At 62.7% G+C, this 56,860-nt stretch carries 51 protein-coding genes, 1 tRNA gene, 1 pseudogene and 1 riboswitch (1 of these 54 cut by a window edge); of the genes and pseudogenes, 28 read left to right on the plus strand and 25 right to left on the minus strand.

Annotated features, from left to right (window positions below):
• From BTN82_RS10020 to BTN82_RS10045, 6 genes are all read left to right on the plus strand, one after another.
• A partial coding sequence (locus BTN82_RS10020; RefSeq protein ID WP_075118976.1) for a sugar ABC transporter ATP-binding protein occupies positions 1-1,530 on the plus strand: 1,530 nt, incomplete at its 5' end.
• Positions 1,527-2,504: an ABC transporter permease gene (locus tag BTN82_RS10025; RefSeq protein WP_075118977.1), complete on the plus strand. Its 978-nt coding sequence runs from the start codon at positions 1,527-1,529 to the stop codon at positions 2,502-2,504. The genes BTN82_RS10020 and BTN82_RS10025, both read left to right, overlap by 4 nt.
• A 3-nt stretch (positions 2,505-2,507) precedes the next feature.
• Positions 2,508-3,527: a LacI family DNA-binding transcriptional regulator gene (locus tag BTN82_RS10030; RefSeq protein WP_075118978.1), complete on the plus strand. Its 1,020-nt coding sequence runs from the start codon at positions 2,508-2,510 to the stop codon at positions 3,525-3,527.
• Positions 3,528-3,550: 23 nt separating this feature from the next.
• Positions 3,551-4,468 carry a ribokinase gene (gene rbsK / locus BTN82_RS10035; RefSeq protein WP_075118979.1) on the plus strand — a complete coding sequence of 306 codons (918 nt, stop codon included), beginning with the start codon at positions 3,551-3,553 and terminating at the stop codon, positions 4,466-4,468.
• A complete protein-coding gene (gene rbsD / locus BTN82_RS10040) occupies positions 4,465-4,869 on the plus strand; it encodes a D-ribose pyranase (RefSeq protein ID WP_075118980.1) in 405 nt (134 codons plus the stop codon). The genes rbsK and rbsD overlap by 4 nt, the downstream gene beginning before the upstream one ends.
• Before the next feature lie 40 nt (positions 4,870-4,909).
• Entirely contained in the window at positions 4,910-5,938 is a 1,029-nt protein-coding gene (locus tag BTN82_RS10045) for a nucleoside hydrolase (protein WP_075118981.1), read from the plus strand.
• Between the two features lie 35 nt (positions 5,939-5,973).
• Here BTN82_RS10045 and BTN82_RS10050 read toward each other — a convergent pair whose 3' ends face one another.
• Complete coding sequence (locus tag BTN82_RS10050) at positions 5,974-6,192, minus strand: hypothetical protein (protein ID WP_075118982.1); 219 nt, start codon at positions 6,190-6,192, stop codon at positions 5,974-5,976.
• Positions 6,193-6,355: 163 nt separating this feature from the next.
• On the opposite strand from BTN82_RS10050, the gene BTN82_RS10055 reads away from it, so the two are divergent.
• Both BTN82_RS10055 and BTN82_RS10060 read left to right on the plus strand, forming a co-directional pair.
• Positions 6,356-6,661: a hypothetical protein gene (locus BTN82_RS10055; protein ID WP_075118983.1), complete on the plus strand. Its 306-nt coding sequence runs from the start codon at positions 6,356-6,358 to the stop codon at positions 6,659-6,661.
• Between the two features lie 159 nt (positions 6,662-6,820).
• Complete coding sequence (locus BTN82_RS10060; RefSeq protein WP_075118984.1) at positions 6,821-7,132, plus strand: I78 family peptidase inhibitor; 312 nt, start codon at positions 6,821-6,823, stop codon at positions 7,130-7,132.
• A gap of 72 nt (positions 7,133-7,204) precedes the next feature.
• Here BTN82_RS10060 and BTN82_RS10065 read toward each other — a convergent pair whose 3' ends face one another.
• The gene (locus BTN82_RS10065; RefSeq protein ID WP_003179963.1) at positions 7,205-7,417 is read right to left on the minus strand and encodes a cold-shock protein; all 213 of its coding nucleotides are present in this window, start codon (positions 7,415-7,417) and stop codon (positions 7,205-7,207) included.
• A gap of 293 nt (positions 7,418-7,710) precedes the next feature.
• Positions 7,711-8,010 (minus strand): hypothetical protein, encoded by a 300-nt coding sequence (locus BTN82_RS10070; protein WP_075118985.1) that lies wholly within the window; start codon positions 8,008-8,010, stop codon positions 7,711-7,713.
• A 383-nt stretch (positions 8,011-8,393) separates the two neighbouring features.
• Between BTN82_RS10070 and thrS the strand changes: the two genes are divergently transcribed.
• From thrS to BTN82_RS10115, 9 genes and pseudogenes are all read left to right on the plus strand, one after another.
• Positions 8,394-10,316 (plus strand): threonine--tRNA ligase, encoded by a 1,923-nt coding sequence (gene thrS / locus BTN82_RS10075; protein WP_075118986.1) that lies wholly within the window; start codon positions 8,394-8,396, stop codon positions 10,314-10,316.
• On the plus strand, positions 10,316-10,867 hold the full coding sequence (infC, locus tag BTN82_RS10080; RefSeq protein ID WP_169914426.1) for a translation initiation factor IF-3: 552 nt from the start codon (positions 10,316-10,318) through the stop codon (positions 10,865-10,867). The genes thrS and infC overlap by 1 nt, the downstream gene beginning before the upstream one ends.
• A 60-nt stretch (positions 10,868-10,927) precedes the next feature.
• The gene (gene rpmI, locus BTN82_RS10085) at positions 10,928-11,122 is read left to right on the plus strand and encodes a 50S ribosomal protein L35 (RefSeq protein WP_002553160.1); all 195 of its coding nucleotides are present in this window, start codon (positions 10,928-10,930) and stop codon (positions 11,120-11,122) included.
• Between the two features lie 30 nt (positions 11,123-11,152).
• Positions 11,153-11,509, plus strand: coding sequence for a 50S ribosomal protein L20 (gene rplT, locus BTN82_RS10090; RefSeq protein ID WP_007905879.1), 357 nt, complete (start codon positions 11,153-11,155; stop codon positions 11,507-11,509).
• 109 nt (positions 11,510-11,618) lie between these two features.
• Positions 11,619-12,635 (plus strand): phenylalanine--tRNA ligase subunit alpha, encoded by a 1,017-nt coding sequence (pheS, locus tag BTN82_RS10095; protein WP_075118987.1) that lies wholly within the window; start codon positions 11,619-11,621, stop codon positions 12,633-12,635.
• 36 nt (positions 12,636-12,671) lie between these two features.
• Positions 12,672-15,049: pseudogene (gene pheT, locus BTN82_RS10100) on the plus strand (phenylalanine--tRNA ligase subunit beta).
• A 3-nt stretch (positions 15,050-15,052) separates the two neighbouring features.
• Positions 15,053-15,355, plus strand: a complete 303-nt coding sequence (gene ihfA / locus BTN82_RS10105; protein ID WP_002553164.1) for an integration host factor subunit alpha — start codon at positions 15,053-15,055, stop codon at positions 15,353-15,355.
• Positions 15,336-15,692 carry a MerR family transcriptional regulator gene (locus BTN82_RS10110; protein ID WP_007920509.1) on the plus strand — a complete coding sequence of 119 codons (357 nt, stop codon included), beginning with the start codon at positions 15,336-15,338 and terminating at the stop codon, positions 15,690-15,692. Before ihfA ends, BTN82_RS10110 begins: the two co-directional genes overlap by 20 nt.
• Before the next feature lie 92 nt (positions 15,693-15,784).
• A tRNA-Pro gene (locus BTN82_RS10115) sits at positions 15,785-15,861 on the plus strand.
• 218 nt (positions 15,862-16,079) lie between these two features.
• On the opposite strand, the gene BTN82_RS10120 is transcribed toward BTN82_RS10115, so the two are convergent.
• Together BTN82_RS10120 and fabF are read right to left on the minus strand one after the other, a co-directional pair.
• On the minus strand, positions 16,080-17,939 hold the full coding sequence (locus tag BTN82_RS10120) for a calcium-binding protein (RefSeq protein WP_075118988.1): 1,860 nt from the start codon (positions 17,937-17,939) through the stop codon (positions 16,080-16,082).
• 332 nt (positions 17,940-18,271) lie between these two features.
• Positions 18,272-19,537: a beta-ketoacyl-ACP synthase II gene (fabF, locus tag BTN82_RS10125; protein WP_075118989.1), complete on the minus strand. Its 1,266-nt coding sequence runs from the start codon at positions 19,535-19,537 to the stop codon at positions 18,272-18,274.
• 113 nt (positions 19,538-19,650) lie between these two features.
• Here fabF and BTN82_RS10130 point away from each other — a divergent pair, with 113 nt between their 5' ends.
• A complete protein-coding gene (locus tag BTN82_RS10130) occupies positions 19,651-20,157 on the plus strand; it encodes a winged helix-turn-helix transcriptional regulator (protein WP_075118990.1) in 507 nt (168 codons plus the stop codon).
• Between the two features lie 32 nt (positions 20,158-20,189).
• Here BTN82_RS10130 and BTN82_RS10135 read toward each other — a convergent pair whose 3' ends face one another.
• The 7 genes from BTN82_RS10135 to BTN82_RS10165 all read right to left on the minus strand — a co-directional run bounded on the left by BTN82_RS10135 (position 20,190) and on the right by BTN82_RS10165 (position 25,748).
• Positions 20,190-20,603 (minus strand): VOC family protein, encoded by a 414-nt coding sequence (locus BTN82_RS10135; protein ID WP_075118991.1) that lies wholly within the window; start codon positions 20,601-20,603, stop codon positions 20,190-20,192.
• A 210-nt stretch (positions 20,604-20,813) separates the two neighbouring features.
• Entirely contained in the window at positions 20,814-22,277 is a 1,464-nt protein-coding gene (locus BTN82_RS10140; RefSeq protein ID WP_075118992.1) for a GDL motif peptide-associated radical SAM/SPASM maturase, read from the minus strand.
• Between the two features lie 151 nt (positions 22,278-22,428).
• Positions 22,429-23,010: a DUF1842 domain-containing protein gene (locus BTN82_RS10145; RefSeq protein WP_075118993.1), complete on the minus strand. Its 582-nt coding sequence runs from the start codon at positions 23,008-23,010 to the stop codon at positions 22,429-22,431.
• Between the two features lie 53 nt (positions 23,011-23,063).
• Positions 23,064-23,699, minus strand: coding sequence for a DUF1842 domain-containing protein (locus BTN82_RS10150; protein ID WP_075118994.1), 636 nt, complete (start codon positions 23,697-23,699; stop codon positions 23,064-23,066).
• 35 nt (positions 23,700-23,734) lie between these two features.
• On the minus strand, positions 23,735-23,923 hold the full coding sequence (locus tag BTN82_RS10155) for a DUF1843 domain-containing protein (protein ID WP_075118995.1): 189 nt from the start codon (positions 23,921-23,923) through the stop codon (positions 23,735-23,737).
• 384 nt (positions 23,924-24,307) lie between these two features.
• On the minus strand, positions 24,308-24,904 hold the full coding sequence (locus BTN82_RS10160; RefSeq protein ID WP_075118996.1) for a TetR/AcrR family transcriptional regulator: 597 nt from the start codon (positions 24,902-24,904) through the stop codon (positions 24,308-24,310).
• Positions 24,897-25,748 (minus strand): 3-hydroxybutyryl-CoA dehydrogenase, encoded by an 852-nt coding sequence (locus BTN82_RS10165; RefSeq protein WP_075118997.1) that lies wholly within the window; start codon positions 25,746-25,748, stop codon positions 24,897-24,899. Before BTN82_RS10165 ends, BTN82_RS10160 begins: the two co-directional genes overlap by 8 nt.
• A gap of 170 nt (positions 25,749-25,918) precedes the next feature.
• On the opposite strand from BTN82_RS10165, the gene BTN82_RS10170 reads away from it, so the two are divergent.
• Positions 25,919-26,932, plus strand: a complete 1,014-nt coding sequence (locus tag BTN82_RS10170; RefSeq protein ID WP_075119395.1) for an AraC family transcriptional regulator — start codon at positions 25,919-25,921, stop codon at positions 26,930-26,932.
• Positions 26,933-26,942: 10 nt separating this feature from the next.
• Here the strand turns inward: BTN82_RS10170 and BTN82_RS10175 are convergent, their stop codons facing one another.
• From BTN82_RS10175 to BTN82_RS10210, 7 genes are all read right to left on the minus strand, one after another.
• The gene (locus tag BTN82_RS10175; protein ID WP_075118998.1) at positions 26,943-27,566 is read right to left on the minus strand and encodes an HAD family hydrolase; all 624 of its coding nucleotides are present in this window, start codon (positions 27,564-27,566) and stop codon (positions 26,943-26,945) included.
• Between the two features lie 609 nt (positions 27,567-28,175).
• Entirely contained in the window at positions 28,176-28,577 is a 402-nt protein-coding gene (locus tag BTN82_RS10185; protein ID WP_075118999.1) for a type II toxin-antitoxin system HicB family antitoxin, read from the minus strand.
• A gap of 234 nt (positions 28,578-28,811) precedes the next feature.
• Positions 28,812-29,093: a hypothetical protein gene (locus tag BTN82_RS10190; protein WP_075119000.1), complete on the minus strand. Its 282-nt coding sequence runs from the start codon at positions 29,091-29,093 to the stop codon at positions 28,812-28,814.
• Between the two features lie 560 nt (positions 29,094-29,653).
• Positions 29,654-33,358, minus strand: coding sequence for an SIR2 family protein (locus tag BTN82_RS10195; RefSeq protein WP_261792947.1), 3,705 nt, complete (start codon positions 33,356-33,358; stop codon positions 29,654-29,656).
• Positions 33,359-33,599: 241 nt separating this feature from the next.
• Positions 33,600-34,250 (minus strand): hypothetical protein, encoded by a 651-nt coding sequence (locus BTN82_RS10200; protein WP_075119002.1) that lies wholly within the window; start codon positions 34,248-34,250, stop codon positions 33,600-33,602.
• Between the two features lie 121 nt (positions 34,251-34,371).
• Complete coding sequence (locus tag BTN82_RS10205; protein ID WP_075119003.1) at positions 34,372-36,144, minus strand: acyl-CoA dehydrogenase C-terminal domain-containing protein; 1,773 nt, start codon at positions 36,142-36,144, stop codon at positions 34,372-34,374.
• A 73-nt stretch (positions 36,145-36,217) separates the two neighbouring features.
• Positions 36,218-37,840, minus strand: a complete 1,623-nt coding sequence (locus BTN82_RS10210; RefSeq protein WP_075119004.1) for an acyl-CoA synthetase — start codon at positions 37,838-37,840, stop codon at positions 36,218-36,220.
• Positions 37,841-38,020: 180 nt separating this feature from the next.
• On the opposite strand from BTN82_RS10210, the gene BTN82_RS10215 reads away from it, so the two are divergent.
• The 7 genes from BTN82_RS10215 (at position 38,021) to BTN82_RS10250 (ending at position 47,080) form a co-directional block, all read left to right on the plus strand.
• A complete protein-coding gene (locus BTN82_RS10215) occupies positions 38,021-39,910 on the plus strand; it encodes a PAS domain S-box protein (protein WP_075119005.1) in 1,890 nt (629 codons plus the stop codon).
• Positions 39,907-40,542 carry a response regulator transcription factor gene (locus tag BTN82_RS10220; protein WP_075119006.1) on the plus strand — a complete coding sequence of 212 codons (636 nt, stop codon included), beginning with the start codon at positions 39,907-39,909 and terminating at the stop codon, positions 40,540-40,542. Before BTN82_RS10215 ends, BTN82_RS10220 begins: the two co-directional genes overlap by 4 nt.
• A 91-nt stretch (positions 40,543-40,633) precedes the next feature.
• Positions 40,634-41,386: a hypothetical protein gene (locus tag BTN82_RS10225; protein ID WP_075119007.1), complete on the plus strand. Its 753-nt coding sequence runs from the start codon at positions 40,634-40,636 to the stop codon at positions 41,384-41,386.
• Between the two features lie 784 nt (positions 41,387-42,170).
• Positions 42,171-42,839, plus strand: coding sequence for an ABC transporter ATP-binding protein (locus BTN82_RS10235; RefSeq protein ID WP_075119008.1), 669 nt, complete (start codon positions 42,171-42,173; stop codon positions 42,837-42,839).
• Complete coding sequence (locus tag BTN82_RS10240; RefSeq protein WP_410002798.1) at positions 42,808-45,321, plus strand: FtsX-like permease family protein; 2,514 nt, start codon at positions 42,808-42,810, stop codon at positions 45,319-45,321. Before BTN82_RS10235 ends, BTN82_RS10240 begins: the two co-directional genes overlap by 32 nt.
• On the plus strand, positions 45,311-46,387 hold the full coding sequence (locus tag BTN82_RS10245) for a lipocalin-like domain-containing protein (protein WP_075119009.1): 1,077 nt from the start codon (positions 45,311-45,313) through the stop codon (positions 46,385-46,387). The genes BTN82_RS10240 and BTN82_RS10245 overlap by 11 nt, the downstream gene beginning before the upstream one ends.
• Before the next feature lie 105 nt (positions 46,388-46,492).
• Positions 46,493-47,080 carry a hypothetical protein gene (locus tag BTN82_RS10250; RefSeq protein ID WP_075119010.1) on the plus strand — a complete coding sequence of 196 codons (588 nt, stop codon included), beginning with the start codon at positions 46,493-46,495 and terminating at the stop codon, positions 47,078-47,080.
• Positions 47,081-47,501: 421 nt separating this feature from the next.
• On the opposite strand, the gene BTN82_RS10255 is transcribed toward BTN82_RS10250, so the two are convergent.
• The 3 genes from BTN82_RS10255 to BTN82_RS10265 form a co-directional block, all read right to left on the minus strand.
• Complete coding sequence (locus BTN82_RS10255; RefSeq protein ID WP_075119011.1) at positions 47,502-47,792, minus strand: addiction module antidote protein; 291 nt, start codon at positions 47,790-47,792, stop codon at positions 47,502-47,504.
• 2 nt (positions 47,793-47,794) lie between these two features.
• On the minus strand, positions 47,795-48,088 hold the full coding sequence (locus tag BTN82_RS10260) for a type II toxin-antitoxin system RelE/ParE family toxin (RefSeq protein WP_075119012.1): 294 nt from the start codon (positions 48,086-48,088) through the stop codon (positions 47,795-47,797).
• Positions 48,089-48,320: 232 nt separating this feature from the next.
• Positions 48,321-49,715 carry a VOC family protein gene (locus BTN82_RS10265; protein ID WP_075119013.1) on the minus strand — a complete coding sequence of 465 codons (1,395 nt, stop codon included), beginning with the start codon at positions 49,713-49,715 and terminating at the stop codon, positions 48,321-48,323.
• A 242-nt stretch (positions 49,716-49,957) separates the two neighbouring features.
• On the opposite strand from BTN82_RS10265, the gene BTN82_RS10270 reads away from it, so the two are divergent.
• A complete protein-coding gene (locus BTN82_RS10270) occupies positions 49,958-51,070 on the plus strand; it encodes a diguanylate cyclase (protein ID WP_075119014.1) in 1,113 nt (370 codons plus the stop codon).
• Positions 51,071-51,162: 92 nt separating this feature from the next.
• On the plus strand, positions 51,163-52,407 hold the full coding sequence (locus BTN82_RS10275) for a M20/M25/M40 family metallo-hydrolase (protein ID WP_075119015.1): 1,245 nt from the start codon (positions 51,163-51,165) through the stop codon (positions 52,405-52,407).
• A 572-nt stretch (positions 52,408-52,979) separates the two neighbouring features.
• On the opposite strand, the gene BTN82_RS10285 is transcribed toward BTN82_RS10275, so the two are convergent.
• From BTN82_RS10285 to BTN82_RS10295, 3 genes are read right to left on the minus strand one after another with little or no spacing between them, the layout of a single operon-like run.
• Positions 52,980-53,906, minus strand: coding sequence for an ABC transporter substrate-binding protein (locus tag BTN82_RS10285; RefSeq protein ID WP_075119016.1), 927 nt, complete (start codon positions 53,904-53,906; stop codon positions 52,980-52,982).
• On the minus strand, positions 53,896-54,648 hold the full coding sequence (locus BTN82_RS10290; RefSeq protein ID WP_075119017.1) for a (2Fe-2S) ferredoxin domain-containing protein: 753 nt from the start codon (positions 54,646-54,648) through the stop codon (positions 53,896-53,898). The genes BTN82_RS10285 and BTN82_RS10290 overlap by 11 nt, the downstream gene beginning before the upstream one ends.
• Positions 54,649-54,660: 12 nt before the next feature.
• A complete protein-coding gene (locus BTN82_RS10295) occupies positions 54,661-56,643 on the minus strand; it encodes a TonB-dependent receptor plug domain-containing protein (RefSeq protein ID WP_081375439.1) in 1,983 nt (660 codons plus the stop codon).
• Between the two features lie 92 nt (positions 56,644-56,735).
• Positions 56,736-56,860, minus strand: a riboswitch (cobalamin riboswitch) (it continues 78 nt past the right edge of the window).

Below are 56,860 nucleotides of genomic sequence, written 5' to 3' on the forward strand. Positions count from 1 at the left end.
GTCCTTTCGGTCAGCGGCATCGGCAAGACCTACGCGCAACCGGTACTGGCCGGCATCGACCTGACGCTGCTGCGCGGGGAAGTGCTGGCGCTGACCGGGGAAAATGGCGCGGGCAAAAGCACCCTGTCGAAAATCATCGGTGGCCTGGTGAGCCCGACCACCGGCGAGATGCGGTTCAACGGGCAAGCTTATCGCCCGGGCAGTCGCGCCCAGGCCGAAGAGCAGGGCGTGCGTATGGTCATGCAGGAACTCAACTTGTTGCCGACCCTGTCGGTGGCCGAGAACCTGTTCCTCGATAACCTGCCCAGCGTTGGCGGCTGGATCAATCGCAGGCAGCTGCGCAAGGCGGCGATCGAAGCCATGGCCCAGGTCGGCCTGGAGGCGATCGACCCCGACACCCTGGTCGGCGAACTGGGTATTGGCCATCAGCAAATGGTAGAGATTGCGCGCAACCTGATCGGTGACTGCCATGTGCTGATTCTCGACGAGCCCACTGCGATGCTCACAGCTCGTGAAGTCGAGCTGCTTTTCGAGCAGATCACCCGACTGCAGGCGCGTGGCGTGGCGATCGTCTATATCTCCCACCGCCTGGAAGAGCTGGCCCGGGTCGCCCAGCGCATTGCCGTGCTGCGCGACGGTTGCCTGGTCTGCGTCGAGCCGATGGCCAACTACAACAGCGAGCAACTGGTCAACCTGATGGTGGGACGCGAGCTGGGCGAACATATCGATCTCGGTCCGCGCAAAATCGGCGCGCCGGCACTGACGGTCAAGGGGCTTGGCCGTTCCGACAAGGTTCGCGACGTGTCTTTCGAGGTGCGCAGCGGCGAGATCTTCGGGATTTCCGGATTGATCGGCGCCGGACGCACTGAGTTGTTGCGACTGATCTTCGGTGCCGACAAGGCCGACAGCGGCACGGTCGCCCTGGGCACTCCCGCACGGGTGGCGAACATCCGCTCGCCGGTCGATGCGGTGGCCCAGGGTATTGCCCTGATCACCGAGGACCGCAAGGGCGAGGGCCTGCTGCTGACCCAGTCCATCAGCGCCAATATCGCCTTGGGCAACATGCCGGAAATCTCCAGCGGCGGCCTGGTCAATGGTCGTGACGAGTCGGCGCTGGCACAGCGTCAGATCGACGCCATGCGCATTCGCAGTTCGGGGCCGGCGCAATTGGTGTCCGAGTTATCCGGCGGCAACCAGCAGAAGGTGGTCATCGGTCGCTGGCTGGAGCGCGATTGCGCGGTACTGCTGTTCGATGAGCCGACCCGAGGCATCGATGTCGGCGCCAAGTTCGATATCTATGCCTTGCTCGGCGAACTGACGCGTCAGGGCAAGGCGCTGGTGGTGGTGTCCAGCGACCTGCGGGAGCTGATGCTGATCTGCGATCGTATCGGCGTGTTGTCTGCCGGGCGTCTGATCGACACGTTCGAGCGTGACAGCTGGACCCAGGATGAACTGCTTGCCGCGGCTTTCGCCGGTTATCAAAAACGTGATGCGTTGCTCAACGAAGCGGCGCCTAGGGATCTCCCATGAAAATTGCATCTTCGGCCGGCAAGCGTGGCGGCAACTATTACGGCCTTGGCACTTACCTGGGGCTGGCCGGCGCCTTGCTGGCAATGATTGCGCTGTTCTCGGCACTGAGCAGCCACTTTCTTTCCTATGACACGTTCAGCACCCTGGCCAACCAGATCCCTGACTTGATGGTGTTGGCGGTGGGCATGACGTTTGTCTTGATCATCGGCGGCATCGACTTGTCCGTCGGTTCAGTCCTGGCCCTGGCGGCCTCGACCGTGAGCGTGGCGATTCTCGGCTGGGGCTGGAGCGTGCTCCCGGCCGCGCTGCTGGGTATGGGGTGTGCGGCCTTGGCGGGAACCATTACCGGTTCGATTACCGTGGCCTGGCGTATTCCTTCGTTCATCGTCTCCCTCGGGGTGCTGGAAATGGCCCGTGGCGTGGCCTACCAGATGACGGGGTCGCGCACGGCCTACATCGGTGATGCCTTTGCCTGGTTGTCGAACCCGATCGCCTTCGGCATCTCGCCGTCGTTCATCATCGCCTTGCTGATCATCTTCATCGCCCAGGCCGTGCTGACCCGCACGGTGTTCGGTCGCTACCTGATCGGTATCGGCACCAACGAGGAAGCGGTGCGCCTGGCAGGTATCAACCCCAAGCCTTACAAGATTCTGGTGTTCAGCCTGATGGGGCTGTTGGCAGGCGTTGCCGCGCTGTTCCAGATTTCCCGTCTGGAAGCGGCGGACCCGAATGCCGGTTCCGGCCTGGAGCTGCAGGTCATCGCCGCGGTGGTCATCGGCGGTACCAGCCTGATGGGCGGCCGCGGGTCGGTGATCAGTACCTTTTTCGGGGTGCTGATTATCTCAGTGCTGGCCGCGGGGCTGGCGCAAATCGGCGCGTCCGAGCCGACCAAGCGCATCATCACTGGCGCGGTCATCGTGATCGCCGTGGTGCTGGATACCTATCGTAGCCAACGCGCAAGCCGACGGAGCTGAGTCATGGCAACGATCAAAGACGTAGCGGCGCTGGCGGGGATTTCCTACACCACGGTTTCCCACGTACTGAACAAGACGCGCCCGGTCAGCGAGGCGGTGCGGATCAAGGTCGAGGCGGCGATCCGCCAGCTCGACTATGTGCCCAGCGCCGTGGCGCGTTCGCTGAAGGCCAAGACCACGGCGACCATCGGGCTACTGGTGCCCAATAGCCTCAACCCGTATTTCGCCGAGCTGGCTCGAGGGATCGAGGATTATTGCGAGCGTAACGGCTATTGCGTGATTCTCTGCAACTCCGACGACAACCCGGAAAAGCAGCGCAGTTACCTGCGCGTGTTGCTGGAGAAGCGCATTGACGGCCTGATCGTGACGTCGGCCGGTGGCGACGGCGGCCTGGCCCAGGGGCTGGCCGCCGTGCGTACGCCCATGGTCATAGTCGACCGCGGGCTGGAAGGGGTGGATGCCGACCTGGTGCGGATCGATCATGAGTACGGGGCGTATCTGGCGACCCGGCATCTGCTCGAACTGGGGCATCGGGATATTGCCTGCATTGGCGGTCCGGACTACACCAGCGTGGCGCAGTTGCGCCTCGCCGGTTTTTTGCGAGCGCTGCACGAAGCGGGTCTCGAGGTGCCTGAGGAGCGTATCCTGCAGAGCGATTTCACCAGCATCGGCGGTTACCAGACGGCGGCCCAGTTGTTGGAACACAATCCGCCCAGCGCGATTTTCGCTGGCAACGACATGATGGGCATCGGTGTCCTGCGCGCGGCGGCGGAGCGCAATATCCGGGTGCCGGGCGAGCTGTCGGTGATCGGTTTCGACGATATCCAGATGAGCCGTTATGTCTATCCGGCGCTGACCACGGTCGGCCAGTCGATCCTGCAACTGGGCGAACAGGCGGCGGAGCTGCTGCTGCGCCGCATTGCCACCCCCGGGCTTGCGACCGATCAGCGTATCGTCACGCCGAACATTGTCCTGCGCGAATCGACGGCACCTGTGGCCGGCGCTTTCGCCGAGTACCGTTGAATCGAATTGATGAGTATCGATGTATGCCAGCAAAAGTAGTGGTAGTAGGCAGCCTCAACATGGACCTGGTCACCCGGGCCGAGCGGTTGCCGCGAGCCGGTGAAACCCTGATCGGCCAATCGTTCACCACGGTCTCTGGTGGCAAGGGGGCGAACCAGGCGGTGGCGGCGGCTCGCTTGGGCGCGCAGGTGTCGATGATCGGTTGCGTCGGTGACGATGCCTACGGCGAGCAACTGCGTTCGGCGCTGCTTGCCGAGCAGATCGATTGCCAGGCCGTTAGCGTTGTCCCGGGATCCAGCGGGGTGGCCTTGATCGTGGTCGACGACAGCAGCCAGAACGCCATCGTTATTGTGGCTGGCGGCAATGGTCAGCTATCGCCGGAAGTCGTCAACAGCTTCGACCAAGTGCTACAGGCGGCCGATGTGATTATCTGCCAGCTCGAGGTGCCGCTGCCAACCGTGGGGCATGTCCTCAAGCGCGGACGGGCGCTGGGCAAGACGGTGATCCTCAATCCCGCTCCCGCCAGCGGTCCTCTGCCGGCAGACTGGTATGCGTCCATCGATTATCTGATCCCCAACGAAAGCGAGGCCGCGGCCCTCAGCGGCTTGCCGGTGGACTCCCTGGCGAGCGCCGAAGCTGCTGCTGGCCGGCTGATCGCTGCCGGAGCCGGCAAGGTCATCGTCACACTGGGCGCCCAGGGCTCGTTGTTTGCCGATGGTGCGCGCTTCGAGCATTTTCCCGCGCCCAAGGTCAAGGCCGTCGATACCACGGCTGCTGGCGATACCTTCGTCGGCGGTTTTGCCGCGGCCTTGGCGGGTGGCAAGAACGAGGCCGAGGCGATTCGTTTCGGTCAGGTTGCCGCCGCGCTGTCGGTGACTCGCCCTGGCGCGCAACCTTCCATTCCTATGTTGTCCGACGTACAGGCGTTCTCTCCAGCATGAAAAAGACACCTCTGCTCAATGTCTCCCTGTCGCGACTGATTGCTTCGTTGGGGCACGGCGATATCGTGGTTATCGGCGATGCCGGGCTGCCCGTGCCGCCCGGCGTCGAGCTGATCGACCTGGCCCTGACCCAGGGCATTCCGGATTTTCTCAGCACTCTGCAGGTGGTTCTCTGTGAGATGCAGGTGGAGGGCCATGTGTTGGCCCAGGAGATCCTGGACCGGCCATCCCCGGTGTTACAGGCGCTTGACGCCTTGAGCGCCGAAGGTGCGTTGGGCGAGCGCGAGTTATTGAGCCACGACGGGTTCAAGGTGCTCAGCCGGCAGGCCCGGGCAGTTGTCCGCACCGGGGAGTGTCAACCTTATTGCAATATCGCTTTGATCGCCGGGGTGACGTTCTGACCCTTCATTCTCTCTGCTTGACCCTGCAAAGGAGTGCGCCATGCGCCGCTATGCTCAGCTACTGCAACACCTGATCCGGAGTGTCCTGCTCGTGTCCCTGTTCACTGCTACAAGCGCCCAAGCGGCAGAAAAGATCGATCTGATCATCGACACCGATCCGGGGGCCGATGACGTGGTCGCTCTGCTATTCGCCCTGGCGTCGCCGGAAGAACTGCACATCCGTGCGCTGACCACGGTGGCGGGCAACGTGCGCCTGGACAAGACTTCGCGCAATGCGCGCCTGGCCCGCGAGTGGGCAGGGCGTGAGGAGGTGCCGGTGTACGCCGGCGCGCCGAAGCCGCTGCTGCGTACGCCGATCTATGCCGAGAATATTCATGGCAAGGAGGGCATTTCCGGGGTGACTGTGCACGAGCCGAAAAAAGGCCTGGCCGAGGGGAGTGCGATCAACTACTTGATCGACACCCTGCGTGCCGCGAAACCGCACAGCATCACCATTGCCATGTTGGGTCCGCAGACCAACCTGGCGCTGGCGCTGATCCAGGCGCCGGATATCACCCAGGGCATCAAGGAAGTGGTGGTCATGGGCGGTGCGCATTTCAATGGCGGCAATATCACTCCGGTGGCGGAGTTCAATCTGTTCGCCGACCCGCAGGCCGCCGAAGTGGTACTCAAAAGTGGGGTGAAGCTGACTTACCTGCCGCTGGATGTCACCCACAAGGTGCTGACCAGTGAAGCGCGTCTTAAGAAAATTGCGGCCTTGAACAACAATGCCAGCAAGGTGGTAGGGGATATTCTCAACGAGTACGTCAAGGGCGACATGGAGCACTACGGCATCCCTGGTGGCCCGGTGCATGACGCCACTGTCATCGCCTATCTGCTCAAGCCGGAGCTGTTCAGCGGGCGTCAGGCCAATATGGTTGTCGACAGCCGCGAGGGACCGACCTTCGGCCAGACCATCGTCGATTGGTATGACGGCCTGAAACACGAGAAGAACGTGTTCTGGGTGGAAAGCGGCGACGCCCAGGGTTTCTTCGATCTGCTGACCGAGCGCCTTGCTCGTCTGAAATAAGCGATGTGATCCGGCAGGTGCCAGCCTGCCGGGTGTTATGCCTTCTCTGTCTGTGGCGTGTCCGAGTGCTCGCCGGGATCGGGGTACTTCTCGAAAATCTGCTCGATGAAGGTCTGGGCCGCGTCGGTGCCCAGCTCCTTGATCAGCAGATCAATACCGATGATCGCCAGCTCTTCCGTACTGCCGGGGCTATAGGAACAATGGCCTTCGGGCCATTTGGCTTTGATGTCGGCGTCGATAGTCACGGTGGCCATGGGAGTCTCGCGAGGTCGGAAATGAAAGGGCCGGACGGGCACTTGTCGAAGGCTTCCGGTCTTTTAGAGTTAAACATCTTGAGGGGCTTTTCGCACTCCGACTTAGGCATGAGGGGAGGGCTATGCGACACTTGGTCATTGTCTTTTAAAAAAGGGGGCCAGTGTGCAGATCGATTTGAACAAGCCTGACGCCTTGACCTTCGAGGCGGTGCGCCAATTGCTGGCATCGGCCAGCGACGATGTGCACACCCAGTTGCGGGTGACCAAGACGGGCATCGCCTATATTTCGTCGGGTGTGGTCGGTGGCGCGCAAATCGACGGTTTGTTGTTCCGGTTGGAAACCTGGGCGGCTGGCTCCGGTTATGTCGGGCGGGTGGCGGCTAGCGATGAGGTCTGGGTGATGCAGATTTTCAATGCGCTGAAACAGAACTGGCCGAAGCCGTCGTTCGATTACATCGATATCTACTGAGGGTATTCATATCCGGTCACGATTACCGCGTGAAAACCTACCCGCGTCTGTGCAGACTTGTCGGTTGTCTGGCCAGGCGATCATGGTCCGTCCGTTTGTGAAACCAATGGCCGGAACGGTTGTCGCATTCACTCTGCTTAATTTTGAAAAGGAGGCTTCATGCCTTGGAAGCTCGCGTCATTCGGTACCCTGTTGGCTGCAGTCGTTTTGACAGGGTGCAGCACTTCTTCATCGGACAAGAATCCGGTAGTGACCGAGAGCGGCCATAGCCGCTGCGAGGCTAAGGCGGCCGAATTCGCTATCGGCAAAAAGGCCTCGCCCGAATTGCTGGAGCAGGCGCGTACTCGCGCTGGCGCGCAGAATGCCCGTATCCTCAAGCCCAATGACATGATCACCTTGGAATATCGCTCCGATCGGCTGAACCTCAACACCGATGCGAGTCTGGTAGTTATGCGGGTCAACTGCGGCTGATCTTGTCAGTGCTTTTGTGGCCTGCATAAAAAACCCCGTCACATGGACGGGGTTTTTTAGCTCGCTGAGAAATTACTCAGGACGAACTTGTGCAGCTTGCATACCCTTTTGGCCTTTCTCAGCCACGAAGGAAACGGTCTGGCCTTCTTTCAGGCTTTTGAAACCGTCGCTTTCAATAGCTTTGAAGTGTACGAACAGGTCGTCACCGCCACCTTGAGGAGTGATGAAGCCGAAGCCTTTTTCATCGTTGAACCATTTTACGGTGCCGGTTTGGCGATTAGACATGGTGTATCTCCAAGAAACATATATTTTCAGTAGTACTGTGCTGCTCAGGCCAACTGGGCACACCGGGCTATCATAGTCGAAATGTTCGACTTGGGAGCCCCCCGGACGTGTCGAATCCCAGGCGGTTGAGTCCGTTTTGTTGCTCTGATCGGCTGAAGGCCCCGGTTTAAGGGGCTTCGGCTGAAAATAATCAGTGATAAAAAAAGCCGTAAAAGCTGCATAAATTGTGAAAAACGGCCTGTTTTTCAGCTGTGTCGAGCCTGAATACGAGGCCTTCTGCGCGCTTCAAAGTCTTATTTCACCACTCGGCAAGCAGCAATAGCATCCAGCGCCTTGGTTCTCAGCGCCGGGTCCGGTTGAGTCTGCTTGCTCATGAGCTGTTTGATTTCGTCGGTAGTGAATTTCTCGTTGAGTTTGTCCGCACCGCAGGCGCAGTGTTTTTCCGCGCTCTTTGCATCAACGCTCTGGCTGGCGGCGGCTGTGCAATCCTTCATGTACTCGGCGCGTACCCCGGCTGGCCAGGCGGCTTGCGCGCTCAATGGCAGCAGCAGAGCGAAAGGGGCGGCGATAGCGAACAGTTGGGTGAGGCGCATGAGTCGAACTCTCCAAGGGATGGGGCAGAATGGCGATTCTCGGTGTATTTGAGACCTTGCGTACACACCAAGTTCACTTTCTTGTATAGAAAGCACTGATACGCTGGTTCAGGCGGGAAGTACGGAGCGATGACCGTTCATCTGTGCTAGCATCCCCGGCTTGGGTATTTTCAGGCCCTGGGTGATTTTAATCCCCGCGCGGTTTATGCCTCTATTTTTCTGATTTGAACTCCAGTCACTCTGGTTCGTTTTACCGGTTGGCCGCAAGGCTCCTGCCACTGTGAGGCAGGCGTTCGTCCCGAACGGCCTGGATCGAACTGCGTACTGGCTCATCCCAACCCATGTGACCTTTGGTAGGGGTCACCACTAGGAGAGGAGGCGCCATGCCCACTATTACTCTTCCCGACGGCAGTCAACGTTCATTCGATCATCCGGTTTCCGTAGCCGAGGTCGCCGCATCCATCGGTGCCGGTCTGGCCAAGGCCACCGTGGCCGGCAAGGTCAATGGCAAACTGGTCGACGCCTGCGATCCGATCGAAAGCGACGCGACCCTGCAAATCATCACGCCAAAGGATGAAGAGGGGCTGGAGATCATTCGCCACTCCTGCGCTCACCTGGTTGGCCATGCAGTCAAACAATTGTATCCGACTGCGAAGATGGTCATCGGTCCGGTGATCGACGAAGGCTTCTATTACGACATCGCCTATGAGCGTCCTTTCACCCCGGACGACCTGGCAGCGATCGAGCAGCGTATGCAGCAGCTGATCGAGAAGGATTATGACGTCATCAAGAAAGTCACTCCGCGCGCGGAAGTGATCGAAGTGTTCAAGGCGCGCGGCGAAGACTACAAGCTGCGCTTGGTCGAGGACATGCCGAACGAACAGGCCATGGGTCTGTACTATCACGAAGAATACGTCGACATGTGTCGCGGCCCGCATGTGCCGAACACTCGTTTCCTCAAGTCCTTCAAGCTGACCAAGCTGTCCGGCGCCTACTGGCGTGGCGATGCCAAGAATGAGCAGTTGCAGCGTGTCTACGGCACTGCCTGGGCGGACAAGAAGCAATTGGCGGCTTATATCCAGCGTATCGAAGAAGCCGAGAAGCGCGACCATCGCAAGATCGGCAAGCGCTTGGGCCTGTTCCATACCCAGGAAGAAGCCCCGGGCATGGTGTTCTGGCATCCGAACGGCTGGACCCTGTACCAGGTGCTTGAGCAATACATGCGCAAGGTTCAGCGCGACAACGGTTACCTGGAGATCAAGACTCCGCAGGTGGTCGATCGCAGCCTGTGGGAGAAATCCGGGCACTGGGCCAACTACGCCGAAAACATGTTCACCACCGAGTCGGAAAGCCGCGACTACGCCATCAAGCCGATGAACTGCCCGTGCCACGTGCAGGTATTCAATCAGGGCCTGAAGAGCTACCGCGAACTGCCGTTGCGTCTGGCCGAGTTTGGTGCCTGTCACCGTAACGAGCCATCCGGTGCACTGCACGGCATTATGCGTGTACGGGCTTTCACTCAGGATGACGCGCATATCTTCTGTACCGAGGAGCAGATGCAGGCTGAGTCCGCTGCATTCATCAAGCTGACCATGGATGTCTATGCCGATTTCGGTTTCAAAGACATCGAAATGAAGCTCTCCACTCGCCCTGAAAAGCGTGTGGGATCCGATGAACTGTGGGATCGTGCTGAAAATGCATTGGCGGCCGCGCTGGACAGTGCGGGTTTGCCATATGATCTGCAGCCGGGTGAAGGAGCATTCTACGGTCCGAAGATCGAGTTCTCGCTGAAAGACTGCCTAGGGCGTGTCTGGCAGTGCGGTACCTTGCAGCTCGATTTCAACCTGCCGATCCGCTTGGGTGCCGAGTACGTTTCTGAAGATAACAGCCGTAAGCATCCGGTCATGTTGCACCGGGCGATCCTCGGTTCCTTCGAGCGTTTCGTCGGTATTTTGATCGAACATTACGAAGGTGCATTCCCCGCGTGGCTGGCTCCGACCCAAGCCGTGGTGATGAATATCACTGATAAACAGGCAGATTTTGCCCTTGACGTGGAAAAAACCCTCAACCAAAGCGGATTTCGTGCCAAGTCTGACTTGAGAAATGAAAAGATCGGCTTTAAAATCCGCGAGCATACTTTGCTCAAGGTTCCCTATCTCTTGGTTATTGGAGATCGGGAAGTCGAGACGCAGACTGTCGCTGTGCGTACCCGTGAAGGTGCTGACCTGGGCTCGATGCCCGTCGCCCAGTTCTCGGAGTTCCTTGCACAAGCGGTTTCCCGGCGTGGTCGCCCAGATTCGGAGTAATTATTATTAAGCGTGAAATGAGACAAGATAAACGAGCTGCACCGAAAGCCCCGATCAACGAGAATATCTCGGCACGCGAGGTTCGGTTAATTGGCGCTGACGGCGAGCAGATTGGCATCGTCTCGATTGATGAAGCGCTTCGTATTGCTGAAGAAGCCAAGCTTGATCTGGTGGAAATCTCCGCCGATGCAGTCCCACCGGTTTGCCGTGTGATGGATTACGGCAAGTCGATCTTCGAGAAGAAGAAGCAGATTGCCGCGGCGAAGAAAAACCAGAAGCAGATTCAGGTAAAAGAAATCAAGTTTCGTCCAGGGACGGAGGAAGGGGATTACCAGGTAAAACTACGCAACCTGGTACGTTTCCTGAGTGACGGGGACAGGGCCAAGGTATCCTTGCGATTCCGCGGCCGTGAGATGGCCCACCAGGAGCTGGGGATGGAACTCCTCAAGCGGGTTGAAGCTGACCTGCAAGAGTACGGTTCGGTCGAACAGCATCCTAAGATGGAAGGACGCCAGCTGATCATGGTCATCGCCCCGAAAAAGAAGAAGTAATCAACAGGGCACGGCAGGCCTTCTGATTATGTTTATCAACTGAATGCGGAGTATCCGAACATGCCAAAGATGAAAACCAAAAGTGGTGCTGCTAAGCGGTTTCTGAAAACTGCTAACGGTATCAAGCACAAGCACGCTTTCAAGAGCCACATCCTGACCAAAATGTCGACCAAGCGTAAGCGTCAACTGCGCGGTAGCAGCTTGCTGCATCCGTCTGACGTGGCAAAAGTCGAGCGCATGCTGCGCCTTCGTTAATTTTTGGATCAAGAATAGAGGAAGTTACTCATGGCTCGTGTAAAGCGTGGCGTCATTGCCCGTAAGCGTCACAAAAAAATTCTGAAACTTGCTAAAGGCTACTACGGCGCGCGCTCCCGCGTATTCCGTGTTGCCAAGCAAGCGGTAATCAAGGCAGGCCAATACGCCTACCGTGACCGTCGTCAGAAAAAACGTCAGTTCCGCGCTCTGTGGATCGCTCGTATCAACGCTGGTGCTCGTATCAACGGTCTGTCCTACAGCCGTTTCATCGCCGGCCTGAAAAAAGCGTCCATCGAGATCGACCGTAAGGTTCTGGCTGATCTGGCAGTGAACGAAAAAGCGGCGTTTGCTGCGATTGTCGAGAAAGCTAAAGCCACTCTGGCTTAAGTACCCCCGACAGTCACCCGGGTTCACCTCTGTGGGCCTAGGTGTTAAACGTCATAAATAGGGGAAGAGCCTACAAGCTCTTCCCCTATTTTGTATCTGGAGTCTGTACATGGAAAACCTGGATGCGCTGGTCTCTCAAGCACTAGAGGCTGTGCAAAGCGCTGAAGATATCAATGCCCTGGAGCAAATCCGGGTTCAGTACCTTGGCAAGAAGGGTGAATTGACTCAGGTGATGAAGACCCTGGGGAATTTGCCGGCAGAGGAGCGTCCGCAGGTCGGCGCCCTGATCAACGTTGCCAAGGAGCGTGTTACAGAGGCTCTCAATACGCGCAAGGCATTGTTTGAGGAAGCCGAACTGGCTGCCAAACTGTCCGCTGAGTCCATTGATGTGACGCTGCCTGGCCGTGGCCAGGTCTCCGGCGGCCTGCATCCTGTGACCCGGACTCTTGAACGTATTGAACAGTTCTTCACCCACATCGGCTACGGCATTGCCGAAGGCCCCGAGGTCGAAGACGACTATCACAATTTCGAGGCGCTCAACATCCCAGGCCACCACCCGGCCCGGTCGATGCATGACACCTTCTATTTCAACGCGAACATGCTGTTGCGCACCCATACCTCGCCGGTACAGGTTCGCACCATGGAATCGCAGCGGCCGCCGATTCGTATTGTCTGTCCAGGCCGGGTGTACCGTAGCGACTCCGATATCACCCACTCGCCGATGTTCCACCAGGTTGAAGGCCTGCTGGTCGACCGCGATATCAATTTCGCCGACCTCAAAGGGACTATTGAAGAGTTTCTGCGGGTGTTCTTCGAAAAAGAACTGGCCGTGCGTTTCCGTCCTTCGTACTTCCCGTTCACCGAGCCCTCCGCCGAAGTCGATATGGAGTGCGTGATGTGCAGCGGTAAAGGCTGCCGAGTCTGTAAGCAGACCGGTTGGCTGGAAGTCATGGGCTGCGGCATGGTTCATCCGAATGTGCTGCGCATGTCCGGGATCGATCCGGAAGAGTTCCAGGGCTTTGCCTTCGGCATGGGCGCCGAGCGTCTGGCCATGCTGCGTTACGGCGTGAATGATTTGCGCCTGTTCTTCGACAACGACTTGCGGTTCCTCGCGCAATTTCGCTAGGTCGCACGCCCGTAACGAATCTTTCAGGAGAGCAGGATGAAATTCAGTGAACAATGGCTGCGCGGCTGGGTAAGCCCGCAGGTAAGTCGCGACGAGCTGGTTGCTCGTCTGTCGATGGCCGGTCTTGAGGTCGATAGCGTGACGCCGGCCGCCGGTATTTTCAGTGGCGTGGTGGTGGGCGAGGTGCTGAGCACCGAGCAGCACCCTGATGCCGACAAGCTGCGTGTTTGCCAGGTCAGCAACGGCGCGGAAACCTTCCAGGTTGTATGCGGCGCGCCAAACGTGCGTCCGGGCCTGAAGATTCCTTTCGCGATGATCGGTGCAGAGCTGCCTGGCGATTTCAAAATCAAGAAGGCCAAGCTGCGCGGCGTCGAGTCGAACGGCATGCTGTGCTCCCAGGCAGAATTGCAGGTGGGAGAGGGTAATGACGGTTTGATGGAGCTGCCGGCTGATGCGCCAGTGGGCAAGGATTTCCGTGAATACCTGGAGCTGGACGACGCCAGTATTGAGGTCGACCTGACCCCTAACCGTGGCGATTGCCTGTCGTTGGCGGGGCTCGCCCGTGAAGTCGGCGCGCTCTACGCGGCGCCTGTCACCCGCCCGGTGGTGATCTCCGTCGCGCCTGCGCACGACGAAGTGCGGCCGGTTGAAGTACTGGCTCCCGCGGCTTGCCCACGTTATCTGGGCCGAGTCATCCGCAACGTCGACCTGTCCAAGCCGACCCCGCTGTGGATGGTCGAGCGCTTGCGCCGCGCAGAGGTGCGTAGCATCGACGCGGCCGTGGATATCACCAACTACGTGATGCTAGAGCTGGGTCAGCCGCTGCATGCTTTCGATCTCGCCGAGATCAATGGCGGCATTCGCGTGCGAATGGCCGAGGAGGGCGAGAAGCTGGTCTTGCTCGACGGTCAGGAAGTGACCTTGCGCAGCGATACCCTGGTGATCGCCGACCATACTCGTGCCCTGGCGATCGCCGGTGTCATGGGGGGGAGCACAGTGGCGTAACGGCTACTACGCGTGACGTTTTCCTGGAAAGCGCATTCTTCGACCAGATTGCCGTCGCGGGCAAGGCCCGTTCCTATGGTCTGCACACTGACGCCTCGCATCGCTACGAGCGTGGCGTGGACTGGCAACTGGCTCGTGAAGCCATGGAGCGCGCTACCGGCTTGCTGCTGGAAATTACTGGCGGAGAAGCAGGTCCGATCATTGAAGCGGTCAGTGAGCAGTATCTGCCGTCGATCGCCCCAATCACTCTGCGTGCCGAGCGTATTGCCCAGATGCTGGGCATGGAAATCGAAGCGCCTGAGGTCGAGCGCTTGCTCAGCGCCCTGGGGCTGAGGATTGTCGCCGATGGGGCCGGGCAGTGGCGCGTTGAGGTGCCAAGCCACCGCTTCGATATCAGCCTGGAAGTCGACCTGATCGAAGAGCTGGCTCGTCTTTACGGCTACAACCGCCTGCCGGTCCGTTATCCGCAAGCACGTCTGGCCCCTCAAGCGAAGGCCGAAGCGCGCAGTGATCTGCCTGAGTTGCGCCGTTTGCTGGTGGCTCGCGGCTATCAGGAAGCTATTACCTACAGCTTCATCGATCCGAAACAGTTCGAGCTGTTCAATCCGGGTGTCGAGCCGCTGTTGTTGGCCAATCCGATCTCCAACGATATGGCCGCCATGCGCTCGTCGTTGTGGCCAGGCCTGGTCAAGGTGCTTCAGCACAACCTGAATCGCCAACAGGAGCGTGTCCGTCTGTTTGAAAGCGGTTTGCGTTTCGTCGGCCAGTTGGAAGGCTTGAAGCAAGAACCGATGCTGGCCGGTGTGGTTTGCGGCAGTCGCTTGCCGGAAGGTTGGGCGCAAGGTCGCGATGCCGTGGACTTCTTCGACGTCAAGGCGGACGTGGAGGCGCTGTTGGGCTTCGCCGGCGCACTCGATGCATTCACGTTTACGCCTGGTAAGCATCCGGCGCTGCACCCAGGGCAAACCGCGCGCATCGAGCGTGAGGGTCGTTTGGTCGGCTATATCGGAGCTATTCACCCGGAGTTGTCAAAAACCCTCGGCCTGGATCGTCCGGTCTTTGTTTTCGAGCTGGTTCTGGCTGAAGTGGCCTCCGGCAAGATGCCTAAATTCCATGAGTTATCGCGCTTTCCTGAAGTACGCCGTGACCTGGCCTTGCTGGCGGACCGCGATGTTGCTGCCAGCGCGGTGCTGGACGTAATTCGTGATAATGCAGGCGAATGGCTGACGGACCTCAGGTTGTTTGACGTGTACCAAGGTAAAGGCATTGATCCTCATAGAAAAAGCCTTGCCGTTGGCTTGACCTGGCAGCATCCATCGCGCACTCTTAACGACGATGAGGTGAACTCCACTACGCAAAATATCCTCACCTCGCTCGAACAAAGGTTGAACGCCACGTTAAGGAAGTGACGTATGGGGGCTCTGACGAAAGCTGAAATGGCCGAACGTCTCTACGAAGAGTTGGGCCTGAACAAACGCGAGGCCAAGGAATTGGTCGAGCTGTTTTTTGAAGAGATCAGGCACGCTCTCGAAGATAACGAACAGGTCAAATTGTCTGGTTTCGGTAACTTCGATCTTCGGGATAAGCGCCAGCGACCTGGCCGCAACCCGAAGACGGGTGAAGAAATCCCGATCACGGCCCGCCGTGTGGTCACCTTTCGTCCAGGGCAGAAGTTGAAGGCCCGAGTTGAGGCTTATGCTGGAACCAAGTCATAACGACGAGCTCCCGGTCATTCCGGGCAAGCGCTACTTCACCATTGGCGAAGTCAGCGAGCTCTGTGCGGTCAAACCGCATGTGCTGCGTTATTGGGAGCAGGAGTTTCCTCAACTCAACCCCGTCAAGCGCCGCGGAAATCGCCGGTATTATCAGCGCCAGGATGTGCTGATGATCCGGCAGATCCGTGCGTTGCTTTATGATCAGGGGTTCACCATCGGTGGAGCGCGCCTGCGCCTTTCCGGTGACGAGGCCAAAGACGACACCACTCAGTACAAGCAATTGATCCGTCAGATGATCTCCGAACTGGAGGACGTTCTGGTGGTACTCAAGAAGTAATTTTTCAGCTTTAAAAATACTTCCATATTTCAAAAGCTTGCGATATATTCTTGAGCGCTTCATCAAGAAGCGAACCCAGTAACACGCCTAGTCGGGGCGTAGCGCAGTCCGGTAGCGCACTAGCATGGGGTGCTAGGGGTCGAGTGTTCGAATCACTCCGTCCCGACCATATTCCTAAGAGAGATCAAGCACTTGGCGGCTTGATCTCTTTTTTCGTTTAGGGCTGCGCAAAATCGGCGTAAAACCCGCCAGTAGGGGGTTACCTGCGCAGTTTATGTTTAGACACATTAAAAGGGCCCACCGAATGGTGGGCCCTTTTTGTTTCTGAGTTGGACAAAGCCCACAGGAGCAACCCGTCACAGGGGTGAAGGGCCTCCCCGGCAGACGTCAAACCAGGCTGATCATCTCCGCGCTCAGTTGCGTGGGGCTGAAGCCCACGAGGGTGATGCTGCTGTTGCCGGCGACGATCAGGCTGTCGCTGCCTTGCTGGCTGGTGGCGTTGAGGACGGCGTCCGTGGAGGCGAACAGGGACTTGGAAAAGACCAACTGGTCCAGACCGTTCTGGTGGACGTTGAAGTCGCTGATCCGGTCGTGGCCGAAGCCGCTCTGGTCGAAGACGAACAGATCGCTGCCGACCCCGCCGCTGAGGGTGTCGTTGCCCAGGCCGCCCACCAGGATGTCGTTGCCCGCGCCGCCGTAGAGGGCGTCGTTGCCGCTGCCGCCGAGCAGGGTATCGTTGCCGTCTCCGCCGTGCAGCAGGTCGTTGCCGGCGCCGCCGTCGAGACGATCGTTGCCGCCCTGGCCAAAGATCAGGTCGCGGGCGGCGGTGCCTTTCAGGGTGTCCGCCAGTTGCGTGCCTTCGGTGGCCTTGGCGTAGCTCTTGTCCGCGCCGAACAGGCCTTCGAAGTCGAGCTTGCCGCTGGTCACGGTATAGGCCGGGGTCAGTATCTGGCCCAGGCTGCCGAAGATACCGCCGATGATGGGCAGCTCGCCCAGGGCATTGGCCAGGCTGGTTTCGAACTCGACATGCTCGACGCCGTGCAGCTCCTTGAGGCCATACGTGCCCGTGGTGTCGTTGAGGAACAGGCTGCCGTCGCTCAGGCGAACCGCTTCGTAGTTTGCGGCCGCGCCCTTGAGGAAGACTTTGTCGTCGCCGGTGCCGCCGGCGACGATGTCGGTGCCGGTGCTGACCCTGAAGCTGTCGTCGCCGGCAAAACCGTCGAGGAAGTCATCGTTGCTGCCGTCCTGCAACTTGTCGGCGCTGTCGGTGCCGAGCAGGAAGGCCGGGGTGCCGAAGTGGTTGGAGGTGGCGGTCTGTTTGTCGCTGACCCAGGTGAAGCTGCGGCTGATGGGGTCGAGGTTGCTGATGATGATGGTGCTGTCGCGCTCGATGTAGTCGTAGAAGGTCGATTGGCCGATGCGCTGGATGGGGTTGATGAAGATGCCTTCGAGGTGCGGTACCCAGCCGCTCGGGTTGACGATGGAGAAGGGCCCGTTGGGCCAGGTGGGCAAGGCGTAGACGGTATCGAACAGGACGATGTTGTCGGTGCTCGAGGTGTAGCTGGCGTCGCTGCCTTGCAGGGCGTCGATGATGGCGCTGCCCAGGTCGGTTTCCTCGCCGATGAGCCGGTGCACGATGTCGTTTTCGAAGCCGAAGTTGAAGATGCCGTCGCTGTTGCTGGCTTTCGGCGACTCCATGCCGAAGTAGTCCGAATCCTTGAAGAAGCCGTCGGCCAGGGTGTCCTTGCCCAGGTACATGCTATTGGTCACGGAGCCGCCCTGGCTGTAGCCGGTGACGAGCACGTCCTTGCCTGTCAGGTTATGGCCGGTGGCGTAGTCCTTGATGGCGTCGAGCAGGTAGTCGTAGCCGCGGATATAGGAGTTGTCGATCATCGCCGGCCAGCCCAGCAGGTCGATCGGCGAGTTGGTGCCGGCAATCGAAAAGCCCATCTTGATCAACTGGCCGCTGTCGTTGTACTGGCCGAACACCTTGGCCTGGGAGCCGAAGACGTTCTCGCCCGTGAAGCTGCCGGTGAGGTCGGTGTGGCTGCTGTCGATGCCAAGGTCGCTGGCGCTGATTTCGCGCCAGCCCTTGGGCAGGGCGAAGGTATTGCCTTCGCCCAGGACCATCCCGGGCAAGTTGTAGAGCACCCCCACTGTCGCCACGCCACTGGTGTAGGTGGCCAGGTTCCAGGCATCTGAAATCAGGGTGCGGCCGTCTTGGCCCTTGTAGTCGAATATCGCCATGGTTCGTTTTCCCTCACAAACTGAAAAGTCATGAAAAAAACAAGAGCTGAAGTCTTCTTGTTCTTCTTCGCTCGGATTTCAGGGCCGGGTGACTGCGCGCTCCGAAATCTGCGCTCAAGCTACCCATTCATTTGGAGGGTGTGGATGTGGCAATTGTAAGTTGGCACGATCGTCCTAGAAAAAGCCTGATCCAGCCGCTACAAAATCAGCTTTATGACCATTTGGTCGTCTTGACGAACGCGGATATGGCCGTTTGATATTATTCTGAGGGCCGTCGAAGGTTTCAGCCAGCCCGCACTGAAACCTTCGTTTCCGCGATAGAAACCCCGGTCTTATGCCCAGCGCCGGAACAGCACGCTGGCATTTACCCCACCAAAACCGAAGCCGTTGGACAAGGCATATTCCATGGCCATTGGCTGCGCCTGGCCGCGAATCAGGTTGAGGCCTTCGGCGCCGGCATCGGGGGTTTCCAGGTTGAGGGTGGCGGGGGCGATCTGGTCGCGCAGCGCCAGGATGGTGAAGATCGCCTCGATGCCGCCCGCCGCGCCCAACAGGTGGCCGGTGGCCGATTTGGTCGAGGCGATGGCCAGGTCGCTGTTGCCGAACACGCGCTTGATCGCCGCCAGTTCGCCTTTGTCGCCCACCGGGGTCGAGGTGGCGTGGGCGTTCAGGTGCTGGACCTGGGACGGCTCGACGCCGGCCTGGCGCAATGCCTGCTGCATGGCGCGGCGCGCACCGTCGCCGTCCTCGGGCCCGGCGGTCATGTGGTAGGCATCGGCGCTGGTGCCGTAGCCCACCAGTTCGGCGATCGGCGTGGCGCCCCGCGCCAACGCATGTTCCAGCTCTTCGATGACCAGCAGACCGGCGCCTTCGCCCATCACGAAGCCGTCGCGGGCCTGGTCGAAGGGCCGCGACGCGCGTTCCGGGGTGTCGTTGAAGTCGCTCGACAAGGCACGGGCGGCGGCGAAACCGGCCAGGCTGACCCGGTGGATGGCCGCTTCGGCGCCCCCGCAGACCGCCACGTCGATTTCCCCGGCGCGAATCATCCGCGCGGCGTCGCCGATGGCCTGGACGCCCGCGGCGCAGGCGGTCACCGGCGCTCCCAGCGGCCCCTTGAGGCCATGCTGGATCGACACATGACCGGCGGCCATATTGCTCAGGAACGACGGAATGGTGAACGGCGAGAGGCGGCGCGGCCCCTTGCTGTCGGTGATGCGCACGGCGTCGGCGATGGCCGGAAAACCGCCCACGCCGGAAGCGATGATGGTCGCGGTGCGCTCCTGGGCTTCGGCGGTCTGCGGTGCCCAGCCGGCCTGGGCCAAGGCCTCCTGGGCGGCAGCGAGGGCGAACAGGATGAAGCGGTCCATCTTGCGCTGTTCCTTGGGCGCCAGCAGGGCGTCCGGGTCGAAGCCGGCCTCAGGGTCTTGCAGGCGATCGGGCACCTGGCCGCCGATGCTGATCGGCAGGTCGCCGATCAGCGCCTCAGGTAGCCGGCGGATACCCGATTGCCCGGCCAGCAGGCGTTGCCAGATCGGTTCGACGCCGCAGCCCAGTGGGGTCAATGCGCCCATGCCGGTGACGACAATGCGTTTATTCATGACCTTTGTGCTCCTGTCTCTCATGTGGGGATGTCGCTCTATGGACGTCACTATCATCATGAAAGTAACATGCCAGAACCGTAAATACGCAACTGCGACATCCGAGGACCGCCATGCAACGCAAGACCCTTGTTCACGACGAATGCCCGATCGCCCGCAGCCTGGAACGGGTGGGCGAGTGGTGGAGCATCTTGATCATGCGCGACGCGCTGCAGGGCCTGCGGCGTTTCGAGGAGTTTTCCCGCAGCCTGGACATCGCCCCCAACATGCTGACCCGCCGCCTGAATTCGCTGGTCGAGGCCGGCTTGCTGGAGCGCCAGCCCTACAGCCAGCGCCCGCTGCGGTACCAATATGTGCCGACCGCCCGGGGCGAGGACTTTCGGGTGGTGCTGATGGCGTTCGTCGCCTGGGGCAATCGGCATTACGCGCCGGAAGGGGAAAGCGTGCAGATCGTCGAGCGCGCCACCGGGCGCCCGGTGCGGCCGATGATGGCGGACCTGGTCGATGGCCGCCCGGTGCCGTTGGAGCAATGCACGGTCCAGGCCGGCCCGCGGGCCAGCGACGGTATACGCCAGCGGATGCAAACCCTGCAGGCGCTGGAAACCGAGCGGGAGGCCTGAGCGGCCACCGCTCGGTCAAGGACGGGCGCCGCTCACTGGGCCTTTTCGCAATTGACCATCCACGCGGCGCCGAAGCGGTCGACCAGCATGCCGAAGCGCGCCGCCCAGAAGGTCGCTTCCAGGGGCATCTGCACGGTGCCCTGGTCCGCCAGGGCGGCGAACACCCGTTCGGCCTCGGCGATGCTGTCGACGTTCAGCGACACCGAGCAACCGTGGATGCCCGAGTACGGCCGGTCGGGCGTGCTGTCCGAGCCCATGATGGCCTGGTCGCCGACCAGCAGGCGGGTATGGATGACCAGGTCGTGATATTCGGCGGGAACATGGTCGCGGGCCGGGCTTTCGCCGAAGGTCATCATGACGTCGAGCCTGCCTTGCAGGCACTGGGCGTAAAAGGTGAAAGCGGCTGCGCAATCGCCGTTGAAGATCAGGTAGGGATTGATTTTCATGCGGGGCTCCGGGGTAGGCAGGGGTAAGCGGCCTGTCGCCGCAAACTGATGGGGGACGACCCCACCAGCAAAGCCGCAATCCGTTGTGGCCGCGGGCTTTTTTTAGAGGATTTTGTTCTGGCGTCGTTGCCGGTTATCGCCGTCGGTGCGAGGCACCCGCGGCAAAGCGCCCGGCCCGCGCCAGGTCGGCGACGGGCCGGGGCGGCCGCGTTACACCAGCTGGGTCCGGGGCACGCCCAGCAGGCCGGTCAGGCGGTCCATGATGGCCTGCTGCCGGGCGCGGTCGGCCAGGTAGTCGGCCTCGGCGCTGGCGATATCGGCCGAGCAGTGCGGGCAGGTGGTTTCATGGGCGTGGATGTACTGCCAGCAGCCGCGGCACAGGGCCAACTGCGTGGGCAGGCGGCCTTCCTCGGGGGATTTCTGCCCCTGGTTGATCCACGCCAGCTTGATCACCTGGCCGCTGTCGCTGACGCTGCCGAGGGTTTCGCCGGTGTCGATGCGTTCGGTGATCAGGTCGAAGCGGCCGACCGCGAACGACGCCTGGGCGGCGTCCTCAAGCTTGACGATGCGTTCGCGCAGGCCCTTTTTCTGCAGGTCCAGGGCGCGGTAGTGGCAGTACGGATTGTTGCCGGGCTTGCCCAGCAGCGAGTGCGAGGTCCAGGTGCAGCCGCCGCGGCACACGTCGTTGTAATAGCAGGTGCGGCAATAGCCCCAGAGGTCGTCGACCGAGCGCAGGCGGCCGAAATGCATGCCCTCGCTGTAGTGCCAGATATCGTGCAGGTTCATGTCGCGCACGTTGCCGCCGGAGAAACCCACCGTGGCCAGCGACGGGCAACCCTTCACCGTTCCGTCGGCCTCCAGGGCCAGCACCGTTTGCCCGGCGGCGCAGCCGCTCCAGTGCACGCGCTCGTCGCCGAAGCCGCGCCACATATGTTCGTAAGGGCCGTAGTAACCGATGTTGTTGCCGACGTTCATCAGCAGCCCGCGTTCCTGGCCTTCGCGGTACAGGCGCGCGAGCAGCGGCATGACCTCCAGCAACTGGTAGGGCTGCAACAGCAGCTCGGGGTGATCCACCGCGTTGCCCATGGCCACCGTCAGCTGGATCTGCCAATGGCTGGCGCCCAGGTCGATGATCAGGTTCATCAGCGCTTCCAGGTCGGGCAGGGTGGCCGCGCCGATCTGCGTGTTGACGCTGACCGCGAGCCCGGCCTGCTTGGCCCGGCGCAGGGTGTCCACGGCCTTGTCGAACGAGCCCTGGACATTGCGCACGGCGTCGTGCAGCGGCGCCAGGCCGTCCAGCGAAACCCCCACGCCGTTGAGCCCGGCGTCCACCGCGGCCTGCATCTTCGCTGGGGTCAGGTTGCGCCCGCCGGTCTGGATCGCGCAGTAGATGCCGTGGTCGTGGATGGCCTGGATCAGGTGGGTCCAGTCCTTGCGCAAATAGGCTTCGCCGCCGATCAGGGTGATCTCGCGCGTGCCGAGGGCGGCGAGGGCGTCGATCACGTCCAGGCATTCCTGGGTGTTCAATTCGTTGGGGCGTCGGTGGCCGGCGCGCGAGCCGCAGTGCAGGCACTTGAGGTCGCAGGCAAGGGTGATTTCCCACACCACATGCACCGGTACATAACGCTTGAGGTCGGTTTCGCTGAGGTAACGGGCGGGGCGATTGGCTGACATGGGCAGTCCTTGGGCGCACACAGGCGCGCGACACACACCGGGCGGAGGTCCGCGCCGGGCTGGCGCTGCCGGCTCGGGCGGACACAGGGTTTGCCAGTGACGAACCGGGCCCGCTCCCCGGGAAGGGAACGCCAGGCCCGGACGCCACCGCTCAGCGAGCTTCGAGGCGGGCGATCTCGGCGTTCAGCTGCTGCAAGGCGCTGCGCAGGGCATCGCTGCTGGCCAGTTGCTGTTCGCCCTGGCGCACGACTGCCTTGAGCTGCGCCAGGTCTCCGCTGCTCTGCGCCTGCTGCACCGCGACGGCATACAGCGGCACGGGGTGATGCGGTACCGGCTCGGGGTGGGGGACCGACGCCTGGCTGACGGTGGCGTGCTGCACGTCCTGCCAGCTGCCCTGGTAGCAGTATTTGTAGCTGGCGAAGCCGCTGGCCCAGTCGAGCCCGAGGATGCCTTGCAGGTGGAAGGTCGCGGCGATCTGGCTGGTCGGGCCGCTGGGGTTGCCGGTGAGCGTCAGGATGATATGGCCTTCGGTCGACGGATGCAGTTGCAGCTGGGAATAGTCGCCCCACACGTCGGCGAAGAAATTCACCGGCGGATAGGTGCTCTTGAACACGCAGGCAACGCCGCTGACTTTTTTCTGCGGGGTGTTGACCAAGAGGTCGAGGGTCAGAACCGGGGCGCCCACCAACGCGGTGGTGACGTGCAGGCGGGTGTGGAACAGTCCAGTTTGCATGGTGCAACTCCTTGTGTGTGTTCAGGGAAACCGGGTCGGGAGGCGAGCGCTGGTCAGCGACGCTCGAGCTTGCCGATTTCGTCCTTGGCCGCATCCAGCGCGCTGCGCAGTAGCGGCAACTGTTCCAGTTGCTGTTTGGCCTGGCTGGCCAGGGTTTTCATCTGGGCCAGGTCGCCGCTGGCGATGGCGCCATGGATCGGCGCGGCGTACAGCGGGTGGATCGGCGCATAGGCCTGCAGGGGCGCGGCGGTTTCCTGCGGCGCTCGAAGGGCATAGGAAGGGATCGAGTCGGCCAGCTGGGCCGGCACATTCTCCACCGATACCCAGCGCTGGCCGTCGTAGTACTGATAGTTGGCGATGCCGTTCTTCCAGTCGTTGTCCACCACCAGCTGGATCTTGAAGGTGATGATCGAGTTCGAGCCCGGTCCGCCCTGATTGCCCTGGGCGGTGATGAGGATCTTGCTCAAGCTGGGTGGCATGACGGTCAGGTAGGTGTATTGCCCCCACACGTCGGATGACAGCTCCAGCGGCGGGTTGACGGCCTGGGTGATGAGCGAGGTGCCGCGCACGGACTGCTCGGGGGTGTAGACCAGCAGGTCGAGGGTAAGGCTCGGCGCGCCGGGGATCGGGTTGCCGATCCGGTAGCTGAGCGGAAACAGGCCAACAGCGGGCGAAGTGGAACCGGACATGATTGCCTCCAATGCGTTAGAAAATGGAAACGGCGTTAGCGCCGTTCCAGACGGGCGACTTCCTGTGCCAACTGCTCGTAGGCACTGCTCAGGTCTTTGGATTCTTTCTGGGACGGATCGCGTTGCTTGAGCAGGGTTTTCATCTGCGGCAGGTTGCCGAGGGAGATGGCTTGTTGGATCGCCACGCCGTAAGGCGTGATGGGGTGCAGCGAGGATGAACTCATGGCGTTGCCTTCCGTGGGGGTTGCAGAGACTGCGCTATCCGGCAGCTTTTGCAGTTAAGCAGGGGGAAGGCCCAGGCACGGGCGAGGCAAGGGATTAACTTCTAATAGCCCTTATCGGGAAAAAATATATTCAGGCGGAACAAGGTAGTGGCGCGGTGCTATAGCGCGTTTGGCTATCAGGGGGCGAGGTCTTAACAGGAATGGGTACAAGCAGGCGCCGCGCGTTGCTGCCGATCGACGCCAGGGTTGCCGCCCTTGTAGCCGCTGCCGCAGGCTGCGACAGGACCGAAGGTCCTCCAGCGTTCTCAAGACTCCTGCGCCCCCTGCGGGGTCGATCGCAGCCTCGCAGGCTCGGCAGCGGCTACAGGGGGGCGGTTGCGAGGTTCAGGCCACCGCGTTGCAGGGAGCTGCGCCGCCCAGCAGGCGCTCGATGGCTCCGCTCAACAGGTTTTCCAGCAGCACGCCCCGTTCGCGCTCGCTCAAGGACTGTTCGTTGAACCAGCTGGGGGCGCTGTTCAGCAGGCTGGCCACCGCGTGAGCCGTGGCCCGCCGGGTCGCTTCGCCGAGGCCGGGCGGGGGGGCCAAGAGTTGCAACAACTGCAGCTCGTAGCGTTCGCGCAGGTGCCTGACCCGTGCTTGCTGGTCGGGGCTCAGACAGCCGCTGTCGCGTTCCACCAGGCGAAAATGCCGCGGCAGTTCCCGGTGCAGCTTCAGGTGGGCGCGGATCAGCGCCGGCAGGCAGTCGCCCTGGGGCTTGCGCTTTTGCAGGCGCTGGAGGGTGCAGTGGAGCTCATCGTAGAACTCTTCGATCAGGTCCAGCAGCAGGTGCTGCTTGCTCGGGTAATGGTGGTACAGCGAGCCCGGGGCCAACCCCAAGTGGCTCGCCAGCTCGCGCATGCCGACCTGGCCGAAGCCCTTGCTGGCGAACAGCTCCAGGGCCTTGTCGCGGCTCTCGGCGAAGTTCGAGCAACGCTCAGCCATAGGCGTGGAACCCACGACCGCTTTTGCGCCCCAGGTAACCGGCGGCGACCATTTCCTTGAGCAGCGGCGCGGGGCGGTACTTGCTGTCGTTGAAGCCGTCGTAGAAGGCCGCAAGGATCGCCAGCAGGGTGTCCAGGCCGATCAGGTCGGCCAGGGCCAGCGGGCCGATCGGCTGGTTGCAGCCCAGGCGCATGCCGGCGTCGATGTCCTCGGCGCTGGCCAGGCCTTCCTGCAAGACCAGGATCGCCTCGTTGATCATCGGCACCAGGATCCGGTTGACTACGAAGCCCGGGCGGTTGCCGGCGGTGATCGCGGTCTTGCCCAGGCGCGTGGCCAGCTCCAGGGCCAGGGCGTGGGTCGCGTCGCTGGTCTGCAGGCCGCGGATCACTTCGATCAGGCCCATCACTGGCACCGGGTTGAAGAAGTGCAGGCCGATAAAACGCTCGGGGGCGCTGACACTGGCGGCCAACTGAGTGATCGACAGCGACGAGGTGTTGGAGGCAATGACGCAGGTGCTGGAAACCTGGGCGGCGATCTGTTGCAGCACCCGCAGTTTCAGGTCGAGGTTTTCCGTGGCCGCCTCGATCACCAACTGCGCATCCGCGAGGCTGGCATAGTCGGTGCTGGTGCGGATGCGTCCGAGGGCGGCGTGTTTTTGCGCTTCTGTCAGGCTGTCCTTGGCGATCTGCCGGTCGAGGTTCTTGGCCACGGTGGCCACGGCCTTTTGCAGGGCGCTGTCGCTGATGTCCAGCAAGGTCACGTCGAACCCGGCCAGGGCGCAGACTTGCGCGATCCCGTTACCCATGGTGCCGGCGCCGATCACGCCGATGTTGTGCAGATTCATTTGGCTACTCTTCCTTCGTCCGGGCGTGTCGCAGAGCGGCGCGGGAGCGTCTTGCAATGCAACCTTCGAGGCGTGAGTCTAGTGCTCGCGCCAACCCCGGCCTATGCCGCAAGCGTTCAGCCGCGCTGGCGTTTTTTGCCATGTTCACCGTCACAGAGAGCAGTCATTCGATGCGGGAAAAGGATTCGGTCGCGGTCTACTTCGTGCAGGTCATGGTCCATGCCCTGCGCGACCATCCCGAGCGCCTGGCCGCGGTGCTGGCCGAGGCGGGCATCGACCCGGCCGTGCTCGCCCAGCCCGAGGCGCGGATCCCGGCCAGTGCCTTCGCGGCGCTGTGGCTGATCCAGATCCGCGAGTTGCAGGACGAGTTTTTCCAGCTCGATTCCCACGGCCTGCCGCCGGGGGCGTTCGCCCTGATCTGTCGCGGGCTGATCCAGGAGCCGACCCTGGAAAAAGCCCTGCGCCAATGCCTGGCCAACTTCGGCCTGTTCCTGCGCGACTTTCGCGGCAGCCTCAGCGTGCGCGGCAAACGCGCGGTCCTGCGCCTCGACAGCCAACCCCGCGACGACGCCTGCGGGCGTTATGGCGAAGAGACCTTCCTGGTGCTGATGATCAGCCTGCTGTGCTGGCTCGGCGGGCGGCGCATTCCCATCGACCGCGCCGACTTGCGTTTTCCGCGCCTGGCCCTGAGCGACGATGCGCTGCTCTGGGGGCCGAACCTGACTTTCGGCGCCGAACGCAGCGAAATCGAGTTCGACAGCCGTTTTCTGCGCCTGCCGGTGGTCCAGGACCTGGCGGCGCTCAAGGTGTTCCTGCGCAGCGCGCCGCAGTGGCTGGTGATCCGTTTTCGCAACCAGCATGGCCTGGCGACCCAGCTTTATCAGCGTCTGCGGCGCAGCCATTACAGCCAGTGGCCGACCCTGGAAGCCTTTGCCGACGAGGCCGGGATCAGCCCCAGCACCCTGCGTCGACGCCTGGAGCGCGAGGGCGTGTCGTACCAGGAGATCAAGGACGAAGTGCGCCGCGCCATGGCCGTCGAGCTGCTGCGCCAAAGCCGCTTGAGCATCGGCGAAATCGCCGAGCGCACTGGCTTCCAGGAACCCAGCGCCTTCCACCGCGCGTTCAAGAAGTGGACCGGCGAAAGCCCCGGTCGTTACCGCGCGCGCTTCCAGCCGGTGGCCTGACCGGCCGGGCTCAAACCGCCAACCCCAGCGCCTGCAACTGTCGCCGGGTCTCTGCCCCCGACCGGTGCTGGATCGCGTGCCAGCCCAGGGCCTTGGCGGCGACGATATTCGGCGCGTGATCGTCGATGAACACCAATTCCCCAGGCGCCACATCCGGCAGGTGCGCGCGAATGCGCTCCAGGGTGGTGTGGTAGATCGGTGCCTCCGGTTTGATCTGCCGCTCCTGGCCGGACACCACGATGTCGCGAAAACGCCGCAGGAACGGGTAGTTCTCCCAGGCATAGGGGAAGGTTTCCTGGGACCAGTTGGTCAGCCCGAACAGCGGCATTTGCGACTGGTGCAGGTCTTCCAGCAAGGCCACGCCGTCATCCAGCTGGCCGCGGAGCATCTCCGGCCAGCGTCCGTAATAGGCTTCGATCAGCGGGGTATGTTCCGGGTGTTCGGCGACCAGGCTGCGGGTTGCTTCGGCCAGCGTTCGCCCGGCGTCCTGCTGGGTATTCCAGGCCTGGGTGCAAATGGTCTCGAGGAACCATTGGCGGCGGGTGTCGTCGGGGATCAGTTGGCGGTACAGGTGGTGCGGGTTCCAGTCGAATAGCACGCCACCGAAGTCGAAAACTACAGCGCGGATGGTCATTGGCACGTCCTTATGAATGGTTGTGGATCGGGGCGTTATCCTGCGACGTCATACGGAGCAATGCAATTTGCTGGCGTATCGACAGATGCGGGAAGGGTGCTGGTGGCTATGTAGGAGCGAAGCTTGCTCGCGATGGCGTTCGTTCTGGCACCGCATTTTTTGGATGGTGTACCTATCCGTCGTTGCGGTCACTGGCGATTACGCGGTGGGCTTCTGTAGGAGCGCAGCTTGCTCGCGATAGCGTCGGTTCTGACACCGCATTTTCTGGACGGTGTACACATCCATTCCTGCGGTCACGGCAGCTTATGGTTCCGCCCTGACGGCGGGTCACTTTGGAAAAGCCCCAAAGTAACCAAAGGGCTCTTGCCCCTCCACTCGGTGCCTCGCCTAGGCTCGGCATGCCCTCTCTCCGGCATTGATCCGTGGGCCGCCGCAAGGGGCCATCCCTGGCCCCGTGCGGCTAACCCGGCGTCCTGCCGGGTTACCCACGGCTCAATGCCTGCGTTCGGCCATCGTGGTTAACGGGGCGCTCAGATCAAAATCAAAAGCAGACGGCGGCCTTCCGGCCGGCCTGGGGTTTGGGGTTGTGTGTAGGGTGCTTTTAGGTTTTTAACGCCCCAGCTTTTCCATCGCTGCATCCGCCAGAAAAGACGACCGGCTCTTAATGTTGTGCTCTCGGACAAAGCGGTCGATTCGTTGAATCACGTAACCCGGCAAGGTCACGTTGACCTTCTCGGTCTTGCCCAGGTAAGGCGTGATATCGATATCCAGCATGCCCCAGCCCATGCCCGCGAAATCGGGGTTGGCGCGGTGGGTGTGGGTGGCAGAGGGCAGGGGAATGGCTTGTCCTGCGCGGGCCAGTTCTTCGAGCATGATGTGGGCGATTTCGATGGCGGCGCCATACGTGGCCTCGAAGGTGTCGCCGGCGGTTATCGCGCCAGGAATGTCCGGAATCTGAATGCCGGTAGCGGTGCGCTCGTCGCCCCACTCGATGCAGATGGGATAGTGCACGGGGATCTCCTCAAAAGGTGCGAAGGCTGAGTCGGCGGCCTGGAGTTGACGCTCCCTGTAGCCGCTGCCGAAGAATGAGGCTGCGATCGGGTTGGGCGGCATTCCGACGAAGTGCCCGCCAAACCTGGCGACGCGGTGTAGCAGGTAAATCCGGGAAGCAGTATTTGCGTCTGCTGCGCAGCCGATCGCAGCCTTCGGCAGCGGCTACAAACAGCCTCTCAGGCTCAATAGTGCTCAGCGCTCCTGCGCCGCACGCCACTGAATCACCTCCAGCACCGCACACCCTTCCCGGGTCAGCAGATGCACCCCTCGGGTCACCCGCGTCAGGTCGCAGTCGGAAATATCTTTCAGGTTAAGCGTGGACAGCGTGTCCATCAGATCGCGCACCACGGTGAAACGATGGGCCGCACTGTTGGCCAGATCGCTCAGGGAGGCTTGGGTATCGAGGTAGAAAACCGCTTGATCGGCGTCGTGGGTGTCGACGGCGGTGAAGCGTGAAAGTGGCTGGTCAATCATCGGTGCAGCTCCTGTGCTGAGAGCAATCACCTGTGTTGCCGACGATGAGGAAAATGACCGCTGTACGCGTATGTAACGACCGGAGATCCACCGCGCACAGCCGTCATAACATCCTGTCGCGGGCACCCGATAGGCGACTGCAAAGGTGTTGTGGACGCTGATGCTGCGTTGTAATTCGACCGGCCAAGGTCGTTCGCGAATTTTGCTGCGAGGGCGAACTATAGGAGTGGCGCTTGAGCGCCGCAACCGTGCATGGGTGGAGATGTTTGAGTGGTTGTGTCATGGGACCGACGAAAACTACGGCAGATATGTAACTGCTCTGAGCTGGCTATCCGTTTGCATGGGAGCTATCCAATCTGAGCTTGGGGGACTTCTGCACGAAGTGACCGAAACAAGGCTTTGGGACTCGCCCGATGGGCAGTTTGTTAATGCTATCGATGTGTTGACGGCAAGCCCCTTTGGAGGCCGACTGATTACTTCCGGAGCAGAGTTCAAGTCGTAGCTACTGCCAGTCAAGGCGCTCTGCTTCGAATTGAATTTTCGACTTGGAAGACCAAGATTTAGCTTCGCTCAACAAGATCGACAAGGCGTAAATAACGCGAATCTGATTTCAGGTCAGGCTGGGTTTCAGCGATCAGACCTAGCACCTTCGGCAACTCGTACGGAGGGCGTGTGAGAGTCTGGGGTGTAACTCTGTTGATTAAGTCCAGCGTTGTTTCAGGAAACAAAACGGTGATTGGCTTTTCATCGTTTAAATCTCGAGTGAACCGGTAGAACGGATGATCATTTGTCTCCACCGCCACCAAGAATTTCTTTACTGCTTCGTAAACAGCGGGAAAGCTATCGCCAGTGTCATCAAGCATGCCTATCCAAGCTCTCATCGATTTTGAAGTTCTGTATCGGCGTTCTCTCGGCCAGTCTTTGTTGATTAAAGGAATGACGTGCTCAATCCAGCCGTTCTTGTTTTTCTGTCCAACTTGACCCAGCCACCAGATGAACCGATTTCGAGTGTCATCGGACATAGCTCGAAAGACCGAACGCAGTTCTCCTTGGGAGAGCCCGCTAGGCTCATTTGTGTGAAATATGCGCATGTAGCCTAGCCATTCGGCAGCTCCGATTGAAAGATCTCGGTCCCATGAAAATCCTTCGACCCACGGGAATAGGTTGAGCAGGAGCGGTTTGATGATCTCTCGCAACGATCGTCGTGGCACTTGATTACTATAAAGAAATCCGTTCCATGCAGGTTCTGACGCTGGATGTTCGAATGCCAACATTGGAACAAATCGCTCCTCAGCCCAGACCGGATCTATAAACATGAGCCAGTTCAGCATCTTGCTTGCTATTGATACGACATGATCGGAACCTTCACCGCGTGCAGCTAAGAGGCGTTCGATTCGAGACTTGATATGGTCTGGAATTAGTGAGCCGGCGACCTCCTGCCTCTCTCTGGGCACCGCGCCTAAAAGGCCCTTAGCACACATGCCGATCGGGCTATTGATTGCATGGCCATACGTGCGCAAGGACTGTTCAATCACTTTTCCGCCTTGGTGGGTTTTACCAAGACCACTCTTCACTGCCTCTGCTCCACCGCTCAAGATGCCCTCGACGATATGGTCGTAGACCGCCCAACCGAGATCAGCATCAAACTCAAGGATTGCCACCAGATGCTGTTGGAGCCATTGGCCCAAGGTGTGGTTCAGTTGGGCGATAACTGCATGCGGGAGCCGCGCTACTCGGTTCAGGAATACCCGTCTCAGCCTGGCTGTGGTGTCTGCAGGAAACTCATTGATCATGGACGACCAGAACGCCTCTGGGTAGTCGCCAGCCTTACCTGCAATCGTCAGAGCAGACAATGCCTTTCGCGGATTGACTTTCACCAAACCAGTAAAGGGGCGCTTCTCGGTGAAGCTGCCAAAGTCACGCTTCAGCTCTTCCTTTGCCCTGGAAACCACCTCGTTTACGGGAAGATCCAAGACTGCATCTGGTTTCTCGTCCGTATCGACCCAGCCAGTATGAGAGCCGTGCTTGATGACCGTCGAAGTCGCCCAAGCATCGCTCCAATCAAGAATACCTCCGATCATCTCGGCAAGCCGTTCACTGCGAGCGGTTGTAAGTTCACAACCCTGTAGTTCGAGATATCGAGCATATCTTGCGGCGAACTCATCCCGCAGGCCATGGAACTTTTCGTCAGGCCAGTGAGTACGCTGGTCGGGACCCGTCAAGATACGGTCGATAAGTTGATTCCGGCTCGCCTGAGAGAACTCTTTCCATCGGTCAACCAGTAGGAAAAGAAGCTCTCGGGCCACATCAATATCCCAGAATGCCTCCTGATCTAAGAACAAGACTTGCTCGGCAACCGCGTCGGCCTCAAAGATGTCTACTTTGCTGTATGCATAGAGTTTGAGCTTTCGGAAGAAGAACTGCTCCGTTGTGGGCCAAGTCGTTGCATGTGCCTTCGCCAGATCTGGCCATTTGGCAGTCATTTGGTCGAAAAGTTGAACAAACCAAACCATGGCCTCCGCGGCTTCCGTGATGTGATTTTTCCCGTCGACCTCGCGTTCCGGATAGCAGGTAGGTGCACGGAAGTAGATGGTCTCGATATCCCCCAATAGCCCTGAGGCGACAGTAAGCTGCTCCTGCAGGATGCCAAATATCTTTGGTAGTAGGTCGTCGGGGATATCTAAATTTTCGTTGTGCTTATCAAGGAACATGACTTCGCACTGACCGAGATCGTTGAGATGAATATCCTCCCAGGATGCCAGTGGAGGCCTGCACTGCCTCAAGCCAAACGGTCGCTTGATCTCTAATCGCGGAGTCGTAACCTTCCGGAACTCTCTTAGGACACTAGCCGTCCATCCTTCTGCATTGATCCGTTTCTTCAAGTCAAACCATTCGCCATTCCACTGATGATTACGAGGATCTCGATGGTGTTCGAGGATGAGATTCCAGATATGACGAGCTCGTTCATTGAGAGCCTTTGAATGCTCCACTTGCCACTCGAGCTGTTGCAGAAGTCGCGGATGCAGACCGTTCTGACGAATGGTCCACCAGGCCAGCACAGGGCTTTCGATGGCCTTGCTGATCCAGGTGATAAGGTGAGCAAGCCTTATTGGCGTTGCCTCAAAACCTTCTGCTTGGCGCCCACCGAGTCGATGAAGCTCATGTGGATTGTCGTCTTCGTCCCGCCAAACTAATAGATTGTCGTTGCTTACACCCTGCTTGCGATCTTCATCAGAGATATCGCTCAGATCGTCATCAAGTCCGTAAGCGACCAACGGGTCAAAGGTCTCTGCATCAACGCCATAGTCACGAACTGGTTCAGCTGATCGCACATAAGCATCCATTACACATACCCATTCAGGATGCGGAGTTGGATCAGCCTCCGAGAATAATCTAGCGCCCTGTACCGTGCGAAGGACATGAGCAACTTGGCCGCGCACATGAGGGGCAAGGACTTTCGGATCCTGTTGGGATTGAGAGATCACGGATGCACGCCATCTACGAGGATCATCGGCTCGCTCTGCCCAAGCTTCCATACTCGTCCACAAGTCCGAGTGATCGGAATAGGCTATTGCTGTAACCCCTCGGTCACGCCATTTGGCTTCGATGTCCTCGGGAAGCCCACGGTCAAAGGCATAGAGTCGAGATCGATCATACTCGCCGTCATGGTTAAGGCCCTGAAGAAGATATTTGACGGGAGGGTCTTCTGCCTGATAGCCGACTAAAACGACGGTATGTCGTTCGAGGAGGTGTCTGATGAAGTTGGTAGCCCATCCTTCTGAGAGGTATGCACGTCCAAAGTCTGCGCTGCTAAGCACGTAGGGATGAGTTTCAGAGGTTGCCTCCACCAGTCGCCCGTGAAGATACGTGATCCCCTCTATCTTCGATCCGAAGTTTAGATCGGGAAACGCAGGCGGCACATGCCAGACCAGATGCCCTCCCACATGCCCGACCTCGAACAATCGGTCGAAGTTCGTCGTGACAATCTGTGGTACGCCGCTCTGACTCGAAGAAATCCGCTTAATTAGATCGTGTTCACGTCCAACATCTTTGATTTGTAGAGGAGCACTTAGCCGCTCCGTGACCAGAGCGTTAACTTCATCCTTACCGTATTCAAGGTGGAGGAGGTTGAAGATTTGGTCGAGTGGGACATTCGCAGCAGATTGATCATCCAGCCATGGCCGAAACGCGGCCATAATTTCTGAATCGGCTGGCGGGTCAAAAAACTCAATGACGTGCCGAGTAAGACCGACGAAAGTAGGCATTCCAGATGGTAACGAAACTCCGGCACCACACAGAAATACGACGCGGCCAGCGTCACAGCGCTCCAGGAGGATATCTGGTATCGAAGGGCCATCGGGATGGAATCTCATACGCTCAATTCATCAATGCTGTTAAAGGTTGTCATACCTGAGCGGCGAATATGCTTCGACGGTAGGACTACAGATACCAAGTCGCACAGTATAGGCGTGCATCGACAGTGACTACGGTCTCAATCCCCACCCATCAATCAACAATCACCCGCTCCCCCGGATCATCCCCCAAACACACCGTCAACTGCTGCCCAGCCTCGTTAAACGCGCAATGAGGCAAAGCCCGCTCCTTGATAAAACTCAACGCCGGCAGGATAAACACGCCAGCCAAAATCAGCGCCCCCACAGTCCGCAAGAACAACACATCCGCGCTGCTGGCGACGGGCCGGGGTTTGAGGCGGCCGCGGCGATACCAGTACGCCGCGCTAGCGACAAAGCCGCCGCCGATCGCCATGGCGTAGTCCAGCTCCCAGGCCTGGGGGCTGAAGATCAGGTTGCCGTCGGCGTCGTCCGGGTAGTTGAGTCGCCACCAGGCGCCCAGCAGCAGCGGCACCAGGCCGGCGATGAGCCAGGCGAGGCGGGCGTCGGGCAGGCGGGTGAGCAGGGCGAGGGTCAGGCCGAGGGCGCAGGCGAGCCATAGGCCGAGGAACAGCTGGAAGCCCATGGCGCCGCCGAACAGGGTGCCGCTTACGTCTCGGGGGATGACCAGTTGCAGGTCGGCGAAGACCATCAGGGACAGCGGGGCTGCTATGGCGATCCAGCTCAACAGGCGGTTGAGCCATGACCACAGGGTAAACAGGCGGCGTACAAGAGGGTTCGGCAAAGCGGGAGCGGGCGCCAACACGTTTCTTCCTTGGGTGGTGTTCGGGGGCGCGAAGTATGCAAGGCCGCCGCCGGTTTTGCATCAGTTGCCGTGCCACTGTCCTGCAGGGCCGGGCAGGGCGCGAACGCCCCGCCCGCTGGGGTTAGAACTGCTCCGCTTCGAGGCCGAACAGTGAGGCGCTGCCGGCGCGGATGCTCTGTTCCAGGCTGAGGATGCGCGGCAGCAGGCGGCTGAAGTAGAAGCGCGCGGTGGCCAGTTTGGCGCCGTAGAAGTGGTCGTCTTCGCCGCGCTTGTGCTCGGCCACTTGGGCCATGCGCGCCCAGAGGTAGGCGTAGGCCACGTAGCCGAACAGGTGCAGGTAGTCGACGCAGGCGCTGCCCACGGCGTTGGGGTTTTGCACTGCCTGTTCGCGCAGCCAGTCGCTGAGGTCTTCCAGGCGCTGCACCGCGTCCAGCAGTTCGGCGGCGTAGGCGGCGCCGGGCAGGTAGGCGTAGTCGCGGATCTCGCCGGTGAACAGGCGCAGGGCCACGCCGCCGTTGCCCACCACTTTGCGGCCCAGCAGGTCGAGGGCCTGGATGCCGTTGGTGCCTTCGTAGATCTGCGCGATGCGCACGTCGCGCACCAGCTGCTCCTGGCCCCATTCGCGAATATAGCCGTGGCCGCCGAACACCTGCTGGCCGAGCACGCAACTGTCCAGGCCGGTGTCGGTGAAGAAGGCCTTGGCCACCGGGGTCAGCAGCGCCACCAGGGCTTCGGCGTTGTGCCGCTCATGGGGTTGGTCGGCGAACTTGGCCAGGTCCAGCTGCTGGCCGACGTAGCTGGCAAAGGCGCGGCCGCCCTCGGTCATGGCTTTCATGGAGAGCAGCATGCGCCGCACGTCGGGGTGATGGATGATCGGGTCGGCGATCTTGTCCTTGGCCACCGGGCCTGCGGGCGAGCGGCTCTGCAGGCGTTCGCGGGCATAGGTGCGAGCGTTCTGGTAGGAGTTCTCGGCGCAGCCGATGCCCTGGATGCCGATGGACAGGCGCTCGTAGTTCATCATGGTGAACATCGCCGCCAGGCCCTTGTTGGCCTCGCCGATCAGCCAGCCGCGGGCGCCGTCGAAGTTCAGCACGCAGGTGGCCGAGGCCTTGATCCCCATCTTGTGCTCGATGGAACCACAGCTCACCGCGTTGGCTTCGCCGAGGGCGCCGTTGGCGTCGACCTGGATCTTCGGCACCAGGAACAGCGAGATGCCCTTGGGCCCGGCCGGGGCGTCCGGCAGCTTGGCCAGCACCAGGTGGATGATGTTTTCGGTCAGGTCCTGCTCGCCGCCGGTGATGAAAATCTTGCTGCCGCTGATCCGGTAGCTGCCGTCGGCCTGGGGTTCGGCGCGGGTGCGGATGATGCCCAGGTCGGTGCCGGCGTGGGCTTCGGTCAGGCACATGGACCCGGCCCATCGGCCTTCGTACATGGGCGGCAGGTACAGCGCCTTGAGCGCTTCGCTGGCGTGGGCGTCGATGGCCAGGCAGGCGCCGGAGCTCAGGGCCGAATACAGGGCGAAGCTGGAATTGGCGGCGTAGAGCATCTCTTCGAACTGCACCGCGAGCATCTTCGGCATGCCCATGCCGCCGTAGGCCGGGTTGCCGCTCAAACCCACCCAGCCGCCTTGGATATAGGTGGCGTAGGCCTCCTTGAAACCGGCCGGGGTACGCACCTGGCCGTTGTGCCAGGTAGCGCCTTCCTCGTCGCCGCTGCGGTTGAGCGGGGCGATCAGCTGGCCGGTGACCTTGGCCGCCTCTTCGAGAATCGCATCGGCGGTATCGGCATCCACCGTCTCGGCCAGGGCCGGCAACCGCGCCCAAAGCCTGGGCGCGTTGAACACCTCATGCAGAACGAAGCGCATGTCGCGCAGGGGAGCGTTGAATTCGGGCATCGCAAAAACCTCGTGTGAATCAAAAAGGTCGAACCGGCATTGAGGGCACGGACTGGGCGGTTATCTATTCAGGCTAGAGATTTTTCGCCATGTCGCGCAGGACGAATTTCTGGATCTTGCCGGTGGAGGTCTTGGGCAACTGGCTGAACACCACGGTGCGCGGCACCTTGAAGCCCGCCAGGTGCTCGCGGCAGAAGGCAATGATCTCGGCCTCGCGCACCTGCTGGTGGTCGGCCTTGAGGGTGATGAAGGCGCAAGGGGTCTCGCCCCATTTCTCGTCGGGCCGGGCCACCACTGCCGCCTCCAGCACCGCCGGGTGGCGATAGAGCACGCCTTCCAGCTCGATGGTGGAGATGTTCTCGCCGCCGGAAATGATGATGTCCTTGAGCCGGTCGCGGATCTCCACGTAACCGTCCGGGTGGGTCACCCCCAGGTCGCCGGTGTGGAACCAGCCGCCCTCGAAGGCTTCGGCGGTGGCGTTGGGGTTCTTCAGGTAGCCCTTCATCACCGTGTTGCCGCGCATGAAGATCTCGCCGATGGTCTGGCCGTCGCGCGGCGTGGGTTCGAGGGTTTTCGGGTCGGCCACCATCACCCCTTCCAGGGTCGGGTAACGCACGCCCTGGCGCGACTTGATCTGCGCCCGCTGCTCCAGCGGCAACTGGTCCCAGGCAGCGTGCCAGGCGCACAGGGTCACCGGCCCGTAGACCTCGGTGAGGCCGTAGACGTGGGTCACCTTGATGCCCATTTCTTCCACCGCGCCGATCACCTTGGCCGGCGGCGCCGCCCCGGCGACCATCGCGCTTACCGGGTGGTCGATGGCGGCCTTGGCCGAGTCCGGCATGTTCACCAGGGCGTTGAGCACGATGGGCGCGCCGCACAGGTGCGTAACCTGATGCTCGCGGATCAGGTTGAGGATCTTCTGCGGGTCGACCCGGCGCAAAAACACATGGACCCCGGCAAGGGCGGTGACGGTCCAGGGGTAGCACCAGCCGTTGCAGTGGAACATCGGCAGGGTCCACAGGTACACCGGGTGGTTGCCCATGGCCCAGGTCATCTGGTTGCCCAGGGCGTTGAGGTAGGCGCCGCGGTGGTGATAGACCACGCCCTTGGGGTTGCCGGTGGTGCCCGAGGTGTAGTTCAGGGCGATGGCCTGCCACTCGTCGTCCGGCCAGTGCCAGGCGAACTCCGGGTCGCCCTCGGCGAGGAAGGCCTCGTAGTCCAGGTCGCTGACCGGCTGGCCCTCACCGTACTCGGGGTCGTCGAGGTCGATCACCAGCGGCGGGTGTTCGAGCATGGCCACGGCGGCGTGGATCACCTCATGGAACTCGCGGTCGGCGATCAGCACCTTGGCTTCGCCGTGGGCCAGCATGAAGGCGATGGCTTCGGCGTCCAGGCGCACGTTGAGGGCGTTGAGCACGGCGCCGATCATCGGCACGCCGAAGTGCGCTTCGAGCATCGCCGGGATGTTCGGCAGCATCACCGCCACCGTGTCGTTCTTGCCGATCCCGCGGCCGGCCAGGGCCGAGGCCAGGCGCCGGCAGCGGCTGTAGGTCTGGGCCCAGGTGCGGCGGATCGAACCGTGGATCACCGCCGGGTAATCGGGGTAAACCGCGGCGGTGCGCTCGATGAAGCTCAAGGGCGAGAGGGCGATATGGTTGACGGCAGTCGGCGCGAGGCCTTGCTCGTAGATGGACATGGTTCGGGTACCCGGTGGCTGATTGTTAGCTCTATTGGCCGAGCCTGCGTGCAGACGCTCGGTGACTTATCCGAGGGCTTTTATATACTGTCTGCCGGTTGATATGGAAGTACTACCTGAGTTGTATGGTATTTCTACTATATTAATAATGCGCTGATCCAACCCGCAGGTTTACCGACGATGCCTACCTCCACCCACTTGAGCCATTGGCTGCAATTGCAGCGCGAAGGCCGGCTGCCGGATTCGCCCTGGCTCGGCCACGACCCGCGGCCCTGTGTGCTGCTGGACGCCGAGGCGCGGCCGCTGGACCTCAACCCGGCGCTGCGGCAATGGCTGGATGACGCGGCCCAGGGCGACGTCGCGGTCTTGCTGCCGGTCAATGCCCCGGCCCTGGTCCGGGCCTGCCTGGGGCAGCAGCGGGCCATCGAGCAGGTCGAGGCGCAGTGGGGCGAGCGGGTGTTGCTCTGGACCTTTATCCCCGACCCGCACAGGCAGCGGGTGTTGGCCCGCGGCCAGGAAGCCACGGCGCAGATCCTCGCCGAGCGCGAGTCGGCCAAGGCCCGGCGCCTGTACCGGTTGATCACCGAAAACACCACCGACCTGATTTCCCGGCACACCCCGGACGGCACCTTCCTCGACGCCTCGCCGGCCTCCTGGACCCTGCTCGGCTACTGGCCCGAAGCGTTGCGTGGGCTGCTGGCCCGCAGCCTGTTCCACAGCCAGGACCTGGCCGGGCTGACGCAGCGCGCCCGCGACGCCCTGGAGCAGGACGGCTACCACACCATGACCTTCCGCATCCGCCATCGCGACGGCCATTACCTGTGGTTCGAGACCGCCTGCCGGGCGATCCGCGACACCTACACCGGGACGGTGGTGGAAGTGGTGGCGGTCTCGCGGGACATCACCTCGCGGGTCCAGGCCGAAGAGAACAAGCGGCGCCTGGCGGAAGTGGTGGAAGCCAACCCCGACCCGGTGCTGTTTATCCAGCCCGGCGGCGCGGTGACCTACCTCAACCCGGCGGCCCGGCGCACCCTGGAGCTAGAGGCCGGGCAGGCGATGCCGGAGCTGGCGGCGATCCTCACCGAAGAGGTGCTACACAGTCTGCAACGCGAAGGCTGGGAACGGGCCGAACGCAACGGCCGCTGGAGCATCGAGGCGCGCCTGCAACCGCCTGGCGGCGGCGCTTCGGTGCCGGTGTCGCTGATGCTCCTGGCTCACCGCGCGGCCAGCGGCGAGCGCTTCTATTCCCTGGTGGCCCACGACCAGAGCGAACGGGAATTGCGCGAAGCCCAGCAGCGCCATCACCAGGACGAACTGGCCCACACCGCGCGCCTGGTGACCCTGGGCGAGCTGGCCTCGGGCATCGCCCACGAGATCAATCAACCGCTGGCGGCGGTGGTCAATTACGCCAACGCCAGCCAGCGTTATTTGCAGAATCTCGAGACCCAGCCCCAGGCCGCGCAAAAGGTCGCCCGGGGCCTGGAGCGGATCGCCGAGCAGGCCACTCACGCCGCCGAAGTGATCAAGCGCCTGCGGGCTTTTTTGCGCAAGGGCGGGCGCCGGGTGCAGGCCCTGGACATCGCCGAGGTGGCTCGGGAAACCGTGCGCCTGTGTGCCTGGGAGGCCCAGGCTTGCCAGGTGACGATCGAGTTGCGCCTGGCGGATAATCTGCCGCCGGTGTACGCCGACCGGGTGTTGCTGGAGCAGGTGCTGTTGAACCTGTTGCGCAACGCCATCGAGGCCAATCGCGAGGTGCATCCGCAGCAGGGCTCGCAGATTGTCCTGGGTACTGAAGCGGCCGCCGAGGGCGGGGTTCGGGTCAGCGTCAGCGACCAGGGCCCAGGAGTCTCTGTCGAGCAACTGGCGCAGCTGTTCACCCCGTTCTACACCAGCAAGGCCAACGGCCTGGGGCTTGGCTTGTCCATGAGCCGCAGCATCGTCGAAGGCTTCGGCGGCGACTTGCAGGCGCACCCCCAGAGCCATGGCTTGACGATGTGCTGCCACTTGCCGGCCACGGCCCCGGCGGACCCCGATTCACCCTCCCACCCGACAACAGGAGCAAGACCATGACGAGTGCGACGCAGCAGCTGGTGTACGTGGTCGACGACGACCCGGGCATGCTCGATTCCACCGTCTGGCTGCTGGAATCGGTGGGCCTCAAGGCCATGCCCTTCACCAGCGGCCGGGCGTTTCTCGAACACTGCGACCCCAGCCTGGATGCCTGCGTGCTGCTGGACGTACGCATGCCCGGCATGGGCGGGCTGAACGTGCAGGAAGAGCTGCGCCAGCGCGATATTCACTTGCCGTTGATTTTCGTCAGCGGCCATGCCGACGTGCCCATCGTGGTGCGGGCGTTCAAGGCCGGGGCGGTGGATTTCATCGAGAAGCCCTACAACGAACAGCTGCTGCTGGACAGCGTGCAGCAGGCCCTGAGCCGCGCCGACGACCGTCACAGCCGCAACGCCGGGCAGGCCAAGGTCGAAGCGCGGTTGGAGAGCCTTACGCCGCGGGAGAGGGATGTATTGCTGCCGCTGGTGCAGGGCTACAGCAATCGCGAGATCGCCGAGCAACTGGGGGTCAGCGTCAAGACCATCGACCTGTACCGCTCGCGGGTGATGAAGCGCATGCAGGCCGAGCACCTGCCGGAGCTGGTGGGCATGGCCATCGCTGCTGGCCTGGTGGACCCGTTACAATTGCGCTGAGGCTGGGCCGCGCACTTTTTGCGTTTTTACGGCTCTATTCATGGCCAGGCCGCGCCGATTCCCCGCGCGGCCAGAGTCCAGAACGGTGCCGATGGTTTATCCGCGTCCTGATGTTTTCTACCTTCGCGCGTTGCGCTCGCCGCTGTGGCTGGCCGCGGTCTTGATGGCCTGCGCCAGCGGCTGCAGCCAGCAGCAGGGGCGCGACATGGTCCACCAGTTCAGCCATGGCAAACCCCAGGAATTCTTCCAGACCAGCGTCGACCGTATGGCCACCCTGAGCATGCGCGACAATCTGCAAAGCCTTTACCTGCTGATGAACAAGCTCTACCTGCGCAACCCCAACCAATGGCGCGAGTGGGGCTACCCCGACGCCACCAGTGCCGTGCGGGACATCCGCCAGGCCATCGAGCAGCAGAAAGCCTTGCCGGCGTTGGGCAACCGCCGCGACCTCGCCGCGTTGAGTTACGCCCTGAGCCCGGAGTTTCGCGGCGACCGGGTCGGCGCCTTCATCTACGCCATCGGCAGCATGCTGGTCACCGCCCACGGCGGGCGCACCGAGTTTTTCATGACCGACACCATCGACCCGCGGTTCGTCAGCAACGCGGCGCGCAATATCGAAAAGGCCACCTGGATGTTGAGCCAGCGCCAGGGCGCCAATGGCGAGTTGCTGCTGTTTTCCAACGAGATTTCGGAGGAGGGCAGCAACCTGAGTTTTGCCGTGGAGTTCGGCAAGATTGTGGCTCGGTTGGATTTGTTGACGCAGATGCTTGACGAGCGTTACCGGCGGATTGGCTTGAACTATGCGCAGAGTTTGCTGCTGATGAATTTTTTGCCGGTGCAGTAGGAGTAGGCCTTCGACGCTGGATTTTTGCACGGTGTGCCTATCTGTTGCTGCGGTCACTGGCGATGACGCGGTGGGCTTCTGTAGGAGCGCAGCTTGCTCGCGATGGTGTCGGTTCTGGCGCTGCATTTTCTGGATGGGGTACATATCCATTTCTGCGGTCACGGCAGCTTATGGTTCCGCTCTTACAGCGGGTCACTTTGGAAAAGCGCCAAAGTAACCAAAACGCTCTTGCCCCTCCACTCGGTGCCTCGCCTAGGCTCGGCATGCCCTCTCTCCGGCATTGATCCGTGGGCCGCCGCAAGGGGCCATCCCTGGCCCCGTGCGGCTAACCCGGCGTCCTGCCGGGTTGCCCACGGCTCAATGCCTGCGTTCGGCCATCGTGGTTAACGGGGCGCTGAGATCAAAATCAAAAGCCAGACGGCGGCCTACCGGCCGGCCTGAAGCTGGATGCGGTTCCTGTAGCCGCTGCCGAGCCTGCGAGGCTGCGTACGAGGCCGAAGGACTCGCCAAACCTGCCCACACGGTTTATCAGGGGTAACGTAGAGCCTGGTTTTGCGACTGCTTCGCAGCCGTACGCAGGCTCGGCAGCGGCTACGGGACGTATTCCAGGCGGATTGCCAGGGGGGTACAGACCGGCGGCCGCCAGCTTGATCATGACCTCCAGTACCTCACAGCGCTAAGATCGGGTTATTCAGAGGCGGTCTTGTTGCCTCAAAGCTTCCAGCCGCCCCCTCTGCAACCCACACTATCCTTGCCCCCCATCTCCAGCTGGAAACCCCCGCCCATGCTCCAAGCACAAGGCATCTTCAAAACCTACCCCACCCCCCAAGGCCCGCTGCCGGTATTGCAGGGCGTCGACCTGCATCTGGAGCAGGGCTCCAGCCTGGCGTTGATGGGGGAGTCGGGCAGTGGCAAGAGTACCTTGCTGCATTTGATCGCCGGGTTGGACAAGGTCGATCGCGGCAGTATTTGTATTGGTGGGCAGCAGTTGGAGCGGATGAGCGAGCATCAGTTGGCCAATTGGCGGCGGACTGAGGTGGGGTTGGTGTTCCAGCAGTTCAATCTGATCGGCAGCCTGCGGGTGGAGGACAACCTGGGGTTCCAGGCGAAGCTGGCGGGGCGTTTTGATTCGCGCTGGCAGGCGCAGTTGGTGGAGCGGTTGGGGCTGGGGGAGTTGTTGCGGCGTTATCCGGAGCAGTTGTCTGGCGGTCAGCAGCAGCGGGTGGCGCTGGGGCGGGCGTTGGCGGCGAAGCCGCGGTTGTTGTTGGCGGATGAGCCTACGGGCAGCCTCGATGAAGCTACCAGCGATGAGGTGTTGCAGTTGTTGTTGGAGCTGCTGGCGGAAACGCCTACGAGTCTGTTGATGGTCACGCACAGCCAGCGGGTGGCCAGCCGCCTGGGGCGGATTGCGTTGTTGCACGGTGGGCGTCTGGCTGGCGCGGACGGGGGCTGAGGTGCGGGTTTTCTGGCATGGCCTGCGGGCGCTGCTCAGCCATTGGCGGCGGCACCCGGTACAGTTTTTCAGTGTGCTGACCGGGTTGTGGCTGGCCACCAGCCTGTTGACTGGGGTGCAGGCGCTCAACAGTCAGGCGCGAGACAGTTACGCCAAGGCCAGTCAGTTGATCGGCGGCGCGCCCCAGGCCAGCCTGGCCACGGCCAATGGCGCGGCGTTTTCCCAGGACGTGTTTGTCGGCCTGCGTCGGGCCGGCTGGCCGGTGTCGCCGGCGGTGCAGGGCCGGGTGATGCTCAAGGGGCATGAACAGCAGCGTTTGCAATTGCTGGGGATCGAGCCGTTGTCGTTGCCGGCCGGTGCGGCGGTGGCGGGGCAGGTGTTGAATAGCGAGCGTATGGTCGAGTTCGTCAGCCCGCCGGGCAGCACCTGGATCGCCCCGCAGACCCTGGAAGCCCTCGGCTATCGCGAAGGCGATCGGCCGATGACCGCGGGCGGCCAGCAGTTGCCGCCGCTGCACGTCCAGAGCGATATGGCGCCGGGGCTGCTGCTGATGGATATCGGTTTCGCCCAGCCCTTGCTGGGCTTGCCGCAGCAGCTGTCGCGCCTGCTGTTGCCGGCGGATTTCGCCGCCAGCGCGCCGGCCTTGCCCGATGAGTTCAAGGGCCTGCTGGTGCTCAAGCGCGGCGGCGAAGAGAACGATCTGGCGCGCCTGACCGAGAGCTTTCACCTGAACCTCGATGCCCTGGGTTTTCTGTCGTTCCTGGTCGGTCTGTTTATCGTGCATGCCGCTATCGGTCTGGCCCTGGAGCAGCGGCGCGGGTTGCTGCGGACCTTGCGTGCCTGCGGGATTAGCGCGCGGATGTTGATCGCCTGCCTGGGTGTCGAGCTGGGGGCTTTGGCTTTGCTCGGCGGTGTGGCCGGGGTGCTCAGCGGTTACCTGCTGGCCAGCGTGCTGCTGCCGGATGTCGCCGCCAGCTTGCGCGGCTTGTATGGCGCCGAGGTGGCGGGGCAATTGAGCCTGAGCCCCGGGTGGTGGTTGAGCGGCATTGGCCTGGGCTTGCTGGGCGCCTTGCTGGCGGGGGCCAACAGTTTGCTGCGGGCAGCACGCTTGCCGCTGCTGGCGCTGGCCGCTGCCCAGGCCTGGCATCAGGCGTATGCACGGTGGTTGCGACGTCAGGCCTGGGTCGCGAGTGCCTTGGCGCTGTTGGCCGTGGCGGCCTGGATCTGGGGCGACAGCCTAGCCAGCGGTTTTGTGCTGATGGCCGGTTTGCTGCTGGGCGCGGCCCTGGGCTTGCCGGTGTTGCTCAATGGGCTGCTCGGCGTTTTGCTCGGGCGCAGCCGTTCGGTGCTCGGGCAGTGGTTCGTCGCCGATTGCCGGCAGCAGTTGCCGGCCTTGAGCCTGGCGTTGATGGCGCTGCTCTTGGCGCTGGCGGCGAATATCGGCGCGGGGAGCATGACCGCCGGTTTTCGCCAGACCTTCGGCGACTGGCTGGAGCAACGCCTGAGCGCCGAGCTCTACGTCAACCCGCAGACCCCGGCGCAGGCGCGGGAGCTGCAACGCTGGCTGCCCGAGCAGCCGGCTGTTACCGCGGTATTACCCGGTTGGCAGGTGGCGTTGCAACTGCAAGGCTGGCCGGCGGATCTGTACGGCATCATCGACCATGCCAGCTACCGCCAGCACTGGCCGTTGCTCGAAACCCTGGGGGAGCAACCCTGGACCCAACTGGCCGGCGCCGACACCCTGATGCTCAGCGAGCAGACGGCGCGCCGGCTCAAGGTGCGGCTGGGGGATCGCTTGAGTATTCCGGTGCCGGTGGGGCAGTGGGCGCCGCGAGTCGTGGCGATCTACGCCGACTACGGCAACCCAAGGGGCCATCTGCTGGTGAGTGCCGAGCACCTGCTGGCGCACTGGCCGCAGCTGGCGCCCAACCGTTTCAACCTGCGCATCGAGCCGTCCGCCGTGGCGCCGTTGGTCAGTGCCTTGCAGCAGCGCTTTGCCCTCGACGACAGCCGTATCGTCGAGCAGGCCCAGCTCAAGGGCTGGTCCAGCCAGGTCTTCGAGCGCACCTTCGCTGCCACCGCCGTGCTCAACAGCCTGACCCTCGGCGTGGCCGGCGTGGCGTTGTTTATCAGCCTGCTGACCCAGAGCCAGAGCCGCCTCGGCCAGCTCGCGCCGCTGTGGGCGCTGGGGGTGAGCCGGCGCCAGCTGATGCTGCTCAACCTCGGGCAGACCTGGCTGCTGGCGCTGCTGACCTTGATCCTGGCCTTGCCGCTGGGCATCGCCCTGGCCTGGTGCCTGGACACGGTGATCAACGTCCAGGCCTTCGGCTGGCGCCTGCCGTTGCGGGTGTTCCCGTTGCAGCTGCTGCAACTGCTGGCCCTGGCGGTGCTGGCCACCTTGCTGGCATCGGCCTGGCCGTTGCTGCGCTTGTATCGCAGCCAGCCGGCGGATTTGCTCAGGACCTTTGCCCATGAAGATTGATCGGCTGCTTGGCTTGTTGCTGGTGCTGGCCCTGTACGGCTGCGATAAGCCCGACGAAGCGCCGCAAGGTTTCGCCGGCCTGGGCACGGACGCCGCGGCGTTTACCCAGGTGCTGCCGGGCCGGGTGTTCAGCTTCCCCGCCGACCATGGCGCCCACGACGGTTTCCGCATCGAGTGGTGGTACCTCACCGCCGACCTCAAGGCCCGCGACGGCCAGCGTTTCGGCGTGCAGTGGACGCTGTTTCGCAGCGCCTTGCGCGCCGAGCCCGACCGGTCCGGCTGGCAGGCGCCGAACGTCTGGCTGGGCCACGCCGCCGCGACCTCGGCCACAGCCCATCACGCTGCAGAACGTTACGCCCGTGGCGGGGTGGGGCAGGCGGGCGTGAACGCGCAGCCATTCCAGGCCTGGATCGACGACTGGAGCCTGACCAGCCTGTCGCCCACGGCCGACCCTCTGGCGCAGATGCAGTTGCAGGCCAGCGGCCCGGGTTTCGCCTATCGCTTGCAACTGCGCAGCGACCGGCCGCTGGTGCTGCAAGGCGAGGGCGGTTATAGCCGCAAGTCCGAGCAGGGCCAGGCGTCCTATTACTACAGCCAGCCATTTTTCCAGGCGGCGGGCCGTTTGCAGATCGACGGCCAGACCTATGAGGTTAGCGGCCCGGCCTGGCTCGACCGCGAGTGGAGCAGCCAGCCGCTGGCGGCCGGGCAGAGCGGTTGGGACTGGTTCTCCCTGCACCTGGACAGCGGCGAGCGGCTGATGCTGTTCCGCGTGCGGGAAACCGACAAGCCGGCTTACATCACCGGCACCTGGATCGAGCCCGACGGCCGCACGCAGACCCTGCACAAGGACGCTATCCAGCTCACCCCACTGCAAGACGCCCAGGTGGCGGGGCGCACGCTGCCGACGCGCTGGCGTTTGCGCATTCCCGAGCGGGGTCTGGATATCACTGCCGAGGCGCTCAACCCCAAGGCCTGGATGAACCTGCGCATTCCTTATTGGGAAGGGCCGGTGCAATTGAGCGGCAGCCATGCCGGCAGCGGTTATCTGGAAATGACCGGCTACTGAGGCGCGCGGGATAAATCGGCGGCGAGCGCGGCTGGCGTCTATGCTCAATCGGCACCGCGCACCCGATGGGCGCGGATTCTGTTTTCAATCACAAGGATGAGACTTATGACGTCGCTGCACACGCTGACCAAAGCCATTGCCATGGCCACGCTGCTGTCCGCTGGTACCCTCACTGCCCACGCCGCCGACATCCCGTTGTCCGGCACCGTGGAAGCCGACGAACTGGTGACCAAGGTCCTGGCGGTGGATGCGGCCAAGCATCAGGTGGTGCTCGAAGGCGCCGGGGGCAAACCGGTGCACATACAACTCAGTGACCAGGCCAAGGACCTGGGCCACCTGAAAGTCGGGGATGCGGTGAATGTGCGGGTGACCCATGCCGTGGTAGCCGTGCTGGACACCGACGTGAGCAAGGCGCCGCCGGATTCCGGCGAGCGCACCGGGGTGATTCGCGCCACCGCGGACAACCCCAACCCGGGCGGCGAAGCCTATCGCCAGGTGCAGGTGCAACTGAAGATCACTGACATCGACCTGAAGAAAAACCAACTGACCTTCCAGGGTCCGGCCGGCAACAAGAAAGTCCTGGCCGTGGAGAAACCGGAAGTCCAGGCTCGCCTGAAAGACCTCAAGGTCGGCCAGAGCGTGGTGGTGACCTATACCGATGTGTTGCAAGTGACTACCCAGCACGAAAGCTGATGGCGCCAGGGCGCCGGCCGTTGTGGCGGTCGGCGCCCCGGACCCGGGAAAGTCCATGGAGGAGTTGAACGAAAGTGAGCGAAATGAAAAATTTACCGCCTGTTTTGTGTTCAGAATTCTTCAGAATATGTGCACGGACTTTCTTTTGATGTTCGATTAAAATGGTTACCGTTCGCCCGGTGCAAGGGCTCTTTACCGGTGCATGGATTGCCAGGCCAGAGCACTGGGCGAACACCCTCTTCGGGGCTTCCCCCCTGTTTTCAGCATTCCCCCCGCATCTTCGCCCAGGCTATCCGCATCGGCTCGATGCCTGTGTCGAACGGCTGCCAGGGCCTTTGCGCCCGCGACAAACTGTCCGATAAACCCCCTGCGTTTCTGCTTGCCCCGTTCCGGCCGTGCCGTGGATTGTCGACAGCCGCTTTCAGCTTCTGGGCACAGTGGCGCACAGCTGCAGGCCCAGCGCGCGCATGACCTTGACCACCGTATCGAAGCGCGGCTTGGCGCCCGGGGCGAAGGCCTTGTAGAGGCTGGCCCGGCCCTGGCCGGTGGCCTTGGCGATCTGCGTCATGCCCCGGGCCCGGGCGACATGGCCCAGGGCGCGTATCAGTTCGTCGGTATCGCCGTCGGCCAGGACCTGGGACAGGTATTCGCTGATCGCCTGGTCGCTGTCGAGCAGGGTGGCGATGTCGAAGGGAAGCAGGGTGTTGGACATCTTCAAAACTCCTTGGCCAGGACGCGGGCCTGGTCGATATCGGCAGGTTGGGTGGACTTGTCGCCGCCCAACAGCAGGACGATGAGGGTGCGACCGCGAACCGTGAAATAGACGCGGTAGCCGGGCCCCGTGTCCACGCGCATTTGTGAGAGACCGCCGCCAAGGTTTTTCACATCGCCCAGGTTGCCCGCCGAAGCCCGCTCGATACGCCGGGCGATGGCAATTCTGGCGCGCAGGTCCCGTAGCGTGGTGTGCCATCGGGCAAAGACGGTCGTCTGCAGGATCTCGTAATCCATGAGTGACTGTATCCATTAAGAGACAATAAGGGAAGATGTAATAGCCTCCAGGCGACTGACGGCGTGAAGGCATCGATGACAGATAAGCAGGAGGGGAGTGGACGCGGCGGGCTGTTTCGTATCGCTATGTTGTCAATCGCGGGTGTGGAAACACCCTGTGGCGATTGTCGGGCGAAAGGGGCAGGAAAGGGCCGGCATCAGCCGTTTTTGGCTGATGCTGGAGGAGATGAAATCAGAGCGCCGGCAGGCCCAGCGCCGCGGCGCATTCCTGCAGCGAACGCTGCTGGGTGTCGGCGTACAGCTGCAATTCGTCGATGGTCGAGCGCCCCAGGGCCTGCTCGAACGCCCGCCGGTTGGAGTGGCCGGCGTAATGGCTTTGCGCGTCGTCGCCCAGGTTGGACTGGAAAATCCCGGCGGCGCTGACCGGCAGGAAATCCTCGTACACCAGCGGCTCGGCCCGCACATGCCCGGCGCGGATCAGCTCTTCCAGGCGGGTCGGTCGATCCGCCTGCTGGCGCGCGGCCAGGCCCTGGTCGCTGACGAAGTAGCGGAAATACGCCAGGTCCTGTTCGCGCATCGCCTGGTGGTTATCGGGAAAGGCGCGGAAGTGTTCGGCCATCAAGGCGTTGTACGCCTGGGCGTTGGCTTCGCTGGGGAAATCCCCCAGCGCGTCGCGGGCGGCATTCAGCAACTGGTCGTAGAGCGCGCGGCCTTTGGGGGTGAGGGCCGCGCCACGCTGTTCGATCTCGCCGAAGCGCGCGCTGTGGCTGCCGCTGCCGTCGGGCTGGTCGGTGAAGGACACCGCTTCCTCCAGCGCCTTGAAGCTGGTCTGGCGCAACAGGATCGGGCAGTCGCGGCGGGGCGGGCCTTCGATCACCGCCTTGGGCGTGATGCCATGGGCGGGCATTCGTTCCTGCACCTGGTCGATGTCCAGGGTGCGCGGCGTCAGGTGGTTGATGTGCGGCCCCTTGAACGCCACCACGTCGGCGATCAGCCGGTGCTGGGCGCTCAATTGCCGGTACTGGGCGGCGGTGACCGTGGCGCTGTGGTGCCAGCGGAAGGTTTCCAGAGCCTGCTCGACGAATTCGTCGGCGGCGCGGTGGTCGAGGCCGCCCTGGGCCTCGGCCTGCTCGATCAGGGCCAGGGCTCTCGGGGTGAAGATCGCGCGGCGGGCCAGCAGCGTTTCGGCGAACTCACGCAGGGATGGATGATCGATCAGCTCCAGGCGCAGCAGCGAGGTGAAGACCCGGAACGGGCTGATTTGCAGGGCGCTTTCGTGCACCGCGCGAAACGCCGTGGAATGCACCGGCACCCCGGCCGGGGTGAGGTCGTAGTAACCCACTGGCTGCATGCCCATCACCGCGAACAGCCGGCCCAGGGTCGCCAGCTCGGTGGCGGTGCCGACCCGGATGGCGCCATGGCGTTCCAGGTCCAGGCGCTCGATCTCGCCAGTGCTGCGCAGTTGCCGGGCCAGGTGCTCGTCGCTGCCCAGGACCCCGGCATTGACCTCGGCCACCAGCTCCATCAGGGCGCCGTACAGCGGCACCTCTTCGCGGTACATGTCCGACATCGCCCGTGAAAAACGTTGGCGGATCAGGTCTGGGCTGACGAAGCTCTGCTGGCTCATAAACAGGGATTCCCGGCGTAGTGAGATGAATGGAGTGAGGCAAAGACGCTAGCGGCGTTGGCTGGGGCTGATTCTGGTCGGCGCCGGGGGTGCTGACAAACGAAGTTTCTTCCGGACTTCATTCTGCAAATGAATGCAGGCGGAACGTTCGTCGCCCCCTGCCACGCAACGGTTTCCGGGCGGCTGAGCGGTGATGGCTATTTGACGGTGCGCTGATAGACTTCGGGGCACGATCGTATTCGATAGCTTGCGTACGGTTTAACGGAGGCGACTTGGCCCTGACGCAGCGGCACGCAGGCAAGGGACTTTCACTGGCCAGGAGGCTGTACACATCGCGAATCCTGGGCCTGGCCCTGGGGTTCTTCTGCGTGGCGGCGGGCATGTACCCGCTGCATCCGCCGCCCTGGGTCTGGGCCTTCATGCTGTTCAACGCCTTTATCTGGCCGCACCTGGCCTTCCAGTGGGCCCGCCGCTCGGCGGTGCCGTTTCGCGCCGAGCATCGCAACCTGCTGGTGGACGCCTTTCTCGGCGGTTTCTGGGTCGCGGCCATGCACTTCAATCCGCTGCCTACCGCTACCACCCTGTCGCTGATGGCGATGAACAATATCGCCCTGGGCGGTGTGCCATTCTTTCTCGCCGGTTGCCTGGCGCAAGCGCTGGGGATCGTCATCGCGCTGCCGCTGTTCGGCGCAGGCTTCGTGCCCCAGACCAGCGCGCTGCAACTCTATGCCTGCCTGCCGATGCTGACCCTGTACCCGCTGGCCCTGGGCTATATCTGCTACCAGCAGGCCACTGTCCTGGGCCGGCACAAGCGCGAACTGCTGGCCCTGAGCCGCACCGACAGCCTGTCCGGCCTGCTCAATCACGGCGCCTGGAAGGACCAGCTGGACATCGAGTTCCAGCGTTGCAGGCGCGAGCATCGCGGCGCCGCCATCGCGTTGATCGACATCGACCACTTCAAGGCCATCAACGACACCTATGGGCATGTGGCCGGCGACATCGTGCTGCGCCGGCTGAGCAAACTGCTCAAGCAGAACCTGCGGATGAGCGATCAGGCCGGGCGTTATGGCGGCGACGAATTCTGCCTGATCCTACCGGGCGTACCGTTGGAGCACGCCGTCGAACTGATGGACTCCCTGCGCTGCCGTTTCGGCGGCCTGGGCTACGAACAGAGCCCGGCCTTGCAGGTCAGCCTGAGCATCGGCCTGGCGACCTATTCCCCGGAGCACGGCGATGTCCTGGACTGGCTGAACGACGCCGACCAGGCCCTGTACGAGGCGAAAACCACCGGCCGCAACAAGGTCAGCTACCGCCGCGGCGACCGCTCGCCGAAGGTCCAGCTGAGCCCGTCTTGACGCCCGCCGCGCAGCATTGCGCCAGCATGGAGGGGCGCTCAGTTGTCAGGTAGGGTGGGCGAGCCCTTCCGACACGAAACAAGGATCGATTCATGACGCAGACACCGCCTCGCTCGTTACTGGCCGCCCGTATCGGCCTGACCCTCGCCCTTGCCCTGCTGGCCTCCCAGGCCATCGCCGCGCCTCATCCGCAAGTCCACAACGATGCCCAACGCTACCAGGACGACGCCCTGAAACTGCTGGAGCGCCTGGTGAATATCGACTCCGGTTCCGGCTATGGGGCAGGGCTGGACCAGGTGAGCGACATCGCCGTCGCCGAGCTACAAAAGCTCGGCGCCAGCATCGAGAAAGTCCCCAACGGCAGCGCCGGCGGCAGCCATGTGCTGGCCACCCTCAAGGGCACCGGCAAGGCCAGGATCCTGCTGATGGCGCACATGGACACGGTGTTCAAGGAAGGCACCGCGGCCGAGCGGCCGTTCCGTATCCAGGACGGTCGCGCCTACGGCCCCGGGGTGATGGACGACAAGGGCGGCATCGTCGCCGGGATCTACGCGCTGAAGGTCCTGGATAACCTCAAGTTCAAGGACTACGCGCAGATCACCTTCCTGCTCGACGCCAGCGAGGAAACCGGCTCGCAGATCGCCACCGAGCTGATCAAGAACACCGCCAAGGCCCACGACGTGACCCTCAACCTGGAACCGGGGCGCCCGGCCGACGGCCTGGTGGTCTGGCGCAAGGGCAGCGCCACGGCGCTGGTGGAGGTCAAGGGCAAGGCCGCCCACGCCGGCGTGGCGCCGGAGCTGGGGCGCAACGCGGCGATGGAGGTCGCGCACCAGGTTCTACAACTGGGCAAGCTGGGCGACGAAGAGAAGAAAACCACCATCAACTTCACCGTGCTCAAGGCCGGCGACCGCACCAACGTGATCCCCGACCAGGCCCTGGCCAAGGCCGATGTGCGGGCGGCGGTGCCGGAGGAGTTCGACCGCATCGAAAAGGACCTGGCGCGGGTCTCGGCCAACAAGCTGATCGCCGACACCGAGGTCAAGACCAGCCTGCAACGCGGCTTGCCGCCGATGCCGCGGACCGAGAAGTCCGACGCGCTGGTGGCCATGGCCCAGGGCATCTACGGCGAGCTGGGGCGCAAGCTGACCATCGAAGGCAGCGGCGGCGCGGCGGACTCCAGCCTGTCGGCCGGCGTCGGCACCCCGACCCTGGACGGCTTCGGCATCGTCGGCGGCAATATCCATACGCCGGAGGAATACGCCGAGGTCGACAGCGTGGCGCCGCGGATCTATCTGCTGGCGCGGATGCTCATGGAGCTGTCGGCCAAGCAATGATGACCCGCGCGAATGCCCAACCGGCAATCGCGCGCTGTCTTGCGACCTTTCGCGGGCAAGCCTCGCTCCTACCAAAACACACGTACCTGTAGGCGCGAGGCTTGCCCGCGATGGTTTGGGTCCAGGCGCTGTAGTTTTTGGATTGTGTACATATCCGTTGCAGCGGTTATGGCAGCTTAGGGTTCCGCCCTTACGGCGGGTCACTTTGGAAAGGCCCAAAGTAACCAAAGGCCTTTGCCCCTCCATTCGGTGCCTCGCTAGGGCTCGGCATGCCCTCGCTCCGGTCTTGCTCCGGGGGCCGCCGCGAGGGGCCATCCCTGGCCCCGCGCGGCTACCTCGGCATCCCTGCCGAGGTGCCCCCTGCGCAAGCCCTGCGTTCGGCCTCTGGGAACGGGGCAGGGTGGATCAAGATCAAAAGCCGGCGCTGGCGCGACCTACCGGTCGGCGCTGAACCTGTAGCCGCTGCCGAGCTTGCGAGGCTGCGAACGGTTTGGGCGGCATTCCGACGCAGCGGTCGCAAAACCAGGCGCTGCGTTTTTCCTGGTAAAGCACGTGGGCAGGCTTGGCAGCGGCTACAGGCTCGTGCGCAAGGTCTTGAGCCGTCGCGCCAGTTCCAGCGCGACCCGGCCGCTGTCGAGGGTGGGCAGCAGTTGGGTGAAGGGGATGTCGATCAGGCGGTTTTCGCGCACGGCGCGCAGCTGCGACAGGGCCGGGTCGCTGCGCAGCAACTGGCGTTTGCGGCGGGCGGGGGACCAGACCGCGTCGGCCAGCAGAATCACCTCGGGGTCGTGCTTGAGCAGGGTTTCGCTGTCGATCACCAGGCGCGCGCTGTCGTGGTCGGCGAAGCTGTTGCGGGCGCCGGCGGCGCTCAGCAGGGCCGTGACGAAGCCGCGCTTGCCGACGCTGTCGAGGCCGTTGACTTCGCTGTCGAGGTAAAACACCGACAGCGGTTGTTCGCCTTGATGCAGCGCCGCGGCGGCCGCCAGGTCGGCGTCCATGGCCGCGATCAGCGCATCGGCCCTGGCCGGTTGGCGCAGCAGTTGGCCGAGGGTCTTCAGGTCCTGGCGGATCTGCCCGAAGTAATCCAGCGAATGCCCGTCGCACCCCGACTCCAGCAGGTAACTGGCGATGCCATGGCTGGCCAGGGTTTGCCGCGAACTCAGGTGTTCGCGAAAGGCCGAGCCGAACCCGCCCACCACCAGGTCGGCCCGCTGCGAGTAAAGCATTTCGCTGGACGGGTATTGCCGCGAGATCACCGGCACCCCGCGATAGCGTCCCTGTTCGAGGGCGCCGTCGTCGTCGATATAGGCCACGCCGATCAGCGACGACCCGGCGCCCAGAGCCAGGAGTAGGTCGGCGCTGTGCTGGTTGAGGGCGAGGATGCGGTGCGGCGGTTCGGCGATGGACCAGCCTTTGCCGCAGTTCTCATAGCGTTCGGCACTCCACGCCGAAACCGTCCAGCAGGCCAGCAAGCAGGCCATCCAGCGCTTAGCCTGCATGGCCTGCTCCCGCCGGCCCATGAATCAGCAGGTCCGCGACCGGTTGCCCGGCCAGCAGATGCTCCTCCACCAGGCGCACCACCTGGGTTTCATCGCTGAGCCGATACCAGCAACCCTCCGGATACACCGTCAGCACCGGGCCCAGGTTGCAGGGAAACTGGCAGGCGGTGCGCGTCAGCAAGACCCCACCGGGCGTCTCGATCGCGTCGTGCTTGAGCAGCTCGCGGCGCAGGCTTTTCCACAGTGGCAGGGCCCCGCGCCGCACGCAACGCGGGCCGGTGCACAGAAACAGCTGCCGGGCATGGGCGGGGACGCGCGACCAGTCCGGGTCCGAGGCCACTGCGTTGACGTTGTCGCAGGGCAGGTGGCGCTCGACCTGGGCGATGCTGGCGCAGGCCAGCGCCGCATCCAGGCCTCGGCGGCCGAGGGCCGAGGCGGTGACCCACAAACGCGGCGCCTGGGGATGTTCGCGGGCGATGCGCCCCAGCTCGTCGCGCAGCCAATCCAGGTAGGCGCTGTCGGACGTCGGCTCCAGGTCCACCACCAGTACCCGTGCGCCGCTGTCGGGCAGCGGCGCGCGCAGGCAGGCCCAGAGGCCGTCGAAGCCCTCCAGGGTGTCGACGATGTCCGCCGCCGCTCCGGCTCCGCGCGCGCTGCACAGCTGGCGGCGAAAAGCCTCGCCGAGGGCGCCGCCGTTCAGGCCGGGGCCGACGAACAATACCCGCTGATACTCCTCATGCATGCTCGCGTCCCCTTAGAAGCGGTAGGTGTAGCGCACTTCGCTGGTGAACGGCCGGCCGAGGTTTTCCACCTGCGGGCTGGTGCTGGTCATGCTGGTGGCGTAGTCGCGGTCGAAGAGGTTTTCCAGCAGCAGGCTCAGGCGGTGCCGATGGGCGCGGTCCAGGTAACGATAGGCGTCGGCGTCCACCACCGAGTAATGGCCGTAGTCGATCTGCTTCGAACTGACCACGTCGCGTATATAGCGGATCGCGCCGCCGGCGCCCCACATGCGGTCGGTGGACTCGAAGCCCAGGCGCGAGCGGGCGAAGAAGCTCGGGATATTGTTCACCGTCACGCCGTTGCGCGACTCCACCAGGTTGCGGGTCAGGTCCGCCGAGAGGTTCCAGCGCTCGTCGAACTGCCATTTGCCGTCGGCCTCGAAGCCCTTGACGGTGATCTCGCCGTCGCCGTTGACCCACTGGATGCCGTCGAGGGTGATCAGGTCGTCGATGCGCCGGTGGAAGGCCGTGACGCTGGCGCTGAACTCGCGGTCCAGCAGGGCGCCGCGATAGTCCAGGCCGAGTTCGGCGTTGCGGCTTTTTTCCGGCTTGAGGTTGCGGTTGCCCAGCTCGTCGCCGGGCTCGTTGACGAACAACTGCTCGGCGTTCGGCAGCTTGTAGGCGCTGCCGTATTGGCCGCGGACCTGCCAGCGGTCGTTCAGGTCGTAGAGCGAGGTGAGCATGCCCACCGTGGCGCTGTCGCCGCCGCTCATGCTCTCGTGACGAATGCCGATGCTCGGGTGCCAGTCGGGCAGGGCGTCGATCACCGGACGCAGTTGGGTATAGAGGGCGTGGGCTTCGGCCTTGCTGTTGTCGATCACCAGCACGTCGTCCTGGCCCTTGAACCACTGGTTGTCGGAACCGAATACCAGCACATGGCCGCCGGACAATTCGGCCTTGCCCTCGGCCTGCACGCCCCAGTCGGTGAAGCCCCAGTAATCGTTGTGGTTGCGCACGCGGACGCCGCCGCCGTCGGCGGTGTTGTCGATGCGCGTATAGCGGGTGTCCCAGTCGTTGACGTGGCCTTTGACGAAATAGCTCAGCCGCTCGTTCAGGCGCTGCTCGAAGGTCGCCGTGGCGATCTGCTGCACGCGGTCGTTGGTGGTCTTGCGGTTGTCCAGCGGGCGGGCGAAATCCAGGTTGGCGTCGGAGTACTGGTAGAACAGCTCCAGCCGCGATTCGTCGGCGAAGGCCTGCACCGCCTTGGCGCCGAAGGTGGTGACTTCGTAGCCGCGCTTCTTGTCGCTGACCCGTGGGTTCATGTCTTTGTTGCGATACGGCTGGTAGCCGTCGGACACGTTGTGGCTGATATAGGCCAGCAGGCCCAGGTCGCCGAACCCGTTGCTGAAGATCTTCTCCGCCCGGGCGTCGCCGGTCTGGCCCATGAAGCTGTCCAGGCCCAGGTTGACCTCGCCCGAGGCTTCGCGGGTCTGTGGGCTGCGGGTGACAATGTTGATCACCCCGGCCACCGCCTGGGTGCCGAACAGCAGGCTCTGGCCGCCCTTGAGCACTTCGATGCGCTCGATGGCGTTGGCCGGCAGGGTGTCCAGGTACAGCCCGCCGTAGAGACGGTTGTTCAGGCGCACGCCGTCGAGCAGGATCAGGGTGTCGTCGTTGCGCCCGCCCAGCAGCGAGTAGGTGCCGTAGTCGAAGGGGCCGTTTTTCGGCGCGACGTAGAGGCCTGGCACGTACATTTGCAGGACGCGGGTGATGTCGCTGCTGGGCCCGGCGCGCTCGATCTGTTCGCGGCTGACGATTTCGACCTTGCTGCCGTAGCGAGCCATTTCGGCGACCGTGGTGGATTCCACCGAGGGCGCTGAAACCAGTTGTTGGTCGAGGGTCAGGGTCGTTTCTTCGGCCAGCAGCAGCGGGCTGAACAGGCAGCCGAGCAGGGCGCCGCAGGTGTTGAGCCGCGCGGGACGCGGGGCCCGGGAACGCCAGGGGTGAATCTGAGTCATCGTTGGTCTTCTCGAAAGGATCTTCGCAGAAGCACGCAGGAGAAAGTGCCGCGCACAGGCAGGCACCGGCCCATGCCCGCCCACCGCAGGTTTGCCATACAGAGATTCCAGGCCGGTCTCCGGGCTTGCGAGGCTGGAACTCTTCGCCTTCCCAGGCCGTGGCCCAGTGGCGATTCGAAGAGGTCACTCGCTTACCGTTGCGGGGGCAGCACCGGAC

Source organism: Pseudomonas chlororaphis (assembly GCF_001921865.1).
GTDB classification, from domain to species: Bacteria; Pseudomonadota; Gammaproteobacteria; order Pseudomonadales; family Pseudomonadaceae; genus Aquipseudomonas; species Aquipseudomonas chlororaphis_D.

Bases quoted from the DNA above. Each gene is read 5' to 3' on its own strand.
- BTN82_RS10150 (WP_075118994.1), bottom strand. From the start codon at position 23,699: ATGTCCGGTTCCACTTCGCCCGCTGTTGGCCTGTTTCCGCTCAGCTAC.
- BTN82_RS10205 (WP_075119003.1), bottom strand. From the start codon at position 36,144: ATGCCCGAATTCAACGCTCCCCTGCGCGACATGCGCTTCGTTCTGCAT.
- BTN82_RS10060 (WP_075118984.1), top strand. From the start codon at position 6,821: ATGCCTTGGAAGCTCGCGTCATTCGGTACCCTGTTGGCTGCAGTCGTT.
- BTN82_RS10030 (WP_075118978.1), top strand. From the start codon at position 2,508: ATGGCAACGATCAAAGACGTAGCGGCGCTGGCGGGGATTTCCTACACC.
- BTN82_RS10250 (WP_075119010.1), top strand. From the start codon at position 46,493: ATGACGTCGCTGCACACGCTGACCAAAGCCATTGCCATGGCCACGCTG.
- thrS (WP_075118986.1), top strand. From the start codon at position 8,394: ATGCCCACTATTACTCTTCCCGACGGCAGTCAACGTTCATTCGATCAT.
- BTN82_RS10235 (WP_075119008.1), top strand. From the start codon at position 42,171: ATGCTCCAAGCACAAGGCATCTTCAAAACCTACCCCACCCCCCAAGGC.
- BTN82_RS10065 (WP_003179963.1), bottom strand. From the start codon at position 7,417: ATGTCTAATCGCCAAACCGGCACCGTAAAATGGTTCAACGATGAAAAA.
- BTN82_RS10045 (WP_075118981.1), top strand. From the start codon at position 4,910: ATGCGCCGCTATGCTCAGCTACTGCAACACCTGATCCGGAGTGTCCTG.
- BTN82_RS10265 (WP_075119013.1), bottom strand. From the start codon at position 49,715: ATGAGCCAGCAGAGCTTCGTCAGCCCAGACCTGATCCGCCAACGTTTT.
- BTN82_RS10050 (WP_075118982.1), bottom strand. From the start codon at position 6,192: ATGGCCACCGTGACTATCGACGCCGACATCAAAGCCAAATGGCCCGAA.
- BTN82_RS10225 (WP_075119007.1), top strand. From the start codon at position 40,634: ATGGTTTATCCGCGTCCTGATGTTTTCTACCTTCGCGCGTTGCGCTCG.
- BTN82_RS10175 (WP_075118998.1), bottom strand. From the start codon at position 27,566: ATGACCATCCGCGCTGTAGTTTTCGACTTCGGTGGCGTGCTATTCGAC.
- BTN82_RS10285 (WP_075119016.1), bottom strand. From the start codon at position 53,906: ATGCAGGCTAAGCGCTGGATGGCCTGCTTGCTGGCCTGCTGGACGGTT.
- rplT (WP_007905879.1), top strand. From the start codon at position 11,153: ATGGCTCGTGTAAAGCGTGGCGTCATTGCCCGTAAGCGTCACAAAAAA.
- BTN82_RS10220 (WP_075119006.1), top strand. From the start codon at position 39,907: ATGACGAGTGCGACGCAGCAGCTGGTGTACGTGGTCGACGACGACCCG.
- BTN82_RS10295 (WP_081375439.1), bottom strand. From the start codon at position 56,643: ATGACTCAGATTCACCCCTGGCGTTCCCGGGCCCCGCGTCCCGCGCGG.
- BTN82_RS10190 (WP_075119000.1), bottom strand. From the start codon at position 29,093: ATGATTGACCAGCCACTTTCACGCTTCACCGCCGTCGACACCCACGAC.
- pheS (WP_075118987.1), top strand. From the start codon at position 11,619: ATGGAAAACCTGGATGCGCTGGTCTCTCAAGCACTAGAGGCTGTGCAA.
- BTN82_RS10275 (WP_075119015.1), top strand. From the start codon at position 51,163: ATGACGCAGACACCGCCTCGCTCGTTACTGGCCGCCCGTATCGGCCTG.
- fabF (WP_075118989.1), bottom strand. From the start codon at position 19,537: ATGAATAAACGCATTGTCGTCACCGGCATGGGCGCATTGACCCCACTG.
- BTN82_RS10110 (WP_007920509.1), top strand. From the start codon at position 15,336: ATGCTGGAACCAAGTCATAACGACGAGCTCCCGGTCATTCCGGGCAAG.
- BTN82_RS10255 (WP_075119011.1), bottom strand. From the start codon at position 47,792: ATGTCCAACACCCTGCTTCCCTTCGACATCGCCACCCTGCTCGACAGC.
- rpmI (WP_002553160.1), top strand. From the start codon at position 10,928: ATGCCAAAGATGAAAACCAAAAGTGGTGCTGCTAAGCGGTTTCTGAAA.
- BTN82_RS10025 (WP_075118977.1), top strand. From the start codon at position 1,527: ATGAAAATTGCATCTTCGGCCGGCAAGCGTGGCGGCAACTATTACGGC.
- BTN82_RS10165 (WP_075118997.1), bottom strand. From the start codon at position 25,748: ATGAATCTGCACAACATCGGCGTGATCGGCGCCGGCACCATGGGTAAC.
- BTN82_RS10160 (WP_075118996.1), bottom strand. From the start codon at position 24,904: ATGGCTGAGCGTTGCTCGAACTTCGCCGAGAGCCGCGACAAGGCCCTG.
- BTN82_RS10145 (WP_075118993.1), bottom strand. From the start codon at position 23,010: ATGCAAACTGGACTGTTCCACACCCGCCTGCACGTCACCACCGCGTTG.
- rbsD (WP_075118980.1), top strand. From the start codon at position 4,465: ATGAAAAAGACACCTCTGCTCAATGTCTCCCTGTCGCGACTGATTGCT.
- BTN82_RS10195 (WP_261792947.1), bottom strand. From the start codon at position 33,358: ATGCCTACTTTCGTCGGTCTTACTCGGCACGTCATTGAGTTTTTTGAC.
- BTN82_RS10140 (WP_075118992.1), bottom strand. From the start codon at position 22,277: ATGTCAGCCAATCGCCCCGCCCGTTACCTCAGCGAAACCGACCTCAAG.
- BTN82_RS10120 (WP_075118988.1), bottom strand. From the start codon at position 17,939: ATGGCGATATTCGACTACAAGGGCCAAGACGGCCGCACCCTGATTTCA.
- BTN82_RS10215 (WP_075119005.1), top strand. From the start codon at position 38,021: ATGCCTACCTCCACCCACTTGAGCCATTGGCTGCAATTGCAGCGCGAA.
- ihfA (WP_002553164.1), top strand. From the start codon at position 15,053: ATGGGGGCTCTGACGAAAGCTGAAATGGCCGAACGTCTCTACGAAGAG.
- BTN82_RS10210 (WP_075119004.1), bottom strand. From the start codon at position 37,840: ATGTCCATCTACGAGCAAGGCCTCGCGCCGACTGCCGTCAACCATATC.
- BTN82_RS10130 (WP_075118990.1), top strand. From the start codon at position 19,651: ATGCAACGCAAGACCCTTGTTCACGACGAATGCCCGATCGCCCGCAGC.
- BTN82_RS10260 (WP_075119012.1), bottom strand. From the start codon at position 48,088: ATGGATTACGAGATCCTGCAGACGACCGTCTTTGCCCGATGGCACACC.
- BTN82_RS10170 (WP_075119395.1), top strand. From the start codon at position 25,919: ATGCGGGAAAAGGATTCGGTCGCGGTCTACTTCGTGCAGGTCATGGTC.
- BTN82_RS10245 (WP_075119009.1), top strand. From the start codon at position 45,311: ATGAAGATTGATCGGCTGCTTGGCTTGTTGCTGGTGCTGGCCCTGTAC.
- BTN82_RS10155 (WP_075118995.1), bottom strand. From the start codon at position 23,923: ATGAGTTCATCCTCGCTGCACCCCATCACGCCTTACGGCGTGGCGATC.
- BTN82_RS10070 (WP_075118985.1), bottom strand. From the start codon at position 8,010: ATGCGCCTCACCCAACTGTTCGCTATCGCCGCCCCTTTCGCTCTGCTG.
- BTN82_RS10290 (WP_075119017.1), bottom strand. From the start codon at position 54,648: ATGCATGAGGAGTATCAGCGGGTATTGTTCGTCGGCCCCGGCCTGAAC.
- BTN82_RS10135 (WP_075118991.1), bottom strand. From the start codon at position 20,603: ATGAAAATCAATCCCTACCTGATCTTCAACGGCGATTGCGCAGCCGCT.
- rbsK (WP_075118979.1), top strand. From the start codon at position 3,551: ATGCCAGCAAAAGTAGTGGTAGTAGGCAGCCTCAACATGGACCTGGTC.